This is a genomic window from Verrucomicrobiota bacterium (genome assembly GCA_038744685.1).
Classification (GTDB): domain Bacteria; phylum Verrucomicrobiota; class Verrucomicrobiia; order Opitutales; family Puniceicoccaceae; genus Puniceicoccus.
This window is the reverse complement of sequence record JBCDMB010000005.1, coordinates 115,343-158,539: the sequence shown is the minus strand read 5'-3', so window position 1 is coordinate 158,539 and position 43,197 is coordinate 115,343. Positions and strand designations below refer to the sequence as shown.

The following is a 43,197-nucleotide window of genomic DNA, read 5'->3' as shown; positions in this document are numbered from 1 at the left end:
TCCTCTTATGTCGATATAGGATAGATCCGTGTCGTGCATCCCAATCTTGCAGCACAACACTGAACGAAGGTACAGCCTTTTTTACGAAAAAATGTAAGCTCCCAAATGGGCTCTCTAATTATGCAATGGCATTAGGGTTTATCCCTCGATGACGGAGCCCGTAAAATCCACCTATTATCGAGGCGTAAACCTACTTCGCTCTGCGAGCTACGGAAGGTCAAGAGTCTCTTCCTACAGAAACTCTAGAGGCTACCCCTCGTGCCTCTTCAAAGCAATCGAGGTATTGTGTCCGCCAAATCCGAGGTTGTTGGTGATCGCAACATCCACTTTACGGTCGATCGCCTCGTTGGGAACACAGTCTAGGTCACAATCCGGGTCGGGTTCTTCGTAGTTGATCGTGGGAGGGATCATTCCGGTTTCGATAACTTTGCAGCAGGCCGCGGCTTCGATTCCCCCCGCTGCGCCGAGAAGGTGGCCCGTCATGGATTTCGTCGATGACATAGCCAGTTTCTTTGCGTGGTCCTCAAAAACCTTCTTAATCGCGAGTGTCTCAAACTTGTCATTGTACTTTGTCGAGGTACCGTGCGCGTTGATGTAATCCACGTCCGATGCTGCAAGCCCGCCATCCGCTAGAGCGTTCTCGAGGGCCTCTGCCAATCCCTTACCCTCGGGATCCGGCATGGTAATATGATGCGCGTCACAAGAGGCAGCATAACCCGCTACCTCACAATAAATTTTCGCTCCTCGGGCCTTCGCCGATTCTTCGGACTCGAGGACGAGAATTCCTGCCCCTTCTCCCATAACAAATCCATCCCGGTTTAGATCGAAAGGCCGGCTCGCTTTCTCAGGGGTATCGTTGAAAGAGGTGCTCATGGCCTTCATCGAGCAAAACCCAGCGTAACCCAGCCGTGTGATCGCAGCTTCACTACCGCCAGCAATCATGATGTCGGCCCGACCCGTCCGAATCATTTCGGTTGACTCCCCGATGGAGTGGGAACCCGTCGCACAAGCACTGACTACCCCAAAGTTGGGTCCCCGAGCGTTGATCTCGATCGCCACGACGCCCGACGCCATATTGGCAATCAATGCGGGGATCATAAAAGGAGAGACTTTCCGCGGGCCTCGCTCGAAGAGCCGAAACGACTGTTCTTCGATGGTTTCCATTCCCCCGATCCCTGATCCAATCAGAACACCTATGCGGGAGGGATCAACACTTGAAGGATCCAGCGAAGCATCCGTTAGGGCCAGTCGGGTTCCCGCAACTGCAAACTGCGTGTAGCGATCGTTTCGTCGGGCCTCCTTTGGGTCCATGTACTCGGACGCATCAAAGTCTGTGACTTCTGCACCGACTTGGCTTGCGTATTCCGATGCGTCAAACCGCGTGACCCGGCCAATACCCGGTTTCCCGGCCAGTAGTGAGGCCCAGTAGTCGTCAACGTTGCTCCCGAGGGAGCTTACGATTCCAAGGCCCGTTACAACTACTTTGCGTCTTTCGGCTTCCGGGCTCATCGCACTGCATACCAAACGAGAGAAGCCTCTCCCGCCGGCCTAGGAGGACTTGCTCTTCAGATATTCGACAACACTGCCAACCGTCTGGAGCTTTTCCGCATCCGATTCAGGGATTTCCCCATTGATCTGGTCCTTGAATTCCTCTTCGAATGCCATAATCAACTCGACCGTGTCCAGTGAATCGGCACCTAAATCGTCTAGAAAGGAAGCTTCAGGAGTCACCTGCTCTTCATTCACGTTGAGCTGGTTGACGATAATTTCCTTAACTCGTTCCTCGGTGGTTTTGTCTGCCATAGTCCTTGTGCTTAAAAGGTTTGTGAAAGAAACGAAAAATCACATGACCATACCACCGTCAACCGTAAAAACCTGCCCGGTGATGTAGCCAGCAGACGGTCCAGCAAGGAAACCGACGATCGCCGCAATATCCTCTGCGGAGCCCATTCGCTTCAGAGGGATCATCTTGAGAATATTCTCCTGAATCTCCTCAGAAAGTTCGTTGGTCATATCCGTTTGGATAAATCCAGGCGCAACGGCATTTACCGTGATGGACCGAGCCGCGAGCTCCTTGGCAAGGCTTTTGGTAAAACCGATCATACCCGCCTTCGCAGCAGCGTAGTTCGCCTGCCCCGCATTCCCAGTGAGACCGATCACCGAAGAGATGTTGATAATTCGACCCCAACGTCTGCGGGTCATGGGACGGACCAGATTCTTCGTCCAATTGAAGCAACTTTTGAGGTTGGTCTGTAACACCGCGTCCCAATCCTCGTCACTCATCCGGATAAAAAGCATGTCACGGGTAATTCCCGCATTGTTTACCAGAACATCAACGCATTCATATTTCTCGAGAATCTTCTCCGAAACTTCCGCCACTGCTTCCGCATCGGCCACGTCGCATCCGTAGGCCTCAGCTTCTCCTCCCTCACTTCGCACAGCGTCAACTGCACGGGAGGCAGATTCCTCAGAGCGTGCAACACCGATCACTCTGTAACCCGATTTACCGAGTTCTTTGGCGATCGAAAGCCCAATTCCACGACTGGCTCCAGTCACCACTGCGGTCTTCTTTACTTCAACGTCATCTGACATGTCACCACCCTGTCTCCAAAACCGCTATCGGGCTAGGAAAAATTTGCAGGTTGGTACTACTTCACGTTTACCCTCGGGATTGAGCTTCAAAACGAATCCTGACTCCGGAGCGTTTGATATGGATAAAACCACCAAGAAACCCAAACTGCTGTCATGTCCAAAAGAGTCAGGCTTCAAAAATTCATTTCCCAAGCTGGGATATGTTCCAGGCGGAAGGCTGAGGACCTGATTCGCGAAGGCCGGGTAAGCGTCGACGACAAAGCCGCTGAGCTAGGGCAGACCGTAGACCCTGAAAAAGAAAGGGTCTTTATCGATCAAAAGCCTGTAGTTATGGAGGAGAAGCCTCACCTCACTCTGATCCTGAACAAACCGCGTCACTACGTCTGCACTCACTCCGATCCTCACCAAGACGAGACTGTCTTTGACCTTCTTCCCAAACAGTGGCGCGATCCGCGACTCGTCTGTGCAGGGCGATTGGATAAAGATAGCGAGGGGCTTCTGGTGCTTTCCACTGACGGAGAATTAGTCCAGCGGCTGACTCATCCTTCCCGCCGAATCGTTAAACGATACCTCGTAAAGGTTCAGCGGGACCTCGAAGCAGCAGATGTCCCTAAATTACTGCGTGGGAGGACGATCGAGGGTCAGTGGCTACAGTTTGATAAACTGGTTCCGCCGAAAGGACTCAGAACAGAGTTTGAAGTGCATCTCGACCATGGAAAAAAGCGGGAAATTCGGCGACTTCTCGAATCCTTTGGCTACCTAGTGAAACGCCTGAAACGCACCCAAGTCGGTGGATTAAAAATGCGCGGGTTGGCGCGAGGACAGGCAAGACCCCTTCGGTCGCCCGAAATCAAGGCCATGCTTTCGGAAAAGTATCGAAAGGAAGAGTGAGTGAATTTACCAACCCTGAGAGGCACCTGGAGGCAAGTATTTCGGCCTGCTCACAGGAGATCCCACATTATTCAGTTGTTCCCATCCAACAATATCGCCTATTCTCTGCACTCACTCACTCACCTTTTTGTCAATCCAGGTCATGAAACTTGCATTTCTCCTCTTTTCGTCTCTCGGGCTGGTTCTGTCCGTCAATGCCGAGATTGAAATCCTTTACCTTTCTCCCTCTGAGAGTTCTCCGGTTCTCGGCTCTGTTTCGACTGGTTCCGAGCTTTACGAATCTGCGGTCCCGGTTGAGGGTAAGGAGCCTTGGATGGAAATCACGAGGACCGACTTCTTTAGCGGTTTCATTGCTCAAGACAGCCTAACTCCTGAAGGCACTGTCGAGGTTGGAACTTCAGTTCTTCTCACGCCATCCCGCACTGGACAGGTGCTTACTACGGTTGGAGAAGAAGACGAAGTGACCATCAACCTTGTCGATGACTGGACCGAGATCACCATCTACAAATCCGTTCCCGGTTATTTCATCCCTGCAGACGCAAAACCGGTTCCAGCATCGACCCCTCCAGACTCAGCTCTTGGCCGCTCCAGAATCACCTATGCGAACGATCCTCTTCTGCGGCGTGCGGAGGGGACTAGATACGTAGCGCCCCGTCCCACCCCGCAAACCCAAATCGCAGTATCGGAGCCGATTGCTGCTCGGGCGACCACACCATCAGCCGTTCCCTTGACGGGTTTTGAAGAAGCGGATACCCTCAATCCCGCCTTTGGTCGCACGGCACCTGATGGCAATTCAAGGGGATTCACCTTGGGTGCTGGGTCCACGCCGATTCCGCAGAACACCGCAGCACCCTATCTTGACGCCCCGCTAGAAGCACCCACCTCAATCGCGACGATCCCGGAACCGACTGTCGAGACCCCTGCTCCGCGAATTGTCCCACCGACTCAAGCACCTGCAGTAGACGCTCTTCAGGCGGAAGAATCAGGGGCCCTGTTTGAAGAGCCCGACACTGACATTCTTCCCGTTGAAGAAGTTCCAGTCGAATCGATGGCGGTGTCCGACGCTGACGACCAAGCGGCGTTACAAGATGAGGCTCTTGATGCAATTGAACCCTTAGCGGGAGACATTTCCGGAACCGGAGATTCCGAAGCCGAAGTCATCCCGCTTGCTCCAGCCGCAGTTGTCACGGGAACGGTCGCGGCTCCAGAGCCCATCGAGACTGCCAGCGATACTCCAGTTGAAGAGACACCAACGGAGATCGTGGTAGTGGAAGAAGAAGTCGAAGTAACCACCGAAGTGGCGGAAGCCATCGTTCCGGGCATCTCGCAACCCATCATCGAAAACGAGCCTCCTTTGATTCCCCCCACGGATACGAACCGGATTTACCTGGGTAGAATGCAACGCACGAGCAAAGGTTTCTGGGGATCAAAACCGCCCTATGATTTCGAGCTGCTGAATTACGCGGGCGACAGGATCGCCTACGTCGACCTTTCCGAGATTCCTACAGGGAGCTATGACAAATTCACCGAACAGATAGTTCAGGTGTATGGAACGCTGCAGCCCTTCCCCGATGAAGACGTTCTCTTGATCAAGGCAGCCAACGTAACCCTCCGCTAGGACATTCCGAAGAGAACCCCGTGGAATTGATCGACGGTAACGCGATCGCTCAGGAGATCATCGCCGAAGTCGCTGAGGAGGTCTCTACCTCGGCAAAAAGCAAACCGCCAACCATAGCTTTTATTCGCGTCGGCGAAGATCCCGCCTCCGTATCCTACGTCCGCAAAAAGGAAAAAACAGCCGCTTCCCTCGGGATCGAAAGCCAGCTGCACCTTTTTCCCGACACCATTTCTAAGGAAGATTTATTTGCCGAGATCGACAACCTCAACGCGAATCCAGCGATTGATGGAATACTGGTTCAATCTCCCCTTCCTAGCCATATTTCAGACCAGGAGGCTTTCAATCGTGTCCATCCGTCCAAAGACGTTGATGGATTTCATCCCTCCAATTTAGGCAAACTTTGTCAAGGAGATGAGAGTGGTTTTGTCGCCTGCACACCTAGTGGTGTGGTCGAGCTCCTTTCGCGATCGGGAGTCTCCATACCCGGCAAACAGGTAGTGATTGTCGGGCGCAGCCTTATCGTTGGTAAACCCCTTTCCCTACTTTTTCTTCGAAGGCACCCGATGGGGGATGCGACTGTATCCATCTGTCACTCGAAAACTCCCGATCTCGCTGCGCTGACCCGCGAAGCGGACATCCTCGTGGCAGCAGTCGGTAGGCCCGAAATAATCCGCGGTCCCATGGTCAAACCGGGCGCCGTCGTCATTGATGTTGGAGTCAATCGCGTTCCGGATCCATCCCGGAAGTCCGGCTATTCGCTCAAAGGAGATGTCCACTTTCCCGAAGTTTCTGCCCTAGCCTCCCGGATCACTCCAGTTCCTGGAGGAGTGGGACCGATGACTGTTGCGATGCTCATGCGAAATACCGTCAAGGCTTGGCACTTGGCTAATGGAAGTGCATGAGCCTTCCGGAAGATCTTGATGATCCGCAGAATACCGCGGAAAAATCCCTAACGGAACCTGCTGGCATCGGTGCTCGATTCGGGGCTCTCTGCCTCGATATGATCCTCATAATTCTGGTATTCGTAGTTCTGCTGACTCAAGTCGTTTTTCCCTTCTACTATCCAGGTGCTATGGATGAACTTCAGGAGTGGCTCGAGTACGTTGAGGAAAGTGGGGATGAAACCGAGCCTCCTCCCATGGGCGAAAACCTTCAAGAAGCGTTCAAGTCCTCGAACGTTTTATCGTTCTTCTTCATTTTCCTTTATTTCGCGTTTGTCCCTGTTTTTATGGGAGGAGGTACGCTCGGCATGAGAATTTTTAATCTTCGTATCCAAAATAGGGACAAATTGGCCCCGGCGTCGATAGGCTCATTGATGATCCGAAGTGCAGTTAAGACCTTTTCCATCCAGGTCTTGTTTTTACCCTATTTGACCCTGATTGCCTTGGCCAACTTCCTGGTCGCACTCACCAACCCCCGTCGCGCCACCATCCACGATATGTTTGCCCGGACAGTGGTCGTTCGAGGACCTGCGTTCTCCCGTTCATGAAACTGAAGGACAGAATTTTGATCGTAGATGACGAGCCGGTAAACGTTGAGGTTCTCCAGCGAAAGCTGGAGAAAACCGGCTACGAAGTCAGGACGGCGACCAACGGTTTCGAGTGTTTGGATGAGGTGAGAAAAGAGGCTCCCGACATCATTCTACTCGATATCATGATGCCGGAAATGGATGGCGTCGAAACCTGTCGACGCCTAAAAGCGGATCCCAAAACCGCCACCATCCCCGTGATTTTTGTTACGGCAAAGATGGACAAGTCCGACAAGATTTCCGGGCTCGATCACGGAGCGATCGACTACATTACCAAACCGATCGACATGGAGGAGACGATGGCTCGTGTCCGAACCCATCTGAGGTTGAAGATGATGCATGACGAAAACCTTGAGTTGCAGCAGCGGTTGGAAGAGGCCCGCCGCACCGCTGCCGTTGGTAGCATGACGCAGGGGATCGCACACAACCTCAACAACCTGCTCGGAGTAGTTGTTGGCTATCTGGATCTTCTGAAACTCAGGACGAGCCAGCCGGACAAGTTGGAAAATGGGATCGCATCCATGGAGAAAGCGGTCAAACGCATGGTCGATCTTGTCCGCCAGCTGAGCTTGATGGCGACCGACGAGCCGGTCACGAGCGCTCGTGCGGGGATCGCGCAGTGCGTGACCAACGTGATTGATCGGACAACTCGCAAGTCTGAATCCGGAGCACAGACGGTTACGGTCAAAGACAACCTTCCCACGGATTTCGAAATACACACTTCACTGGAAACACTAGAATCCTGTTTTGAGCACCTGATCCGCAATGGCATTGAAAGCTATCCCGAAGGAACGCCAGCAGACGATCGCAAGGTAGCCGTCACCCTGAATTTACTCAGGGAGGGAGCGGATCGGCAAATCGAGGTTCTGGTTCAGGATGAGGGAACGGGTATTCAGCCATCAATAAGCGACAGGCTATTTGATCCGTTTGTCTCCACGAAAAACTCCGTTGGGCGAGGTTTCGGACTCACCGTGGTCAAGCATTCCGTTTCTCGATTGGGAGGGGGAGTAACCATCGGACCGAACGGATCTGAACCTGGGACCTGCGCCGTTCTGCGCATTCCCTTTGATTCCGAATGAACTCCCACGGGAAAACTCTCCCACCCACCCTTTTTGTTGGAGCGGGCAGGATGGCTTCTGCCATTGTCCGAGGCATCCTTGATAGCGGACGAGCCGGTCCCGAAAAACTCTATTGCACCTGTGGGAACGACCTAACTGGACAGCACCTCGCAGAGGCAACGGGAATCCATTTTGCAGAAGACCCTGGGAGCATTTTATCCACAGTAGACCTCTTCTTACTCGCCTGTAAGCCGCAGCAATTGAAAGACCTCCCGGCTTCACTCTTCACAGGCACATCCGGCAAGCTCGTTGTTTCCATTCTCGCGGGAATCCCAATCAACCGCCTTTCTGCCCTTTCTCCTCTAGCCCGCAACGTAGTCCGCGTCATGCCCAACACCCCGGCCCAAATTGGAAAGGGCATATCGGTTTATGCCAGTCGCGATCCTCTTTCCGAGGAGGATCAGTCGATCGTTGAGTCGCTCCTTTCCTCAATGGGAAGTGTTGTCTCACTTCCCGAAGATCTTATGGACGCGGTGACCGCACTGAGCGGCAGCGGACCCGCCTATCTATTTGAATTCACCCGAATCCTGACAGAGGCCGGAAAGGATATCGGCCTTTCCAATGAAGTTTCGTCTGAACTCGCACGTCAGACAATTATCGGATCCGCAGCACTCATGGAATCGAGAAGCGACGCTACTCCGTCAGAATTGGTCGATGAGGTCACTTCTCCTGGTGGAACTACAGAAGCTGCCTTACAATCGTTCGGAAATAATTTTGAGCGAGTAGTGGTTGAGGCGCTAAGGGCGGCACGGGACCGCAGCCGCGAACTTTCCTCACTCTAGTAATGGCGCAAAAGATCATTCCCAGCCTCCCTCATCGTGCCTCTCAATTGAAGCACGATCTCTCGAAGAAGAAAATTCTTGTAACCGGTGGAGCAGGATTTATCGGCAGTGCCCTCGTATGGGCCCTGAATCAAAAAGGCCTTACCAACATCGTCATTTCTGATTTTCTCGGTTCCGATGAAAAGTGGAAGAACCTTGTACCCCTGCGCTTTGACGACTATCTCGAAGCCGACTCCCTTCTCGAAAGGGTGCGCTCGGGAAACGATTACCTAAAGAGCTTTCATACTGTCTTCCATCTGGGAGCCAACTCCAGCACGACTGAAACGAACGCCCGGCATCTCATCCAAAACAACTTCGAGTTCACCAAACTCCTTTCCTACGCAACCCTCGGGCAGGGGAGTCGATTTGTCTACGCCTCTTCTGCTGCCACTTACGGAAACGGCGAATCCGGAATGAGCGATCAGGCAGACGATCTATCCATTTTTCGCCCGCTCAACATGTATGGATATTCCAAGCACATGTTTGACCTTTACGCGAAGAATAACGGATTCCTCGAAGAGGTTGTCGGGCTCAAGTACTTCAATGTTTACGGGCCCAACGAACAACACAAGGGAGACATGCGGAGCCTCGTGATCAAGGCCTACGAACAATTGGAGGCCGATGGTTGCATAAGGCTCTTTCGCAGTCATCGGCCTGACTACAAAGACGGTGAACAGATGCGGGATTTCCTTTATGTTAAGGATGCTGTGAAGATGACCATTCATCTCGCTGAAACCTCGAAAGCCGGAGGCCTATTCAATCTCGGGTCGGGAGAAGCAAACACTTGGATCCGGCTGGCCAAAGCCATCTTCAAAGCGGCAGGAAAGGAAGAGAATATCGAGTTTATCGACATGCCCGAAGCTTTGCGGGATAAGTACCAGTATTACACCTGCGCCAATGTCGATAAGCTCCGGGACTCCGGTTATGAAGAGGCGATCACTGTTCTGGAAGATGCTGTAGGCGACTATGTCCGTGAATATCTTATCCCTAGCAAGCGACTCGGTGATTAACACCCCGCGCAATGCTCTTCACCGCCCTTGAGATACTATAAAAGAGAAGAAATCACCCGCTGAAGAGAAACTTTGAGAGCGGTTTCTGAATCCCTAAAGTAATAACGAATCTAGATGAAACTAGCCTCTTGGAACGTAAACGGACTGCGCGCATGCTTGAAAAAGGGCTTCACGGAATCAGTAGCGGAATTGGATGTGGATTTTCTCTGCCTTCAGGAAACCAAGCTCGGGCGAGACGCACCACCAGAACTCGATCTCCCAAGGCTAGCCCACAGAGTATTTCACAACGCCGAGAAACCCGGCTACTCCGGAACCGCGATCCTCTCGAGTAAGAAGCCCAATTCGATCGAAACGGATTTAGGAGACTCCAAATTTGCAGGTGAAGGCAGGGTGATCGCAGCCGAATTCTCCGACTTTTATCTCGTGAATTCGTACGTCCCCAATAGCCAGGACGGCCTTCGGAGACTTGTCTACAGATGCAACAAGTGGGAGCCCCGCACCCGTGACTACTTACTAAGTCTCTCCCAAGTAAAACCCGTCCTCTATTGCGGAGACCTGAATGTCGCGCACAAGGAAATCGACATTGCCCGTCCTCAGGCCAACCGGAGAAACGCTGGATTCACTGACGAAGAACGTCAGGAGCTCACCAATCTCATCGAAGCCGGGTTTATCGATACGTTTCGTCACTTTCACCCCAAAGCGACCGAACGCTACTCGTGGTGGAGCTATCGAGGAGGTGCCCGCCAGCGAAACGTGGGCTGGCGCCTTGACTACTTCCTAGCATCGGAATCCGCCGCGAACCACCTCGTGTCGGCCGATATCCTCGATAGTGTCGAAGGTAGCGACCATTGTCCGGTAACGCTCGAAATTCGATAGGACGATTGGCAAGCGAATGGATATCAGTATCACTCCGCGAAGGCCGCCGCTACGGGACTCCGCTCAAAAACTACTTCCGGTCCAACCGCAGTTCTTTGCGGCCTTCCTCTAAAATACCGGAAGGTAACCCGAACTCGCGGACCGGGTTTCCATTGACAACAACCGCGAGATAGAACCCGTCCAACTTATCTCTTGCTTGAGCAGGTGCACCAGAGGCCCAAACGTAGCCTGCCTGCAAACGCGTTTCCCTAAGGGGCACCCGATCACTTTCCAAAACAATCTCCTCCCGGTCGACTAGCTCTTTGATCTCGAAAGTGCCTTTCACCCACTCGTCGCTTTTCCGGTCTTGCGTTTCGTAGTAGGCAGTCCTTTCCACTCGCATCGCCCAGCGGATCTTTAGATTCTCCAGGTTCTGCCCGGTTCGGTTTTCAATCTCGACCTCATAAAAACCGTCCTTTTCTTCGATGATCACACCGCCTCTCGTCGAACGAGTTTCACTCTCATCCTTTCGCCGAGCGGTGATCTTGAACTCACGCTCATTGGCCAAGACCTGACTCGAAGCCCAATCAGCGATGAACTCTTGGTCTTTCTTGGAGAGACTAATGATCGGGATCGTGAACCGCTGACCGTCTTCCCGACGGATTTCAACGGAATCCCCGTCCACCGATTCGATAGACGCCCGGATCGTCTGCCCATTATTATTGGTGAAAGTTCGAAGATCACTGGCTTCGACCAAAACCAGACTGCCAGAGCCCAGAAAGGCGCTGAGACATACTACAACGGATACGAACCTCAAGTGTCTCCTACCCATGATAGGGTTAGAATCACAAATTTGATCACTGAGCAATCTTTTCTCGGCTCAAAGTTCAACCTGCATCGTCTACATTCTGATCACTCTCATCCACACAATTCAGATTCTCCAACCAACAAGTTAGTCTAGAACCAACCTTTTCAACCGAGAAGTACTTTCGGATTGAATCCGGTATCGCCTTTCGCCAATCGATTCCACCGGGCGAATCTATATTGCTGCGTTCATTAAAAACAACGCGTCTGGACAGTGAAGATCGTCCAACCAGATCTCCTCTCCCACGACTGCAAAGGCACCACTCGCCAGCTGTTCTTTTGGGGGACTCCGATAATCGAATCTTGGAACTCATAATAGGTTTGTAAAAAACTCTCGAGTTGCGCGAAGCCAACCAATCGCGCTTTCCAAAACCATCGTTTTTCGGAGGAATAGTCACCGCATCGACCATGGAGTCCTTTACAACGGAAGAAAAAGCGAGCCTAGGTGGACGATAACAATAAAGGAATAAAAGGGCCTCTAAAATGCTCCAGTCCCGACACGCGTGTTGTGACCTACACTACAAATCTCCTTAAAGCCTTTAGGCTATATCCTTATTGTCTTGGCTGGGTGCTGTTCTTTTATGCCTCGCAATCGGCGAGTCAGGCCCAGGTGCTCACAGCTAGTATCGGCTTCGTTACCGACACAACGGATCCTACTTCTTACACAGCTACCTTACCCCCATCGACGGCGGTTGGGGTGCCGGCCAGTGTAAAACTTTCTGCAGATGGATCCGATAGCAATATTGATCTAGTCATCAATCTCTTGGATGAGGTGGAGTTCCTTCCCTCTTCTGACTTCACCTTCAACTGGTCCCTTTTTGAACTTAGGACCGAAATGGGGAGTCTTGAGGTCAACAGTCAAGGCCCGCTCACCGTTTCCCAACTCGTAGCACCAAATGACATAACGGTTATTGGAAATGCAGGAATCCTCGCGATCGGAACCCCAAACCCTAACCGCACCCCGGGCATTGGTTCAGAGGTCACTGTCACTGTGTCGGATGACATCACGGTCTCTGGCGTCGGAGAAACGACACCCTCGGCCAATTCACTAACGCTCCTTCCTTCCGGTTTTCGAACGGCCCAGCTTAGTGGAGTGACGGCCGTTTCCTACGGGAATCAAAGCACGGACCAAGACAGCACTACTGGCAATACGGTGACCGTCACTCTTGAAGATGATGCAACGATTACCGTCAACCAGACGGATTCATCGGTTATCACTGCCGGTATTTCCGCCTCCTCCGCAACCGGACCGGGGAAAGACAACTACCTTGATGATCCGGACGAGATTCACGCCGTTACGGTTCACCAAAGTGGTGACATCATCGTCAACGCTGATGCAGGGGTAGGCATTTTTGCGAATACAACTGGAGGGCAGTATCGGGAGGCGGGAGACGGTGAAGCAATCGGTGGCGCAGTAACGGTGCATCTCAAAAACCGATCAACCGGCACGGACGGTCCTTCAATCAACACAAACGGTATCGGTGTTTTCGCCCTCAGTGAGGTTTCCCCGGTCGACGACGATAGCGATATTCCTATCGCAGGTGGCGACGTTAAGGTCATTCTGGAGAGTGAAACCGAAATCAACGTGGGGGACTCCAGTTCCACCCTCTCCATAGGGGTCTTGGCAGTCAGTGCAGCCGCAAATGAGCTCATCAACCCCTTCTCCACGGTTGACGACCCCGTTGATACGAAAGGGCGGGGCTCCGGAGGTTCCGTTAAGGTGACTAACCACGGGTCCATTACCACTGCGGGTGACACTTCGGTGGGGATCGCTGCTTTAAGCATCGGAGGCGCGAGCATCGTAACGAACTCTGACTCAGATGGAAGTGAGAATACTTTTTTAGGAAGCAACGGCATCCACCTCGGTGCTGGACAAGAGGTACATGTCGACCACAAAGAGGGGGCCAGCATACTGACCATCGGCCAGGGAGCCCACGGCATCGTCGCGTTGAGTAGCGGCAACGGAGGCTTACTCAACAACTTGGGCGAAGCGAACCGAGCGGATCAGAAAGGCCTAACAATTGGCAATGGACCTTCCGCGAGTTCCGATTCGGGTAGTAGCGGTGGCACCGTCTCTATCACTAGTGGCGGGAAGATTACGACCGGTGACGGCAGTAGTGACTCACAGGCATCAATAGGTATCGTGGCCCAGTCCATCGGCGGTGGTGGTGGTAGCGCGAGCAAGAAATCGTCTCTTTTTGTAGGCGACCGAGGAGGTGCTGGCGGCGATGGAGGAGAAATCGACCTCACGATTGAAAGCAGCAGTGAAATCACCACCAACGATGTCAACTCCATCGGTATTCTCGCCCAATCTATAGGTGGAGGTGGGGGCAACGGCGGAAATGCCGAGGGTTTCTTTGTCGGTGTAGGAGGAAAGGGCGGAGACGGAGGTGCTGGGGGTCAAATCAAATTTTCGATCGATGGCGCGATCAATACCAATGAGGATCATTCCGGTGGGTTAATCATCCAATCCATAGGCGGTGGGGGTGGTCACGGCGGAGGTGCTACTGACTATACAGCTTTTTTGACTGCGGGAGTCGGCATCGGCGGTACAGGCGGCAAGGGCGGTGATGGGGGCATTATTGGCTCCGATGTGGACTCAGCCACGATCCAACAGGACTCCACAATCACTACGCTCGGAGACAACTCACCCGGGGCAACCATACAAAGCATTGGAGGTGGCGGAGGAACCGGCGGAGGATCCTCCAGCTTCGATTCTACGGCCGGTCTCGGAATTGCCATTGCAGTAGGCGGTGATGGCGGTGATGGCGGTGATGGCGGTGAAGCCTATTTGACCCATTCCGGCAGTATCACTACCGGGAAAGAAGTGACAACGCCTCTATTCGGCCTAACCGCCAATGACGGCGCTGACTCAATCGGCACTATTTTGCAATCAATCGGCGGAGGCGGAGGTCATGGTGGCTCAGCCTCTGCTCGGGCCCTGTCGTTTTTGGACCCTCTCTCGGACGACCCAACCGCTTTTTCCGTCGCTCTAGCCCTTGGAGGCACGGGCGGTAACGATGGCGGAGGCAAAGGCAGCGGCAGGACAGCCATTTTCAGCCAAGATGGAACCACCACCACTTGGGGCGACGGAGCACATGGCGCACTCGTGCAAAGTATCGGTGGGGGGGGCGGTAACGGCGGGGACTCTAAAGCATTCAGTTCCGCCCTCGCCTCCGATGCTCTTACTTTAACGTTGAGCATCAGCCATGGAGGCAGTGGCGGCGATGGCGGTGACGGCGGAGTCGTGGATGCTTCTCTCGAAAATGGTTCTTCGATTACCACCCACGGCCAAAACGCTTCAGGACTAGTTGCCCAGTCCATCGGTGGGGGCGGAGGTAACGGTGGTCTCGGTACGGCCCTTTCTCAAAACATCAACTTGGGTGGAGACGGAACCTCCCTCGACTTTACGATTGCGGTGGGCGGAAGCGGAGGAAGTGGCGGTGACGGAGAGGGAATCGTCCTGCGCAGCAACAGCACCATCAACACGGGCGGAGTTGGTTCCAAAGGGATTCTCGCCCAGTCCATCGGTGGGGGCGGGGGTAACGCAGGCGGAGGAAGTGTTGGAGGCGGCAATACCGAATATCAAGTCCAAGTCGCAGTTGGCGGAAACGGTGGGGGCGGAGGCGAGAGCGATGAGGTTTCCGTTACCCACCGCGGCTCCATTACGACAAAGGAAAGTGACTCAGCTGGCATTATTGCTCATTCGATCGGGGGCGGTGGAGGTATCGGGGGTAATGCCGCCATTCAGCAAGCTACTTTTAAATCGGATACGTATAGCTCAGCAGTATCCGTAGGGGGGCAAGGGGGAACTGCCGGAAATGCCGAAAGCGCAAGAGTCGAAAGCACAGGAAGTGTGACCACCGAAGGCGACCGTTCTTACGGGATCGTGGCGCAGTCGATCGGCGGTGGGGGCGGCATTGGAGGTTCTGGGGCAGCCTACTCATCAAGCAACGTCAACAAGGGCGATAGTCCCAGCGTCAACGTGGCCGTTGGTGGTCAGGGTGGTGGCGGAGGAGACGGCGGCCAAGCCGGTGTTCTCTTAAGTGAAGCAACTATTAAAACGAGTGAAGCAACTATTAAGACCAGTGGCTACGCCTCTCACGGCATCGTGGCCCAATCAGTAGGTGGCGGTGGAGGTATCGGGGGTGACGCTTCTCTCGACACCGACAGTTTTCTCAATCTCGGTTTTCTCGTGAGTGAAGGCGTAGGAGCCGGAGGCAAAGGCGGAACGGTGGAGGTTTACCAGAATGATCGGGTGAAAACTACCGGAAAAAATAGCTTTGGCGTTGTGGCTCAGTCCGTTGGCGGAGGTGGGGGCATCGCTACGCAAGGCTCGGACGTAGAGCTATTTGACTTTGGCTTCGATCTTTCGCCCTCAGTCAATATGACCTTCGGCGTCAATTCAGATATGGACGGAAATGATCCCAGCAATGGCGGGGCTACAACCGTTAACCTCAATGTGGCGGCTCCCGGGAATTCAAACCTTTCATCCAACAACCTCACCCGAACCGAGGGAGACTGGTCAGTTGGAGTATTAGCACAATCCATTGGTGCTGGTGGAGGAAAAGGAGACAACATCTCCGGAACCAATTCCAATGCGATTCCGGACCTAACGATCGTTCTCGGCTCGCCTCAAGGGCATGGTTCGGGAAATACCGTGGACATTGTCGCTGGCACGGCGACCGTCACTACCGGGAGTGCTTCTGGAGGTTTTGGCGCCTACGGTATTCTCGCACAATCTATCGGTGCCGGTGGAGGCATCGCTACTGATGGATCAAGCGCGGCCACCGGGACGATCAAGCTAGGGGCATCCTCTGGAGGAGGCAGCGGAGGCTCCCGCGATGGAGGCGATGTCTCTCTCAGTGCCGAAGCCCTTACTGCCCAAACCGGCGGTACTGCTGCCCATGGGGTGATTCTTCAATCCGTTGGAGGGGGAGGAGGCGTTGCCGGAACCGGTGCCACCAAAGACTTCTCTGGCAGCCTCACCGGAGTCGATGCCCCGAACTTAACACTCGGAGGACAGGACACTCTTGGCGATGGCGGCTCCATTATGATGACCGACGGAAGGGTCACCGTTACGACTACGGGAGACAACGCCTTCGGTTTCATCGCGCAAAGCATTGGAGGCGGAGGTGGCATTGCTACTGCGAAACAAGGAGACGGAGAGGTCACTCTAGGGATGACCATCAACGATGGAAACGGGGACCGGCGCTCAGGAGGGACAGTCGACCTTACCTTTATCAACTCCGATAGCTATACCAGCACGATCACGACCTATGGAATGGGTTCCCACGGTCTCGTCGCACAAAGTATCGGTGCCGGTGGAGGCATCGCCAATCCGAACTCTGCCTCAGGGATCAACCCCAACCCTGTTAAGCGCACAGAATCGGCCCATGGTTATGGTGATGATGTCACGCTGAACCTAAACGGAAACATTACAACCTCGGGAAGCGGAGCTTATGGGGTCATTGCTCAAGTGATTGGCGGCGGCGGTGGTCTATTCAATAGTAGTGACGGAGCAAGCTTTGCCGGGAGCACTGGAGGGGCAAACTCCTCTTCCGACGGAGACAGCAACGGCACCCTCACGATCACAGTGAGAAGTGATGCAAATATTTCCACACAAGGCTCGGTCGCGACCGCAATATTCGCTCAAAACGTAGTCGGAAACGGAAACTCCGGAAACTCGATTAACATAACCGTCAACGGTTCGGTCTCCAGCGGAAACGGGACGGGGATTATGATCCACGGTGGGACGAACAGCACGAGCGGTGATTCGACCAACTCCCTCACAGTCAACTCGGGAGGCGAGGTATCGAGCCAGTCCGACGAGAACGCCGTCCACTATCTCGGCGAGGATGGAACCGAAACCTTCTCGATCAGTAACCGTGGCACAATTTCAGGGGGAGTTCTGTTCGAAAACAGTTCTGCCAGCAGTCTGTTCACGAATGAAAGCATAGGTGTGTTCAACTCTGGAAGCACTTTGGATGCTCTGATGGATGATAGTGGAGTTTTCTCCGTTGGAGGAAGCAGCGTGCTTCAGACTACGGTGAAACAGATCTACACCCAGAACCTTGGCGGCACCCTGAAATTTGATGTTCAATCCGAGAGCTTCTTCGATCAGTTGTTCTTCGAGGCCACCTTTGGAACGTTCGACGGAAGCGTGGAAATTACACTACTGGACAACGGACGAGATTTACAGGTCGGAGATCAACTGACTCTGATCACTGCCTCCGCATTCAATTCTTTCGCAGGTAGCTTCATTTCGACAGCGTCGTTTTTTGACGTTCCTGTCGGCATGGAACTTGACCTCTACGCGAGCAACAGTGGTGCCCTTATCCTTGATGTGATTGCAGTTCCGGAACCTCAACACGCTGCCCTCTTCCTGGCCGTGGCATCGGTCCCCTTAATAGCCATGCGTCGGAGACGCAGAAACCACTATAGCTAAACAGCGCCTCACTGATTGCTCCCACAAACATGATTCAGCAACCGCTTCACGCTCTCGGCATGCACCGGAAACTGCCTCTCGGTTATCGATTGGATCGGTCGGACTTCCATCGATGCACTGGATAGGAACAACTCATCGGCCTTCCTTAGATCTTCCAGTCGGATCTCTTCCTCGGCAATGGCCTCCCCCTTCAACGCCGAGTTGCGGATCAGACGTCCTCGAATCACTCCGGCTAAAGCACCACTCTCCAGCGGTGGCGTTATCAACCGACCTTCTCGCAACAGCCAAAAGTTCGAAAGGGTTCCCTCCACGATCCTGCCCTCACTCAATAGCAACGCTTCGTCCCATCCGTTTCGTCGCGCTTCGCGGAAGGCCATGATATTCACGAGGTAGTTGTTATGCTTCCAGTAGCTGATCGGTGAATAGCCTTGATGAGGAAACCGCGACACCCCGATCCGCAACGGTTGATCTCCGACCATCAAACCCGAAGGGTAAACCCGGACCATCCAGTCTGTTTCCTCGCCTCGCAGGTGAAGTGAGAATCGGGCAACCCCATCCGAACACTGATTTTGTTTTGCGAGTCGGCTGACCTGCTCCATCAAATCATCGGGACCAACGGTTACTGATATTCCCAAGGCCTCAACAGTTTCCCCAAGACGTTTCCAGTGATCGGAAAAATACCGAATTGCGCCATTTCGCAGAGCCATTGTCTCAAAGCAGCCGAACCCATAGAGCAGGCCCTCAGAGGTCGGGCAAACGACCGCCTCGTTCTCTTTGCGGATGCTTCCGTTCCAGATAAAGAAAGGTTCTTTGCCTCTTTCCACGTCTACCTGTCTTTCCATTCTTCAAGACTCCAGCCAAGGGCAACAAACAACTTTCGTGCCTTCTCGAGAGTCTCCTCGTACTCCATCGCAGGATCAGAGTCCCAGACAATACCGGCTCCAACGCCGAAATCGACCGCATCCCCCTTCATTTCAATCGTTCGGATAGCGATGCTCCAGCGAGCACATCCCCCTACGGAGAGAAAGCCAATCGTCCCGCAAAAGGCATTCCTCTCTTCAGACTCCAGGTCTCTGATAATCTCCATAGCCCTGACTTTTGGCGCACCAGTTATTGAGCCTCCCGGGAAAACGGCACCCAAAATCTCTCTCCACGTCAAATGCTCCTTCAAACGCCCCTGCACTGTTCCCACCAAGTGATGGACCGAAGCATAAGACTCCAAAGCGAAGCTAATTTCCCCTGATACCGATCCGGGTTCGCAAATCCTCCCCAAATCATTCCGCTCCATGTCTACAATCATGAGTAACTCTGCTTGCTCTTTTTCACTACTCATTAGTGCCTCTGCCTGCAACTGGTCGGTCGTTGGATCCGAGCTGCGAGGTCGAGTGCCTTTGATCGGGCGAGTTTCAATCCAGCCGGACGAATCTATCGCTAGGAACAATTCGGGAGAACTGGAAAAAATCTTTCGTTTACCGCAATCCACGTAGGCAGAGTAAGGAGCGGGATTCGACTGCCGTAAGGAGCGGTAAAGCTCCTCAGCAGAACCGTTCCATTTGCAATGAAACCGCTGAGACAAGTTAACCTGGTAAATGTCCCCTGAAGCGATCCATTCACGGCACTTTCTCACAGCCGTCATGTATTGATCTTTTGTGACGTTTGCAGAAGGCATCGTGCTACGCTTGCCCAACTGCTTATGCTCTCGAAGTGTAGAAGAAAAGGGAACCTTCCCTACCCAAGCCTCCAAAATTGCATCAGCATCATCAACCCATGGTCCAGCGACCGCGAAAAGCGTTTGTGACGGTGCATGCTCAATGAGTGCACAAGCATAGAGTCCGAGCCAACCAGTCGGGCGAAAACGTTCGTTCGAAGGATAAGGTGGCATTTGATTCTGATAATCCAGATGCCCCATCAGGCCTCCGCAAAAAGGAACTTTCTCAGACGGATATTTTCGAAGTTTTTCAGCCCATTCGTCCATCCACGACACGAGGTCTTCCGCGGGGCCTTCTCTTGTCTCGATGGGATCCCAACTCAGTATCGACCATTCCGAGCCACGCCCACCGCTAGATGCATCCAGCCATAGACAATGCCTTTTCTGGGTTGCCCATCCAAAGACGTTAGAAAGACGTTGGGTCACCTTCAGCTCGATAACTGGCATGCGTAAACCGAATCCTTCACCTCAAATATCCCCTGTGTTGAACATCTCTTTACCCACTCCTCTACGGATTTCTCAGATACTATCCAACTGGGAACCAACTGCGACAACGGTAGCAGCACAAAGGCCCGCTCCGTTATGCGAGGATGGGGGATCTCGAGACTTTTACTTTGGATTTCCTCGTCCCCAAACAAAAGTATATCCAAGTCAATGATTCTCGGTCCCCACCGCTCCCTGCGAACTCGACCCATTGCTGACTCAATCGCGAGAACTTCCTTTAGGAGCTCATTTGCTGTAAAGGTCGTGAAGACTTCAACAACTCCGTTCCAATACTCTTCCTGTTCGCCTGGACCTACGGCAGGCGTCTGAAATACCGCTGACCCGTTGCCCAAAGAAATCTTCGAACGGTTTTCCAAAAGCTGAAGAGCCTGCGCAAAATTGCGCTCACGGTTCCCCAAGTTGCTTCCCAGCGCCAGGTAAGCCTTTACTACTCCTTCCGCCACCGCTCGACGGCTACTGACACCTCATTAAAAATTCCCGGAAGCGGCGCCTGCGGTTTTTTTACCTCAACAACAACCGAAGAGACCAAGGCAAATTTCTCAAGGATCGCTTGGGCGACTTTCTCAGCTAGAGTTTCCAAAAGGTTGAATCTCTCTGTCTCGACGAGACACCGGACCGCCTCGTAAACCGCGGAGTAGTCAATCGTATCTTCCAGGTGATCAGTGGCTGAGGCTCTGCCCGCATCCATCCTCATTTCTAGATCCACGTAAAAACGTTGTCCATGCACAGCTTCCAAAGGAATGTTTCCATGAAAGCCAAAGAACGCGAGGCCCCGCAGAAAGATCCGGTCAGCATCCTTACTCATTGCGAAAAATCGCATCACTCATACGCGACGCTCTCAGGTTTGCCTCAACATCATGCACGCGTACTACATCCACTCCGCCAGCAATTCCCGCCACCGTGGTTGCAAGCGTTCCCTCCAGTCGCTGATCCACTGGAAGGTCAAGAGTCATGCCGATTACTGATTTCCGCGAAGCACCCAAAAGGAGAGGATAGCCAAAGGAACGGAGTCTATCTATCGACCGGAGAATAGTGAGATTCTCTTCGACCGACTTTCCAAACCCAATTCCCGGATCGAGGACAATTCGATCTCGTGAGATCCCGGCACGATCAGCACGCCTCAGACTTTCTTCAAAAAAAACGCAGATGCTGGAAATGATATCGCCTGTCACATCCTGATTGCGGGAGTTATGCATCACTACTGCACCAGCCCCGGCTGAAGCAATGACCTCTGCCATTCTTTCGTCCATCTGAAGACCTCCGATGTCGTTCGCAATAGCTGCTCCTGCAGAAAGTGCCTTTTCGGCAACCTCCGCCTTGTAGGTATCGACTGAAATCGGCACGTCCACAGAATCCCGCAACGCTGAAAGAACCGGTTCAAGCCGCAACCACTCCTCTTCCGCTGGAACCTCGACCGCTCCAGGTCGTGTTGACTCGGCGCCAACGTCAATAAAATCCGCGCCTGCCGCGACCATATCCAAGGCGTGCTGAACCCCCTTTTGAACCGAGCTGAATTCACCGCCGTCCGAAAATGAATCCGGGGTTATGTTCAGTATCCCCATCAAAAATGTCCGACTACCCCACGCTTCATTAGGCCATGGAGACATCTTTGTATTCACGGGACTTTCGACCATCGTCGGAGAAGAACAAAGAATTCCGTCTATTCCGAGTTCGTTTTCGCCCGAATAGCCTTCGTTACCTTGACTTCACCAGAACCCAAAGTGACAGTTGTCGCCGGTCCTGACCTAATGCATTCAGAACACCCCTCACATATTCAACCAAGGTTTTCGCCTCTTCTATTTGGCGTTTCGATCGTCGCGTTAGTCTGGTCAGCGGTTCTCCTCTTCGCCGGAGGCTTTACGACAAGTATCGGTGCAGGAATGGCTTTTCTCGACTGGCCACTTTCCAATGGTTCCCTGAACCCAGAAGGATGGACCCAGAATGCCGATCAAATGGCGGAGCACAGTCATCGCCTCGCGGGAATGATTATCGGAATCCTGTCCCTAATCATCGCCGTCTCATTTCACCGCATTGAGAAGAGGAAGTCGGTCCGTTGGATCGCCTACGCGCTCGTCCTATTTGTAATCGCACAAGGAGTGCTTGGTGGTCTTCGAGTTCTCCTCGACAATCTAAACACGGGAGCGGATTCGAACGCAGTCGCTCGATCATTCGCCATTGCTCATGCGATGGGTGCTCAAGGCGTGGTTCTTACACTTGCCTCCCTCGTCGTCCTATCCTGCCCGGGCTGGTTTCGTACCTCGACCCGCTCTCACAGACTTTCGTCTGTTCAATTGCTCGGCTACACCGCCTTGGGGTTTTTGATTGTTGCCATCCTCATTGGAGCAGTCATGCGCCACAACGGAGCCGGTTTGGCTATCCAGACCTTCCCTGCTGCTGCACCTGACGGTTCATGGCTTCCTAGCAGCGATAATTTCGGCGTGTGGGTTCACTTTCTTCACCGCACTCTTGGTATTTTGGGAGGTATTCTGGTTTTGGCCTTCTCACTCGTCGCTGCGTCACAAAAAACTCTTCCCTACCAAGCAAGGGCTCTTGCGGTCGGTTCAGCTTTTCTCACAGGCATCCAGATTTGGTTAGGACTCCTGATTCTCGAAACTATGCGTAATCCTCACGTGACCACCCTCCACATGTTGAATGGGGCTGCTCTGGTTGCTACTCTCTGGTCTTCGATCTTTTGGTCACACCGCTCCTTGATTCCCAGCGAGAAACCAGCACCCTCTTCAGTTTCGTCCCGTAAACCATATGCAGCCTGAATCAAAAGTGGAAGAAGCCGAGATTACCTCGGTGGGCCCTAGCTGGAGAGTTTATCTTGAACTTTCGAAACCGCGGCTTGCCTTTCTTTCAACGCTTACAGGACTGGCTGGGTATCTCGCAGCACCAGACACTTTTTCATGGATCACGTTTCTAGGCGTCGGCTTCGCGATCTTTCTAGCGGCCTTGGGAGCGCTCGCACTCAACCAGACGATTGAGAGAGAAACTGATGGGCGGATGGAAAGGACAAGAGGTCGCCCGCTGCCTTCGGGTCAACTCACCGCTTTTCCGGCAGGGGTGTTCGGGATCACTCTCGCTTCGATCGGAACAGGTCTCTCTTTGCTGCTTCTCCCCGTCCCGGCAACGGTGTTGGTCGTAGCAACAGTCCTGATCTATCTCCTATTGTATACGCCCATGAAGCGCACAACCCACTGGTGCACACACATGGGTGCGCTACCTGGAGCTCTCCCGCCGTTGATTGGCTGGACTGCAGCCACAGGAACGGTCGGCGGTCTAGGCTTATGGCTTTTCCTGATTGTCCTTTTGTGGCAGATGCCCCATTTCTTCGCGATCGCCTGGCTTTGCCGGGAGGACTACGAACAAGGCGGACTCAAGGTTCTTTCAGTTACCCACCAAGACGGGAAAAGGCTGATTTTCGAAAACTATTTATACCTCCTCTTACTTTTTCCCGTTTGTATAGCTCCGGTCTTTCTCGGATTGGAAGGCTGGGTCTACGGCGCCGCTACTCTGGTCATAAACGGGATCTTTTTATTCGAAGGTATCCGCTTCGCCAAAACTGTTCGTTCCGGTGGATCGACCGGAAACCGGCTTTTCTTCTTTAGTTTACTTTATTTGCCGATCCTCTTGATCGTATTGCTACTCGACCGAACCGTCCTTTGAGTCGATGAGCTTTTCGCTCCCTGCACTGAATGCTGTCCTCAACGGTTCAGCGGTCGTTTGTCTCACGATGGGATTTGCTCTGATTAGAAAGGGGAGAGTGAGGGAACACCGGATTGCTATGATCTCGGCCCTCGTGATCAGCGGCTTCTTTCTCTTCTTCTACCTACTGGATAAATACCTGAAGGACTGGCAGGGGACACCATTCCCCGGAGATGGTTTCTGGAGAGCTTTTTACATAATCATGCTGGCAACCCACGTCATCCTCTCCATGGTGATGCTCCCGATGATTTTTCGAACCCTCTATCTCGCCATTAGAGGGCGGTACGAAATCCATCGCAAGTGGGCCAGAGTCACGTATCCGATCTGGTATTACGTCTCAGTAACCGGAGTGATGATCTATTTCTTTCTCTACCACTGGCCGGTATAACAGCCGGCAAGAAATCGCTTTCAGGTTAGCGACGCGGTTCTCCACGCGGCCTCGTGGTCCGAACGGCTACGGGAACCGGATTCGGTGAGATCGATCAAACAGATGGCGAACTTTAAACGTTCAATATTCAGCGTTTAAAGTTCAACGTTCGCGATCCCCTCAACAGCTAGCCCACAGTCACCCCGATCACTTCCACCCGCTCGGTCGGCTTGCTTTTCTCCCCACCGGACCCGTAGCTACAGGGCGTGTCCCCAATCGATACCAACACTTCTTCGCCCGACTCCAGTTCACCGAAACCGGTATACTGCCCGTCTAGAAATGAACACTCGTCAAGGCAGATGAAAAACTGGGATCCTGCAGAGTTGGGATCGCTGGACCGGGCCATAGAAAGAACCCCTTTCTTGTGCGGCCGACTATTGAACTCCGCGTCAACCGTGTGGCCAGGACCTCCCGTTCCCCACAAGTGTTCCTTGCTCGCTTCCTTAGTGAGGGGGTCTCCGCCTTGGATCATAAACCCTTTCATAATCCGATGAAAAGCGGTCCCATCGTAAAAACCGTCTTTCGCCAGTTTTTTGAAATTCTCGACCGTCTTGGGAGCCACATCCTCCCAGAAAGTGACGACCATGTTCCCTTTGCTTGTTTCGATTGTCGCTTTTTCGTTACTCATCCCTGACACGCTGACGTGCGCCAGAAAGGAAAGCAAGTGTCAGAAAAAAGAGAGCTCTCCTTTCAACCTTCTTAACAGAAGAGCAAATCTGGAAGCGCCGCTATGGAATCAAGAACCGCATCCGGTTTTCGGCTCGAATCCATCAACTGGGCCTCTGCGAATTTGCCCGTGCGAACGAGAACTCCTTTTAAGCCGCAATCCATTGCTCCGAGCACATCACTCTCGAGGTCATCTCCAACCACCGCTACTTTCTCTCTAGGCACCCCCAGCTGGGCCACTGCACCCGAGAAGAATTCCGGTGAAGGTTTACCGAGACAGATCGGCTGCTTTCCAGAACCATAAGCCAGCGCTTCAATAAATGGGCCCATGTCCAGAAACAACTCTCCCTCGGATTCAAAGCGACGATTTCGAGCAAGCGCGTAAAAAGAAGCGCCACCCATAAGGAGCCGGAAAATCTGATTGAGAATCGAATACGAAAAGTCCTCACCAAGGTCTCCAACGATTACCACGTCGGGTTTCTCGTAGTTTTCACGAATGCCGACCAGATCGCCTTTTAAATCCTCTCCTACAAAAAGCGCTGCCGTTTCAAACCCGTCTTTTTTCCACTGCTCGCGGGCTGCAACCATCGGTGTAAGGATCGCCTCTTCTGCAGTTTCAATTCCGAAGTCGGCCAGCTTCTCTGCTATGAGGCACCTCGGTTTAGTCGTTGTATTGGTGAGAAAGAGATAAGGAAGCTTGCGACTTTTGAGTTCGGCCAAGCACTTCCGGGTCCCCTCAATTCGCTTATCCCCAGAATAAAGCGTTCCAGAAAGATCGAGTAAGATTCCTTCTACTTCGAACCCTTCCATTCCCAAAAAAGCCGCAGATTTTGGGCCATCTTTCAACCGAATTGTAATACCAAATTTCTAAAGAGACCAATCCCGCTTGCATTCTCTCTGCTCTGCTTCGATTTTGATCTGTGCGAGTAACCACCGCATTCTCCTTCGCCCTTGTCGTTGCAGTTTTGTCCGCTGAACCAGATCCAAAAACCCTTCGATCCTTCCAATGGGAGAAGCGTATCGTGGTTTATCAGACGGGTGACTCCTCTCTCGATAAGCTCGAAGAATTGATCGAATCCCATTCCTCAGGCATCGAGGATCGCGACCTCATCTTTCTGCGTTTGGGCGACAATACGGATATCAAATTCCATGAACCCCTGACTCAATCGGAACAAAACCGGATTCGCGAAGAGCTCGACTTTCCAGAGTCAGACAAAACGCTCTTTCTGTTGATCGGTAAAGATGGAGGAATCAAGGACAGGCAATTCGAGAGCCTCAGAATAAAGCCATGGTTTGATCTAATAGACACCATGCCAATGCGCCGACAAGAGATGATTCGCGAAGGGAAACGACCTCAGTAGCAGAAACATCCTCAGTGATTTGACGAAAAGTTCTATTGGGGTTCTCTCGCGGTATGGCTACTGAAAACGAACATACCACCACTTGGCCCGAGCTAGCAATCGGGCTCTACGACAAACTGACAGGCCGCAACGCGGAAATCACCTACGAATTTGATCAGCTCGAAGTAAGCGTTCCCAGCGGAACCGGGGACAGTGCTTCCCATGCCAAATGGAAAATCAACGGGACTCTGAAGATCCGCACGAAAGAGCAAGAAGGCTGAAATGAGGGAGCTCCTCTTCGAAGGCTCCCTTCAGGTGAGTAGCGGCCAGGGAGAATTCAGTCTACGGAGTGAAAATGGGCGGCTTGCTGTATTCGTTCCTTCGTGGACGGCTCTTCTTAGATTTGTTACCAACCGATCTAGAAAGTCCGTTTTCGCTCTCATAAGCCGGTTACCCCCTGTCGTGATCTCCCCTGTGCCGGTGGTAGTTGGCACACGCCAAGTTGCTCTGCTTACAGTCTCCTCGGGGTCAGCCACAAACAAACCGTCTATGAGCGTGAGGATAAAACCGACTCCGATTGCCTTCCTAAGAAAACGGTAGACTGGAAGCGGCGCGAATCTTACAAAGTAGGCTCCTCTCCGCCCTCTCATTTATTCCCATGTCCATCCCTCCTCGGAGGTGGCCTGCGGAACACCCGTTCGGCAGGAACAAACCCCTCACCGTCGACCCTGATCGTGTGTGGATAGCTCTCTTCTCTAAGAAAGTCAGACGAGCTACTGGGTAGTTCAGTCACCTCGCCTCCACGGACCAAACGTACGAAATTTTCCACCCGCTGTGCATCTCCCTGCGGACCATGACCCAAGCGAGGTTCTCCGGTTTTAGGGTCACTTCGCTGCGCTCCAGCACCATGGACGTCCAGCACCCTTCCCCTCATCTCACCAATTGCCCTCCCGAAGGACACGTAAACTGCCTGACCCGCATTAGGCCCATCATCGTGGGTGGTTGAAGTCCAAAAGTAAGGATAGTCCTTCACTCCCTCCTCGTTGTTGATCGTTGTCGTGAAAAAAACCGGGTCGATCGCCGCAGAATCGGTTGTGTCAGGCGAACGCTCGTAGTCGACTATTGACTGCAGCTCCTTTGCATTGGGAAGCCGCCAGTCCGAATATCCAGCGAACTCGGACTCTTCAGCCATTTCAAGAGCGCCCTTCCAATCAAGCCCTTTGCCACTATCTCTTTGGCTCCACATCAATCCCGTAGCCGTATCCGTCACCGTCCCATCGCCATTATCCTCGAACTGATTCACCCCATAGTCCCCAATTCCCCGCACGTAGCGGACAAAGAATTTTTTCTCTCGGCCGCCTCGTCTCCCGTAACCGTATCCTTTGATCCGACCGTCGGCAAAGTTGACCCCGAAAAGCGTATCCTCTCCACCCATAGTTCCCGGCTCGTACTCGGTATCGGTAAGCCACTGCGCATCGATGTAACGCTCGCCATCCTCTGAAGATCCATAGCGGAAATCAAAATAGTCTGTGTTGATAAACGGAATCGCATCAGGGGGAACCTCAGACATCGATGAGCCCCGCGTCATCATTCCCGTGCGACCACGAAAATCAATGAGTGAATAGAGCTCTTTGATGTTTGGAACCCGCCAGTCAGAATACCCGCCAAGTTCGAGGACCTCTGCCTCAGCTCTGGCCTCCTCGAGAGAGAGTTTATCTGGGCCTACCGCCTGGGACCACATAAGCCCGGTATTCAAATCGGAAACAGTCCCGTCTCCGTTGTCCTGATAGGCTGATTGATACCCTGAATATTGGGCATCCTGTCCAAAAAAATCCTGACCCTCTAGCGGTCTCTCAATCTCCTCAAAGTCGTTATAAAACCGTGACTGGCCGGTATCCACCACCCTCCACGCCGCCGGCAAACATGTGGGTAAAAAGAGTAGGAGAAAAACCGCGATCTTACTATTCTGATTCATTATTCGGTTTCGTTCGCAGGAGAATTTCATTCCGCGAGGAGAGACTTTCGTTCGCAGTAAACTTCGCGTAGTCGTTCTCATACTGAATAAACGATGAATTCTCTAGGAAAACGCATGCCTTTCATCGCATTTAGCTGAAGAGGGTAAGAAATCCTTCCTCATCTATTCTACCCCTTTCAGGCAATCTGCACCACTCTCCTTGATCGGATCCGCCCTCAACGCCACCCCTATCGACTGCAGGTCCCTGAATCTCGATTAAACCTGGTCTATTGTCCCCAAGTTCGTTCCGAGACCGATCATCGAAGATTCGAACACGACCATTTGGAAGAGGGCGTCCCACCGTTCCAGAAACCGATCCTGTCTGGCAAAATCCATCGAGATCGGCATCAGGCACGTTGAGCGAGACAAGAACTTTGCTGTCCTGAGAGAAGAAACCGTCCAACAAGCTCACCCCAAACTTCTCGGAAAACAATGCCCGCATCTCCGAATCAGCCCCGCCAAAAAGAAATGCCAACCGAACGGATCCAAGCGATTCAGGTAAGATTTTCTGGACCAGCATTTCAAAAAACGCAGCTTCTCCAAAAAGAATCGTGGGACGCGCCTTCTTGAGCACCTGATCATCAAAATCACCGTCCGTCGGAAGTTCAGAATAAATGCTGCGACAGCGAGTGACCGCTGGAAGCCAGAAATTGACTAGTTGCCCCAGTGGATCGTCTGACGGGAACGCACCAAAAACTCCATCCTTTCGGGATAACCTTGCGACTACTTCCAACCCGTTCACCTGGGCAATCATCCTGTCGCTTAAATCACGAATCGCCGCAGGATTCTTCCCTCCCGAAAGTCTCCGCTGGACCCTCCGAATAGCCTTCTCCCGCACCTTTCCATCTGAATTGATCCGGAATCTCGCCGCTTCAACTGCCCCCCGTTGCACCTCTGCCTCTGCTTTTGAAACGAAGCCACTCTCAGTGGACTCAATGGGCTCTCCCACCCAAAGGTAAATACGGCGCAGTAAATCGGACGGATGGAAGAGAACTGGTTTCCCATTCAGCCCGAGGCCAGCCCGCGTGCGAAAACCACCCTCAATGAAGAACGGCACCACCGCAGCATCGGTTCCACGGATGATCGATTCCAAACCGTGTTTAAACGGATGTAAGTGTCCCGTTCGCGTAAATCGGCCTTCCGGAAAAACTCCCACTACTCCACCTTCGAGGAGCGCTTTGCGGGCTACCAGAAGAGACCGGGCCAATCGTTTCGGATCATCTTTCTCGTGAATCGGGATCGCTCCGGAAAACATGAGGATCCATCGAAGAATTTTCCCCCGATCCTCCATATATTCCCTAGCCACCAGAAAACGCACCTTTCGGGGTCGCAGCGAGAGGATCCAGAGTGCGTCCATAAAGCTGGTATGATTTCCAAACAAAAGGGCAGGCCCTCTCCTCGGAATGTTTGCCGCGCCCTTCGCCCGAACCCGATAAAACGATCGGGATACCAACAAAACCAAGATCCAACGAGAGATGTCGGGGAAGATCCAAAACCCCAAGACCGCCAATCCCAGCAGCAATCCGACAACTAAAAGGAAACCAGTCATTGTTTCTTTTACCTACGTAGACGAAAGACGGGCAGTCCACCATGTCTTTCGCGAACCTTCCGGGTCGAGAAGAACATCCCCACAACAAGGGAGAGGGCCCGCCTTTCGATGAATAAGTCCTGACAATCAACCTGGTGTCGAGGCAGGACCACAGATCTCAAAGAGAGTAAAAGGATCTACATTATTCTCCTCATCTTGAGTGAGGCTAAGATTGGAATGACCCTGTTTTAAGAGTCTTTACGGCTAGATCCATGTAACATCGGTCGCAAAGACCGATGACCGGAAAAGGCTGAAGGTTACCAGTGAAACTGAAATCGTCCGTGTCCGCCGCGGACGCTACTCTATCCATGTGAAATACGGTCTTTGGATTCAACGCGCAGAGCGTTACTCACCATCACCTTCACATTCACATTGTCAAAAAACAAAGCAGCTTCTTAAGAGGTAGGAAACTCGATCAGACTTCAATTTGCCTGAGCTGGAGACCATTCACCGTTTGGTCGAGCCGCAACACACTCGTAATGACCACGGCCCAGGAATCGACGCTCGCAAAGCCCTTATCCACCAACATCTTGAATGCATTGAGGATCGTCTCCTCTCTATCTTCCTCGAATGGCAAGACAAATGGATGCACACCCCGCAACAAACGTAGCTGGGGAGCTAGTTTCGGCAGATCCGTGAAAGCAAAAATCGGACTACCGTGAGGGCGCAACGACGAGACTACTTGGGGTAAGTTTCCAGCGCGGGTAAAAACAACCACACTGGCACCTTCGATGTCTTCCGCCAATTGTGCTGCCGATCTAAGAAGTTTACTTTTTGGGCGTTTCAACGGAACCGGTATCCGCGTTTCCGACTCTTCCAACCGTTCCGTTGTCTCTGCAATCCTCTTAAAAACCCTCACGCACTCTAAAGGAAATTTCCCAACGGTAGTTTCCCCCGACAACATGATCGCGTCGGCGCGCTGGCCGACAGCGTAGGTCACATCGGAAACCTCGGCGCGCGTCGGAACGGGATTCTCAATCATCGATTCGAGCATGTGAGTCGCTACAATCGCGGGTTTTGTCAGACGAATACACGTCGATACTGCTCTCTGTTGAATCACCGGAAGGTCTTCATAAGGACACTCAATCCCCAGGTCACCCCGAGCCACCATCAATCCATCGGAAGCACGAATGATGTCGTCTAAATTGCGGATCGCCTGTTGATCCTCGATTTTCGCAATGATTCGAGCACTGCTCCTCTTTTTTTGTAGATAGCGACGGAATACTTCCACGTCCTCCGGCTCACGCACAAAGGATTGGGCGAAAAACTCCACGCCCGCCGCGAGACTGGCATCGATATCCTTTCTGTCTTTGTCCGTGAGACAGGGAAGACTCACTCGAGTTCCGGGAAGGTTGATGTGTCTACGGCTTCCGAGACTTCCACCAATTTCCACCACACATCCGAGCCGACTCTGCATTTTCTCAACGACCTTGAAGCGGAGAAGACCATTGTCTACCAGGATAGAAGAGCCCTCTTCCACGTCATTGATCAGACCTGGATAGTTCACCTCTACCAAAGGAATCCCTTCGCGTTTCTCAGCGTCTTCGGAACAGGCGAAATCGATCGAATCACCAACAGCAAGTTCAATCGACTGTTCAAGTGCACCCGTCCGAATCTCCGGACCTTTGATATCAACCATTACGGCTATCGGCCGCTCCTCCGCCTCGCCCGCCGCCCGGACTTTAGCGACAATCCCCGCGACAGCCTCCCGCGGAGCGTGGGCCATATTGACGCGGCAGACATCGACGCCCTCTCGGATCAATGATCTCAGCATTTCCGGGCTATCACTAGCCGGCCCAATCGTGAAAATTATCTTCGTGTTTCGATGATGCATAGCGAATCCAGCTACCCTAGACGGACTAGCTAGCGGCGTGCCAGCCATTCTTCGAGAGGTGTCGAGTATTTTGCAGAAAAACGGGGGGGCTGCAGCTCGACGGCGATAGTCATTGATTTGAGGTGGCGTTGGAAAACGGCCTACACACTGACTATCGTCAGCGTGCTAGAGGGATACCGCCACTCTCCTACCCCGGCGAAACCACAGTCATCTCCACCTCATGCGCCAGAGACTCAAAAAACGGCCCAAAAGTATCCTCAACCAGAGAAACCGAATTACAGTCCCGGCTGAGATGAGAAAGGTGAACCGACCGCCAGCGAGGGCGCTCGACCTGTTGCAAAGCCGCCAAGGTATCTTTGTTCGATAAATGCCCATGACGCCCCCGGATCCGCTGCTTGAGCGACCAGGGTCGTTTCACATCTGATTCCAGCATATCCTCGTCGTAGTTTGACTCAATCACTACGGTCTCGGCTCGTGAAAGAACAGGATGTATCGCGGGTGGCACGTGCCCGAGGTCGTTGATCCAAGCAAGGCTTTGCCGTGGCGAAAAAAGATCATCCCTCCCCCACTGGAAGATAAAACAGACCGGATCATAGGCATCATGGGGAACACCCACAGGCCGAACTTCGAGGTCCCGAAAAACAAAAGGGCGACCCGTTTCAAAAATCTTCCACTGCACCCCTCGTTCCAGTTTCCCTTGCAGACACTCCGCGGTATCTCGATTCGCAAAAAAGGGGATCTCGGAAAAACGCGAAAGCCCGCGCACCCCAGCAGCGTGGTCGTTATGCTCATGGGTAACAAAAACTCCATCGAGTTCCTCGGGTTCGACACCGATTTCCCTAAGCATAGAAGTTGTTTTGCGTCCCGAGAACCCAGCATCAATCAAGATCTTCGCCTCTTCAGTCTGCAAAAACGCGCAGTTCCCCGCGCTACTGGACCCAAGAATCTGAAAACGAGCCGTCACCTACCAGAAGCCAAACCCAGCAGTTCTAATCGGGCAAACCTTTTACGAAAGAACCTCAAAAATGGTAGGGCGTAGCGTCCCGCAAGCCGGGCACAGCGAAACAAACCCCCATTCTATGATTAACCCATCCGTAGCTCGACGACGAGAGTCGCTGAGGAAGTCGGACTACCTAAAAACCCCCCTCTACTCTGATTTTCGTCACCACGCTACCATATCCGCCGCGGAACGAAGAAAGTCGTTTCGATAATCCCATTATCTCTCCGAAATCGCTGTCGCGTTTCCGCTACACTAAAGCAGTCCGTCGGTAACAGTAAAGCGGCACAGTCCCAACTGATCTTCTGTCTTCTGACATCTGGCCTCCGACTACTGCCTTCAGACGACTACTCCACAAACGGTGTATACTCAGTTACCCTCTCACGAATCCTGTCCTTCACTTCGGACTCGGAGAGGGAGAGGAGATCCTGCTCCAAGGTTACCATCCATTCCTCAAATTCGGCCCCAGCCCCGAGATTTGTTCGTAGGGCACGGATCCTTGGATGCACGGTCTCTTCTGAATTCTCGGTCTCGTAATTTAACTCCTCGAAGAGTTTCTCTCCAGGCCGTAGCCCAGTGATTTCAATTTCGATCTCGGTGTCAGGCTCGAATCCACTCAGTTGAATCATCTGCCGGGCCAGATCGATGATCTTTACCGGCTTGCCCATATCGAGAAGGAAAATCTCGCCTCCTTCGCCAATTGCCGCCGCCTGAAGAACCAGCCCCACCGCTTCAGGAATCGTCATAAAATAGCGGGTCACGTCCGGATGAGTCACCGTAACCGGCCCACCCCGTTCGATTTGCCGTCGAAAGGTAGGGATCACGCTCCCGGAAGATCCCAGAACATTCCCAAACCGAACCGAGCAGAACTTGGTCCCACTTCTTCCAGTAGCATCGGCTGCACAAGCCGATGACTCCTGTAAACTCTGCACCGCCATTTCCGCTAATCGCTTAGAGGCCCCCATGACGCTAGTAGGGTTAATCGCCTTATCGGTTGAAACCAAAACAAACCTCTCCACACCAAACTCACGGGCCAAACTTCCTATTCTCAAAGTTCCAACTGCATTGTTAGCCACGGCCTCCCATGGTTGGGTTTCCATCAACGGAACATGTTTGTAGGCTGCCGCATGAAAAATGATCGCAGGTCGGTAGCGCTTCAGGATTTTCCTCATCGTAAGCGGTTCGCAAATATCAGCCACCAAAGCGGTCACAGAGGCACCCGACTCATTTTCTCTCATTTCCTGTTCAATGGAAAAAACCGCTAATTCTGAGTGATCAAGGAGCAAGATCCGAGCAGGATTAAACGAGGCTACTTGCCGAACGATCTCGCTCCCAATGCTCCCGCCTGCACCAGTGACGAGAACTACTCTCTCTTTAACGAAGTCCCGGATCGAATCGTTGGCCACAAGAACCGATTCACGCCCTAAAAGGTCTTCGACCTCAATGTTTCGCATCTCCTCAATCTTAACTCTCCCCGTGGAAAGCTCGTGCAAGCTGGGAATAATCGTAGTTTCGAGGCGAGCAGCCCGTGCGGATTCCAGAATCTCGCGAACGCGCCGTCCGTTGAGTGAGGGAATCGCTATTGCAACTGTAGTGATGACAAACCGATCAGTTGCTCCTTCGAAACTCTCGGGAATAGGGACGATCGGTATACCATGAATGTCTCTTCCGACTTTACCCGGATCATCGTCAAAAAAGACTACTGGATTCACACCAAGATGCGGTTTGGCCAAAAACTCCGCCGCAAGGGTAGCCCCGGTTGATCCTGCTCCAATCACCCCGATCCTCTCTGTTTTCTTCCTTCTTCCTCCCGATTTCTGATTGAACTTTTCCCGAGCGACTCGCAACCCCATGCGGAAGCCAACCAGAAGAATCAGAGAAAGAAGAAAATCGGCAAGAAGCACTCCACGTGGAATCACTTGAAGACCAGTCGGCTCAAGAACACGCACAATCAACAGAACCGTGCTGGCAAGTAACAGTCCAAAGAAAAGGCGGCTGAGGTCAGGAATCCGGAAGAATGAAAGTAGCCCTCGAAACTGCCCAAACAGCCAGAGACAAACCAGCTTCAGTGGGATGACGAAGGAAAGCGCGACTAGGCGCTCGACCTGTGCCTGTTCCGGAACGAGAAAATCAAAACGGAGATCGTAGGCGAGCCACAGGCTCATCGCGAAAAAAAACGCGTAAGCAATCGCAAGGAGAACTACCCGTAAGTTACGGAAAAGCTCACTAATGTTCTTTTGTGGCGGCATCGACGAGAAAAGCCTTTAAAAATTAGGAATGCATGCAAATAAGCCAATCACCGAATTGCGGCCGAAGGCAGGAATAACTCTGAATTTTCATTCGGATTGGATTGGGACGCATACCATGCTCAGGAGAGTCGGCGCGGGACGGAGATTCGAACACAACTTACTTCCGATTTTGTTTATCCGGCTATCACACTAGGAAGAGGGTTCACCCCTCGATCCGCGTGTGTTGTCCCCGGAGCTGCATCATCGAGGGATGAACCCTCTCCTTACAGCACTACCGCTTTCAGTTTTCAGCTTCCACTCTCGGCTCTCAACTATCCACCCCCAGCGACACGTTTCCACACCTCTGCAACCCTCTCCCTGTCGTGGTCAGTCATAGCCGATCCACTTGGCAAAGAAACACCTTTATCGAAAAGGTCATCTCCTATTTCACCGCCAAAAACACTTGTCCCACGCTTCTGGTAATAAGGTTGTGCATGCATGGGTTTCCAAAGGGGCCGAACTTCAATTCTCGCACGATCCATAGCCTCAATCAGTTGCCTCGCAGAAAATCCCGCTTTTGCAGAATCAATCAATATATTCGTGAGCCAATAGTTCGGATTACAATCTTCCGGAACGGGCATGAAGGTCACTCCCGGATGATCCGAAACCATAGCCCGGTAGAAGCGGTTGTGCCGCTCACGCGCATCCAAAAAGGTTGGAAGACGACGCAACTGTGCTCGACCGATCGCGGCCAGCACGTTGCTCATCCGCTCATTGTAACCTAAATCTCGATGTTCGTAATAGAGGACTTTCTCTTTCGCTTGAGACGCCAGAAAGCGGACTTTATCCGTGACGTTCCGATCCTCCGAAACCACCATTCCACCCCCTCCCGTCGTGAGAATCTTATTACCATTGAATGAAAAGATGGCTGCGTCGCCAAACGATCCCAGATGCCGTCCTCGAAAAAAAGAGCCCACCGCCTCAGCTGCATCTTCAATCAACAGGACACCCTTTTCTCTACAATAGTTTCCGATGCTCTCGACATCTGAGCAGATCCCATAAACATGGGCAAGAATCAGAGCCTTGGGAGTTTTCCCGGTTTCCATACGGACAGCTTCCACTGCTTCCTTTACTCGGTCCAATGGCGCATTCCATGTGGCCCGGTCCGCGTCCAGAAGAATCGGCTCGGCACCCACGTAGATAATGGGATTGACTGTAGCGACGAAAGTGAAATCCGAGACAAGCACTTTGTCACCATGGCCGATTCCCAAAGCGCGAAGTAGCAAGTGTAGTCCTGCAGTTCCAGAGGCTACCGCACAGGCATTCTTCACGCCGACGTACTCGGCCATCTCCTCTTCAAAAAGGTCAAGGTTCGGTCCAATGGGCGCAATCCAATCGCTTCGCAGCACCTCTGTCACATAGTCCAACTCGATGCTAGAATGGGCTGGAGCAGACAGATACACCTTCCTGAACCTAAGCATTCTTTTTTCCAGAACGGTGACCAAAGCTACCATCGAAATGCCGGAGACTACCTGAAAGGCAATCGCTACCCACTGGAGAACCGTCCACCCCTTGATCCCACCATAAAGGTAGACTCCCGCAAGAAACCCGCAAACCAGCGCCCAACCTACGTAGATGATCGCGACTCTTCTATGGGTCCAACCAAGCTTGGTCAAACGCTGGTAAAGGTGGGTCCGATGAGCCTGAAGCACGTTTTCGCGCCTCAAAGCGCGACGGCAGAAAGTGAAGAAGCCATCAAAGATAAATGGCCAAACCATGAAGGCTGACAAAAAGACCAAAAGACCGGCTCGATCCGGAACATCCGGAAGATTGAGGAGGACAAGCGGCTGAGTGGCAAAATAGAATCCGAGGAAGGCACTGCCAACATCACCCATGAACACCTTCGCCGGATGCCAATTCCACACCAGGAATCCAGAAAGAACAGCCGCCAAGAGTAGGTTGAGAACGACAAAGACTTCAGAAGCGAAAAAAACATGAGCGGCGACCGCCCATCCAAGCGCGGCCACAATCCCTTGGCCTGCAGCGATGCCGTCGATACCGTCCATAAAGTTGTAGACGTTCGTCAGTCCGAGGATCCAGAGAACCGTAATTCCATAACCGAGTACCGGAATCGCGTTAGACGGGAGGCCTGGGAGGGTCAGTGCATCGAACGGCCTAACCAAACTAACCACAGTAACCGCGACCAGTAGTTGAACGAGCAGTCGCAACCCCGAGGAAAGGGTGAGTCGATCATCGACGAGCCCCAGGATTCCGACTCCGATAGAGAGTCCTACAAAGACAACGAGATCGAGATTCCAAACCTCCTCGCCGTTGCCTGCGAACGACATCCAAGCCACCCCAAAGACTAACCAGAACAAAATAAACACCACCCCACCCCCGCGCGGAGTCACCCGAATGTGAGACGACCGCTGATTGGGAACGTCGACCAAGCCCCATTCCGGCGCCTTCCTGTAGTAGACCATCGTCAGGAGGAGCGAGCCAAAGAACGCAGCAAACAGAAAGATCAGAAGCATGTGAAATTATGGATCGTGAAGATCCGAGAAAGGATGATCAAGGAGAGATGCGAACGAAGCTTCTTCGCCGACAGTTTCGACACTTCAGTGTTTTGACGCAACGGGTAATAGAAACCTAGCGAGAGCTCGCGTGCTTTTGCCCTTGTTAGACAATTTCGCTCTTTCAGTGATCGGAAGTGACTAGCTATGATCCGTTCGGGGTTTGGCGTTATTCTTCGCCGATTCATCGCGAGTTAACAGTTGGTCTATTGGACTACACGTGCGCTTCGGACGGAGCCGTTCCCACCGATAACAAAAAGTCACCTGGGAGGGTTTTAGGAGAGGGCACGAATCCTGCCAGTCCCCACGTTCAAAGTTCCTCCCGATCTAAACTTGAACTCGCTCTCAATACATTCGACCTCTATCACCGCTTCTGCCTCAATCCTCCCGTGAGCACTCAACCACCCTCTGAAGAACAAGACTCGTCACCTGCAAATGATGAACAAAGATCAGACTCCAAACCAACTCTTTTGCTCACCGGTTCCACGGGCTATCTGGGATCCGCGTTTCTGGGAAAAGCCCTAGAGCACTATGAAGTGCGGTGTTTAGTCAGGAGCCGGGCAGGCCAGAATATAGAGGCGAGGAGTCAGCCATCGTCTCGGCATGGCAAGAGATCAAAATGTAGCATTGGCGGTAACGCCGATGACCTTCGGGAAGCTGCTTCAGATGCCCCATCAGCTCTAGTTGAAAAGGGCTCACTGAAGCAAAACCCCCACGAAGATCCACAATCTTCCCCATACTTCTTTAAGTGTGATCTCACGATTGACCCTATCCCTCCCGAAGCTATTGAAGGTGTCGATATTATCGTCCACTTGGCAGGCAAAGCCCACGCCCTTGAGGAAAGGCCTGGCTCGGAAGAGGAGAGCTACCGGGCGATTACAGTAGATGGCACGCGAAAGCTTCTTGAGGCAGCGAAAACCGCTGCGGTCTGCCGTTTTGTTTTCGCAAGCACCGTTAAGGTGTATCCAGAGAATCCGGAGGGTATTCTCGACGAAAACTCTCCAACCGGCCCTGAAACTCCCTATGGAAAAACCAAGCTGGAGGCGGAAGAGCTGGTGCTCAAAGGCAGCTTCATCCCCGAGCCGGTCGTTCTACGCTTCTCGATGATCCACGGCGGCCGCGAGACTGGAAACATGGAAAAAATGGAAGAGGCCATCCGCCGAAACCGGTTTCCACCGATCCCTGAATTCGGCAACAAGCGGTCGATGGTTCACATCGACGATGCCACCCAAGCCTTAGTGCTGGCATCCAGCCACAAAAAAGCCCCCGGTGAGATTTTTATAGTTACGGATGGTAACCCGATCTCAACCCGGGAGCTGTACGTAGAAATTTTGAATAAGATAGAACGTCAGCCGCCTCGATGGACTGTCCCCATATGGATGCTCAAGAGCATGGCAAGAATTGGGGATACAATCGGTCGCCTCCGTAGCCGACGTTTCATCTTCGACTCGGACGCTCTCCAGAAATTGGCTGGAAATGCCGCCTTTTCATCAGAAAAAATCCAGCAGCAGCTAGGGTTTAAACCAAGTGGCGGCTTTGCAGCAAAACAACCAAACAGTGGCGGTTAAACTGACGCGCTCTCAGGCTCCTCACCCTTGGCTCTCTACTTTAGGCTCAGCGACTTGCTCCAAAAAGAACTTCCACCTTTCTCCCAACTCTTCTTTCCCAAATTGCTCGCGCATCACTCGAAAGGCATTCATGCGTTTTCGGTCGAGATCTTCCAGACCTGCAATAATATCCGCCACCTTTCCGTGAAATTCCTTTGCCACCTCTTCCGGCCTCCGCTTCTCCTCTATCTTAGAAAAATACTCCGCATCTTCGAATGCGGGCATTTCATCGTATGGGGAGTTGGAGATTACCCAGCCAATATCGTTTTCTTCAATCATTTGGGCCAGATCGCTCCATCGCGGACAAATCGCAAGAATGGCGAGTCCTCCCGCCATCATACTGTAGGCCTTGCTAGGCAGACAAACGATCGCTCCACCAGGCTTCAAGGTGACGATTCCAACATGAAAATCTAGAATTCGTTCTCGCCATTCGGTCGACGGGACCGCCGGGATGACCTCGACTCCCGATTCGGCGAAACTCTCCCGGATCATCCTGCTCTGTGCACCGCTCACGAAAAAGCTAAACCGTGCCCGTTGGACCAAATCCCCATCAGAACAACAGTCGCGAATAGCCCTAATTACGGTGTCGGCATCGTGCATATGACCAATCTGCCCACCGTAGTGGAACACCAACGGCTGTCGCGAAGGCTTTATGTTAGGAGAGAAAAGGCTGGCATCGGCCGACACGTCGATTACTTCAGCTACCCGTGGTTCGCCATAAAAGTGTTCACAATGTTTCTGGAGCACCTCTCCGAGATACACTGTTCCCCGACAGCGTTTTTGAGTCTGCCGCTGAATGAACCCAGCCAATCGAGCAATGAAAGACTGTCGTCGAACCTTCCCTGCCACGATCATCGCGTCCGGGAACAAGTCGTACAACAGGTGTACCACCTGAGCCCGACGTAACCTTCCAAAAACCGCAGTGAGGAGGGGAGCATAAAAAGTATTTGTGGTCACAATAAAGATAGACTCTCTCTTCGCGAAGAGCACCTTCCGCACGAGCAGGATGGGGTAAAAGACATAAAGCTGCAGTCGTAACCAAATTCGTTTGATTCCCGAAAGCCCGGCGGCTTTCCGATAGTCGGCCTCGCTCAAGTAGTAAATCTCCTCGATTTCACACTCCAACATCTCGGCACAAGACTTCGCATGGGAGAGATAGTCGATGCGCACACTGCTACAGAGGTAGATTTTAGGAGGCATGGGAAGCTTTGAATCGGAGACTAGCGGAGCTGGAAGCCGCTTATTTTCACTTATTTCCGCTCATTCTTTTGGGACATACTGTTCGAGAATGAAGCGTTTCCATTTCAGCGATGGAGGAGCGAAATTGATTAAATACCCAACCGCCTTTCTCGTGATATACATATAGTTAAGGAGTTGCTGCTCGTGCTCGGAGTTCAGTTCTTTGACTGCTTTCAACTCCACCAGAATTTCTCCGCAAACTTGGAGATCAGGGATATATCGCTTGTTTAAAAGATGTCCTTTGTAGAAAACCTTCAGTTCAGCTTTCGACTGATACACAATCTTCCGCAATCCAAGCTCCCATTCTAAACTTTCCTGATAAATCTCCTCGCTCAATCCTCGGCCGAGTTCGCCGTGGACCTCGAACGCAGCACCAATCAAAGAGTATCCCTCATCACTCAGATAGCTTTCGCTCATAAAGAAGAGAAGCCCAGCAAAGCTGAGGACCGCTAATCCCCCCATGTTGTTTTCCTCTCACCGTGCAAAATTCAAACCCTCTCTTCCCCAATGAGCGATAATCAGCGTCAATGAGCGGTGCCAGCCAAAGGCGGCTCTTTACTTCCTCGATTTCCACGCTTCGACGATTTCCGAAAAGATATCATCTAGGCTTTTCGTAATGTCCCAGTTTGGATAGTGCTCCTTCATTTTCCGAAGGTCGCAGTAGTAGCAAATATGATCACCTTCCCGGTTTTGGTCCGAGTAGGTGTAGTCCATCTTCTTTCCGGACAACCCCTCCACCTTTTCAAACGCTTCCAGCATGGAGCAGCTATTTTCTTGTCCACCACCGAGGTTGTAGACCTCTCCGCTCCGAGGTGCTTGGGAAAACTCCCACATGAAACGGGCGACGTCCAAAGAATGAATACTGTCCCTCACCTGCTTCCCTTTATAGCCAAATATCGTGTAAGGTTTCTCCTCCAGATTACACTTTACCAAGTAACTGAGGAACCCGCGCAACTCGACTCCACTATGGTTCGGACCGGTCAGGCAACCGCCTCGCAGACAACAGGTGGGAATTCCGAAATACTGACCGTATTCCTGCACCATGATGTCCGCTGCAACCTTGGACGCCCCAAAGAGAGAGTGCTTCGACTGATCGATCGAGAATGTCTCGGAGATCCCCTCAGCAAAATTCGGGTCGTCGTAATCCTACCGGGTCTCCAATTCCTGAAGTAGGATTCGATTCGGAGCGTCACCGTAGACCTTATTTGTGGACATGTGAATGAACGGAGTCTCCGGACAATTTTGGCGGACCGCTTACAACAAATTTAACGTTCCCACCGCATTCGTATCAAAATCGTCAAACGGGATCGCCGCCGCCCGATCATGGGAAGGCTGAGCCGCAGTATGGACGATCACGTCAGGGCGGACTTCTCTCAACAACTCAGAAACACCGACACGGTCACGGATGTCCATCTCATGATGAACAAAACCCTTTAAATCGGCTTGTAACCGCTTCTGATTCCAGCGAGTGTCACCTTGTGGACCAAAGAAAACGGACCGCCGGTTGTTGTCCACACCGCGAACCCTAATGCCTTGAGCCGCAAAAAACACGCAAACCTCGGACCCGATGAGACCCGAGGACCCTGTTACAAATAGTTCTGCCATACAAAATAGAATCGAATCTGAAAACCCTTACAAAGTGGCGCGGAACAACTGGAAAGAGACCGCAAACCAAATGGAGTAAAGGACACCGTTTTGGGGTGTAAAATTGAACAGATCAAAGGTGCATAGAATACACTTGGACAGACGACGTGGACACCCGACTTACGACTAAAGAGCTGCCGCAAGACCAATTTAACCGGATAGATGACATACATTTGTGCCCACAAACAGAACATTTCAAGCAATCCCCGCATGGCACGTTAAGAGTCCTGCGAAGTTAGGAATCCCTGGTTAACGGAGATACCCTGCCTCTGCAAATCATGGAGCATTCCCCTCACGAAAGCTCCGTACTCTCCAGAAGACCACAAAACAATTTTTGGAGACATACCTCGCACAGCCAAATCACTGAGAATGGAATATTGATACAAAATATAAAGATTGGCTTTTCACCAGCAATAGCGGGGGCTCGCAGTAAACGGACCACCTAATAGTACCTTACGCTTGTGAATTCTTCATTTCCAAAAGCGCACGTCTAAAACGATCTGGACTACACTCTTCCGCAATAAAGTCTCTTCCTCGGTTACCTTTTCCTCGCAGATCGTTTTGGTCCGATCTTGTCAAATCCTCAATCGCAGAGAGCGCATCCTCCAAGTCGTTCGACTCCAATAACCAGCCGCAACTCCGGGAGGCTAATTCCGGCCCCAAGTCGTTTCCGGGAGACAGTATTACAGGCGTAGCAGCCGCCAATGCCTCTGCCGCGGTGTGCCCGAAATTCTCACGATGAGATAGTGAGATGAACGCATCTGCTCCGAGCAAATACTGATTCTTTTTCTCTCCAAAGACCGGACCGAGGACATGCACCCGGGACCCAACTCCTAATGCCTGCGCTTCTTTTCGACATCGTTCCGCGGAGATATCTCCATCCGGGCCCACTACCACCAAATGCAACTTTGAATCGTTGGTCTTCGAAAGCAACTCTATGGTTTCCAAAGGCCTTTTCATCGAGTGCAAACGTCCAAAGAATAGCAGAATCCGACTGTCCTCCGAAACACCCAAATCACGCCGTAACCCTAGCCTACAATCATCCTTCTTTGAAACATCAATCAATTCTACTGGCCAATGAACCACGCGAGTATTCGCGCCTTCGTAAAACCATGAAGCTTTTTTCCTCTCTGATTCGGTCGCAAAAATCACATACTGTGCCGTTTGTAAAATACGACGTCCGAAGAGTCGCAACCAAAGCTGCTTGACTCCAGCTCTGTAGGTATAAACCCAAGGGTCTAACTGCCCATGCGGGATAACCCAGTAAGGAATATCTTCCTTTTTGGCAACAGACCGCGCCCAATGAGAATGGTATCTCAGCATCATATGGCACGTAATCAAGTTAACATCCTTAGTTAAAGCTTCAGCACCTGAT

At 52.4% G+C, this 43,197-nt stretch carries 35 protein-coding genes and 1 pseudogene (1 of these 36 running past the window's edge); 15 read left to right on the top strand and 21 right to left on the bottom strand.

Annotated elements, in window-relative coordinates; translation table 11 throughout:
* Window positions 1–249 precede the first annotated feature (249 nt).
* Genes fabF through fabG form a run of 3 tightly spaced genes read right to left on the bottom strand, consistent with a single transcriptional unit; the run spans window position 250 to window position 2,592 of the window.
* On the bottom strand, window positions 250–1,509 hold the full coding sequence (gene fabF, locus AAGJ81_05275) for a beta-ketoacyl-ACP synthase II (protein ID MEM0965541.1): 1,260 nt from the start codon (window positions 1,507–1,509) through the stop codon (window positions 250–252).
* Between the two features lie 39 nt (window positions 1,510–1,548).
* Window positions 1,549–1,803 carry an acyl carrier protein gene (locus AAGJ81_05270; GenBank protein MEM0965540.1) on the bottom strand — a complete coding sequence of 85 codons (255 nt, stop codon included), beginning with the start codon at window positions 1,801–1,803 and terminating at the stop codon, window positions 1,549–1,551.
* 39 nt (window positions 1,804–1,842) lie between these two features.
* Window positions 1,843–2,592 (bottom strand): 3-oxoacyl-[acyl-carrier-protein] reductase, encoded by a 750-nt coding sequence (gene fabG / locus AAGJ81_05265; GenBank protein MEM0965539.1) that lies wholly within the window; start codon window positions 2,590–2,592, stop codon window positions 1,843–1,845.
* A 153-nt stretch (window positions 2,593–2,745) separates the two neighbouring features.
* Here fabG and AAGJ81_05260 point away from each other — a divergent pair, with 153 nt between their 5' ends.
* From AAGJ81_05260 to AAGJ81_05225, 8 genes are all read left to right on the top strand, one after another.
* Window positions 2,746–3,483, top strand: coding sequence for a pseudouridine synthase (locus AAGJ81_05260; GenBank protein ID MEM0965538.1), 738 nt, complete (start codon window positions 2,746–2,748; stop codon window positions 3,481–3,483).
* A gap of 142 nt (window positions 3,484–3,625) precedes the next feature.
* Window positions 3,626–5,101, top strand: coding sequence for a hypothetical protein (locus AAGJ81_05255; GenBank protein MEM0965537.1), 1,476 nt, complete (start codon window positions 3,626–3,628; stop codon window positions 5,099–5,101).
* A 20-nt stretch (window positions 5,102–5,121) separates the two neighbouring features.
* Window positions 5,122–6,003, top strand: coding sequence for a bifunctional methylenetetrahydrofolate dehydrogenase/methenyltetrahydrofolate cyclohydrolase FolD (folD, locus tag AAGJ81_05250; protein ID MEM0965536.1), 882 nt, complete (start codon window positions 5,122–5,124; stop codon window positions 6,001–6,003).
* Window positions 6,000–6,590, top strand: coding sequence for an RDD family protein (locus tag AAGJ81_05245; GenBank protein ID MEM0965535.1), 591 nt, complete (start codon window positions 6,000–6,002; stop codon window positions 6,588–6,590). The genes folD and AAGJ81_05245 overlap by 4 nt, the downstream gene beginning before the upstream one ends.
* Window positions 6,587–7,708: a hybrid sensor histidine kinase/response regulator gene (locus tag AAGJ81_05240; GenBank protein MEM0965534.1), complete on the top strand. Its 1,122-nt coding sequence runs from the start codon at window positions 6,587–6,589 to the stop codon at window positions 7,706–7,708. Before AAGJ81_05245 ends, AAGJ81_05240 begins: the two co-directional genes overlap by 4 nt.
* Window positions 7,705–8,529: a pyrroline-5-carboxylate reductase gene (proC, locus tag AAGJ81_05235; protein MEM0965533.1), complete on the top strand. Its 825-nt coding sequence runs from the start codon at window positions 7,705–7,707 to the stop codon at window positions 8,527–8,529. The genes AAGJ81_05240 and proC overlap by 4 nt, the downstream gene beginning before the upstream one ends.
* Window positions 8,530–8,531: 2 nt before the next feature.
* Window positions 8,532–9,578, top strand: coding sequence for an ADP-glyceromanno-heptose 6-epimerase (gene rfaD / locus AAGJ81_05230; GenBank protein MEM0965532.1), 1,047 nt, complete (start codon window positions 8,532–8,534; stop codon window positions 9,576–9,578).
* 114 nt (window positions 9,579–9,692) lie between these two features.
* Window positions 9,693–10,454, top strand: a complete 762-nt coding sequence (locus AAGJ81_05225; protein ID MEM0965531.1) for an exodeoxyribonuclease III — start codon at window positions 9,693–9,695, stop codon at window positions 10,452–10,454.
* A 70-nt stretch (window positions 10,455–10,524) separates the two neighbouring features.
* On the opposite strand, the gene AAGJ81_05220 is transcribed toward AAGJ81_05225, so the two are convergent.
* On the bottom strand, window positions 10,525–11,265 hold the full coding sequence (locus tag AAGJ81_05220) for a hypothetical protein (protein MEM0965530.1): 741 nt from the start codon (window positions 11,263–11,265) through the stop codon (window positions 10,525–10,527).
* Between the two features lie 540 nt (window positions 11,266–11,805).
* On the opposite strand from AAGJ81_05220, the gene AAGJ81_05215 reads away from it, so the two are divergent.
* Entirely contained in the window at window positions 11,806–17,745 is a 5,940-nt protein-coding gene (locus AAGJ81_05215; protein ID MEM0965529.1) for a hypothetical protein, read from the top strand.
* Window positions 17,746–17,753: 8 nt separating this feature from the next.
* On the opposite strand, the gene AAGJ81_05210 is transcribed toward AAGJ81_05215, so the two are convergent.
* The 5 genes from AAGJ81_05210 to folP are packed head-to-tail and all read right to left on the bottom strand — an operon-like array spanning window position 17,754 to window position 21,564.
* Window positions 17,754–18,587 carry an aminotransferase class IV gene (locus AAGJ81_05210; GenBank protein MEM0965528.1) on the bottom strand — a complete coding sequence of 278 codons (834 nt, stop codon included), beginning with the start codon at window positions 18,585–18,587 and terminating at the stop codon, window positions 17,754–17,756.
* Window positions 18,572–19,900 (bottom strand): aminodeoxychorismate synthase component I, encoded by a 1,329-nt coding sequence (gene pabB, locus AAGJ81_05205; GenBank protein ID MEM0965527.1) that lies wholly within the window; start codon window positions 19,898–19,900, stop codon window positions 18,572–18,574. The genes AAGJ81_05210 and pabB overlap by 16 nt, the downstream gene beginning before the upstream one ends.
* Window positions 19,882–20,400 carry a 2-amino-4-hydroxy-6-hydroxymethyldihydropteridine diphosphokinase gene (gene folK, locus AAGJ81_05200; protein MEM0965526.1) on the bottom strand — a complete coding sequence of 173 codons (519 nt, stop codon included), beginning with the start codon at window positions 20,398–20,400 and terminating at the stop codon, window positions 19,882–19,884. Before folK ends, pabB begins: the two co-directional genes overlap by 19 nt.
* Window positions 20,385–20,762, bottom strand: coding sequence for a dihydroneopterin aldolase (folB, locus tag AAGJ81_05195; GenBank protein MEM0965525.1), 378 nt, complete (start codon window positions 20,760–20,762; stop codon window positions 20,385–20,387). Before folB ends, folK begins: the two co-directional genes overlap by 16 nt.
* A complete protein-coding gene (gene folP, locus AAGJ81_05190; GenBank protein MEM0965524.1) occupies window positions 20,755–21,564 on the bottom strand; it encodes a dihydropteroate synthase in 810 nt (269 codons plus the stop codon). The genes folB and folP overlap by 8 nt, the downstream gene beginning before the upstream one ends.
* 114 nt (window positions 21,565–21,678) lie before the next feature.
* On the opposite strand from folP, the gene AAGJ81_05185 reads away from it, so the two are divergent.
* Genes AAGJ81_05185 through AAGJ81_05175 form a run of 3 tightly spaced genes read left to right on the top strand, consistent with a single transcriptional unit; the run spans window position 21,679 to window position 24,053 of the window.
* Complete coding sequence (locus tag AAGJ81_05185; GenBank protein ID MEM0965523.1) at window positions 21,679–22,728, top strand: COX15/CtaA family protein; 1,050 nt, start codon at window positions 21,679–21,681, stop codon at window positions 22,726–22,728.
* Window positions 22,718–23,626, top strand: coding sequence for a heme o synthase (gene cyoE, locus AAGJ81_05180; GenBank protein MEM0965522.1), 909 nt, complete (start codon window positions 22,718–22,720; stop codon window positions 23,624–23,626). The genes AAGJ81_05185 and cyoE overlap by 11 nt, the downstream gene beginning before the upstream one ends.
* 4 nt (window positions 23,627–23,630) lie before the next feature.
* Window positions 23,631–24,053: a DUF420 domain-containing protein gene (locus AAGJ81_05175; GenBank protein ID MEM0965521.1), complete on the top strand. Its 423-nt coding sequence runs from the start codon at window positions 23,631–23,633 to the stop codon at window positions 24,051–24,053.
* A gap of 166 nt (window positions 24,054–24,219) precedes the next feature.
* Here AAGJ81_05175 and AAGJ81_05170 read toward each other — a convergent pair whose 3' ends face one another.
* Window positions 24,220–24,720, bottom strand: coding sequence for a peptidylprolyl isomerase (locus tag AAGJ81_05170; protein MEM0965520.1), 501 nt, complete (start codon window positions 24,718–24,720; stop codon window positions 24,220–24,222).
* 71 nt (window positions 24,721–24,791) lie between these two features.
* Entirely contained in the window at window positions 24,792–25,568 is a 777-nt protein-coding gene (locus tag AAGJ81_05165; protein MEM0965519.1) for an HAD-IIA family hydrolase, read from the bottom strand.
* 110 nt (window positions 25,569–25,678) lie between these two features.
* Here AAGJ81_05165 and AAGJ81_05160 point away from each other — a divergent pair, with 110 nt between their 5' ends.
* Both AAGJ81_05160 and AAGJ81_05155 read left to right on the top strand, forming a co-directional pair.
* Window positions 25,679–26,119, top strand: a complete 441-nt coding sequence (locus tag AAGJ81_05160) for a DUF4174 domain-containing protein (GenBank protein MEM0965518.1) — start codon at window positions 25,679–25,681, stop codon at window positions 26,117–26,119.
* Window positions 26,120–26,172: 53 nt separating this feature from the next.
* A complete protein-coding gene (locus AAGJ81_05155) occupies window positions 26,173–26,379 on the top strand; it encodes a hypothetical protein (GenBank protein MEM0965517.1) in 207 nt (68 codons plus the stop codon).
* A gap of 365 nt (window positions 26,380–26,744) precedes the next feature.
* On the opposite strand, the gene AAGJ81_05150 is transcribed toward AAGJ81_05155, so the two are convergent.
* The 6 genes from AAGJ81_05150 to AAGJ81_05125 all read right to left on the bottom strand — a co-directional run bounded on the left by AAGJ81_05150 (window position 26,745) and on the right by AAGJ81_05125 (window position 37,293).
* A complete protein-coding gene (locus AAGJ81_05150; GenBank protein MEM0965516.1) occupies window positions 26,745–28,073 on the bottom strand; it encodes a DUF1566 domain-containing protein in 1,329 nt (442 codons plus the stop codon).
* A 130-nt stretch (window positions 28,074–28,203) separates the two neighbouring features.
* Window positions 28,204–29,661, bottom strand: coding sequence for a 1-acyl-sn-glycerol-3-phosphate acyltransferase (locus tag AAGJ81_05145; GenBank protein MEM0965515.1), 1,458 nt, complete (start codon window positions 29,659–29,661; stop codon window positions 28,204–28,206).
* A 454-nt stretch (window positions 29,662–30,115) separates the two neighbouring features.
* A complete protein-coding gene (gene pyk / locus AAGJ81_05140) occupies window positions 30,116–31,534 on the bottom strand; it encodes a pyruvate kinase (protein MEM0965514.1) in 1,419 nt (472 codons plus the stop codon).
* A gap of 187 nt (window positions 31,535–31,721) precedes the next feature.
* Entirely contained in the window at window positions 31,722–32,498 is a 777-nt protein-coding gene (locus tag AAGJ81_05135; GenBank protein MEM0965513.1) for an MBL fold metallo-hydrolase, read from the bottom strand.
* A gap of 380 nt (window positions 32,499–32,878) precedes the next feature.
* Window positions 32,879–34,780 (bottom strand): nucleoside-diphosphate sugar epimerase/dehydratase, encoded by a 1,902-nt coding sequence (locus tag AAGJ81_05130; protein MEM0965512.1) that lies wholly within the window; start codon window positions 34,778–34,780, stop codon window positions 32,879–32,881.
* A gap of 311 nt (window positions 34,781–35,091) precedes the next feature.
* Window positions 35,092–37,293: a DegT/DnrJ/EryC1/StrS family aminotransferase gene (locus AAGJ81_05125; protein ID MEM0965511.1), complete on the bottom strand. Its 2,202-nt coding sequence runs from the start codon at window positions 37,291–37,293 to the stop codon at window positions 35,092–35,094.
* A 176-nt stretch (window positions 37,294–37,469) separates the two neighbouring features.
* Here AAGJ81_05125 and AAGJ81_05120 point away from each other — a divergent pair, with 176 nt between their 5' ends.
* Complete coding sequence (locus AAGJ81_05120; GenBank protein MEM0965510.1) at window positions 37,470–38,900, top strand: NAD-dependent epimerase/dehydratase family protein; 1,431 nt, start codon at window positions 37,470–37,472, stop codon at window positions 38,898–38,900.
* A 21-nt stretch (window positions 38,901–38,921) separates the two neighbouring features.
* Here AAGJ81_05120 and AAGJ81_05115 read toward each other — a convergent pair whose 3' ends face one another.
* The 4 genes and pseudogenes from AAGJ81_05115 to AAGJ81_05100 all read right to left on the bottom strand — a co-directional run.
* On the bottom strand, window positions 38,922–40,139 hold the full coding sequence (locus tag AAGJ81_05115) for a hypothetical protein (GenBank protein MEM0965509.1): 1,218 nt from the start codon (window positions 40,137–40,139) through the stop codon (window positions 38,922–38,924).
* A 60-nt stretch (window positions 40,140–40,199) separates the two neighbouring features.
* A complete protein-coding gene (locus AAGJ81_05110) occupies window positions 40,200–40,640 on the bottom strand; it encodes a GxxExxY protein (protein MEM0965508.1) in 441 nt (146 codons plus the stop codon).
* A 93-nt stretch (window positions 40,641–40,733) separates the two neighbouring features.
* A pseudogene (locus AAGJ81_05105) lies at window positions 40,734–41,783 on the bottom strand (NAD-dependent epimerase/dehydratase family protein).
* Window positions 41,784–42,275: 492 nt separating this feature from the next.
* A protein-coding gene (locus tag AAGJ81_05100) for a glycosyltransferase (GenBank protein ID MEM0965507.1) crosses the window boundary here: on the bottom strand, window positions 42,276–43,197 show its 3' portion. 170 nt of this gene lie beyond the right edge of the window; 922 of the gene's 1,092 nt are visible here — the last part of the coding sequence; its start codon lies beyond the right edge, outside the window; it ends in the stop codon at window positions 42,276–42,278.

Bases quoted from the DNA above. Each gene is read 5' to 3' on its own strand.
- fabF (MEM0965541.1), bottom strand. From the start codon at position 1,509: ATGAGCCCGGAAGCCGAAAGACGCAAAGTAGTTGTAACGGGCCTTGGA.
- AAGJ81_05270 (MEM0965540.1), bottom strand. From the start codon at position 1,803: ATGGCAGACAAAACCACCGAGGAACGAGTTAAGGAAATTATCGTCAAC.
- fabG (MEM0965539.1), bottom strand. From the start codon at position 2,592: ATGTCAGATGACGTTGAAGTAAAGAAGACCGCAGTGGTGACTGGAGCC.
- AAGJ81_05260 (MEM0965538.1), top strand. From the start codon at position 2,746: ATGTCCAAAAGAGTCAGGCTTCAAAAATTCATTTCCCAAGCTGGGATA.
- AAGJ81_05255 (MEM0965537.1), top strand. From the start codon at position 3,626: ATGAAACTTGCATTTCTCCTCTTTTCGTCTCTCGGGCTGGTTCTGTCC.
- AAGJ81_05245 (MEM0965535.1), top strand. From the start codon at position 6,000: ATGAGCCTTCCGGAAGATCTTGATGATCCGCAGAATACCGCGGAAAAA.
- AAGJ81_05240 (MEM0965534.1), top strand. From the start codon at position 6,587: ATGAAACTGAAGGACAGAATTTTGATCGTAGATGACGAGCCGGTAAAC.
- proC (MEM0965533.1), top strand. From the start codon at position 7,705: ATGAACTCCCACGGGAAAACTCTCCCACCCACCCTTTTTGTTGGAGCG.
- rfaD (MEM0965532.1), top strand. From the start codon at position 8,532: ATGGCGCAAAAGATCATTCCCAGCCTCCCTCATCGTGCCTCTCAATTG.
- AAGJ81_05225 (MEM0965531.1), top strand. From the start codon at position 9,693: ATGAAACTAGCCTCTTGGAACGTAAACGGACTGCGCGCATGCTTGAAA.
- AAGJ81_05220 (MEM0965530.1), bottom strand. From the start codon at position 11,265: ATGGGTAGGAGACACTTGAGGTTCGTATCCGTTGTAGTATGTCTCAGC.
- AAGJ81_05210 (MEM0965528.1), bottom strand. From the start codon at position 18,587: ATGGAAAGACAGGTAGACGTGGAAAGAGGCAAAGAACCTTTCTTTATC.
- pabB (MEM0965527.1), bottom strand. From the start codon at position 19,900: ATGCCAGTTATCGAGCTGAAGGTGACCCAACGTCTTTCTAACGTCTTT.
- folB (MEM0965525.1), bottom strand. From the start codon at position 20,762: ATGAGTAAGGATGCTGACCGGATCTTTCTGCGGGGCCTCGCGTTCTTT.
- folP (MEM0965524.1), bottom strand. From the start codon at position 21,564: ATGTCTCCATGGCCTAATGAAGCGTGGGGTAGTCGGACATTTTTGATG.
- cyoE (MEM0965522.1), top strand. From the start codon at position 22,718: ATGCAGCCTGAATCAAAAGTGGAAGAAGCCGAGATTACCTCGGTGGGC.
- AAGJ81_05175 (MEM0965521.1), top strand. From the start codon at position 23,631: ATGAGCTTTTCGCTCCCTGCACTGAATGCTGTCCTCAACGGTTCAGCG.
- AAGJ81_05170 (MEM0965520.1), bottom strand. From the start codon at position 24,720: ATGAGTAACGAAAAAGCGACAATCGAAACAAGCAAAGGGAACATGGTC.
- AAGJ81_05165 (MEM0965519.1), bottom strand. From the start codon at position 25,568: ATGGAAGGGTTCGAAGTAGAAGGAATCTTACTCGATCTTTCTGGAACG.
- AAGJ81_05155 (MEM0965517.1), top strand. From the start codon at position 26,173: ATGGCTACTGAAAACGAACATACCACCACTTGGCCCGAGCTAGCAATC.
- AAGJ81_05150 (MEM0965516.1), bottom strand. From the start codon at position 28,073: ATGAATCAGAATAGTAAGATCGCGGTTTTTCTCCTACTCTTTTTACCC.
- AAGJ81_05145 (MEM0965515.1), bottom strand. From the start codon at position 29,661: ATGACTGGTTTCCTTTTAGTTGTCGGATTGCTGCTGGGATTGGCGGTC.
- pyk (MEM0965514.1), bottom strand. From the start codon at position 31,534: ATGCATCATCGAAACACGAAGATAATTTTCACGATTGGGCCGGCTAGT.
- AAGJ81_05130 (MEM0965512.1), bottom strand. From the start codon at position 34,780: ATGCCGCCACAAAAGAACATTAGTGAGCTTTTCCGTAACTTACGGGTA.
- AAGJ81_05125 (MEM0965511.1), bottom strand. From the start codon at position 37,293: ATGCTTCTGATCTTTCTGTTTGCTGCGTTCTTTGGCTCGCTCCTCCTG.
- AAGJ81_05115 (MEM0965509.1), bottom strand. From the start codon at position 40,139: ATGCCTCCTAAAATCTACCTCTGTAGCAGTGTGCGCATCGACTATCTC.
- AAGJ81_05110 (MEM0965508.1), bottom strand. From the start codon at position 40,640: ATGGGGGGATTAGCGGTCCTCAGCTTTGCTGGGCTTCTCTTCTTTATG.